The following is a 57,671-nucleotide window of genomic DNA, read 5'->3' as shown; positions in this document are numbered from 1 at the left end:
CGTTTCCTGCTCCAACGGCTACCTTACCCTTATAATGTTCTTTTATATATTCTATGGTAATTTTCTGCCATTCCGAAAATCCATCCGATGAATCGATACACAAAACATCAACACCAGCTTCAACCAAGGCAGGTACGCGCTCTTCAAAATCACGGGTATTAATACCTGCTCCTACAATTAGTCTTTTATGATCATCCAGCAATTCATTCGGATACTCTTTGTGATTATCGTAGTCTTTTCTAAAAACAAAGTATTTCAGGTTTTGTTTTTTATCGATAACAGGCAAAGTATTTAACTTGTGATCCCAGATAATATCATTTGCCTCAGTCAAGCTAATTCCATATTCACCTACAGCAAGATTCTCTATAGGAGTCATGAACTCTTTTACCTTTTTATCCAGACTATCCTTACTTAATCGATAATCGCGGCCAGTAACAATCCCCAAAAATTTTCCGTTTGCCGATCCATCACTGGTTACCCCAATTGTTGAAAATCCAGTTTCTTCTTTTAAAGCAATTACATCCTGTAAAGTTTGTTCAGGCATAATATTAGCACGACTCTCTACAAAACCTGCTTTGTGTTTTTTTACTTTCTTAACCATTTTGGCCTGCTCCTCGATTGACTGAGAACCGAAAATAAACGACACACCGCCCTCTTTAGCCAAGGCAATAGCCATTCCATCATCGGAAACAGATTGCATAATTGCAGATACAAAAGGTGTTTTCAGGTTGATTCTGGAAGATTCTCCTTTTTTAAATTTAACCAATGGAGTCATCAAGCTAACTTTGTCAGGTGTGCAATCGACCGCAGTTAGTCCTGGAATAATTAAATACTCACTAAAGGTTCTCGAAACGTCATTAATAATCGTAGCCATAGTTGTTCTATTCAATGGTTGTTCAAATAAAAAATTTTACGAAGGTATAAAAACATCCTGTCTCTATTAAATCAAACAGGCTTAAAAATTAAAACAATCTGATTCGCCACAGACAACAACCTCTCACCAATCAAACTAAAACACTACTACACAAAAACTTAACAAGACTCAAACCCATTCTTTAAATTACAAAATTGAAAATCAATAATATTCCCAAATACTTTTAAAAATACGTTCAATTCTTCTGTATTACCATTATTTAGTTGAAATACACCTAAAAATGCCAACCCACTTTCAACGACACTTCCCCTTGAAGCCTTTTGGTTTTATACTCGGTTGCACCAACCAATACTTTTTCATTATTTACAACATAGTGCACGGCTGCCCAGGGTTCAATGTAGAAATTTTTATGCAGCTTGATGATGTATCCGCTACCGGCCGTAATCACATAATTTGTAAAATCATAACTCCTGTTGTCAATTTTCGAGCTGATTGTGTTGTCCCACATTTCTGCCCCTGCTCCCAACCACCAACCTTCAAAATTGTTGTTTTTGAAACAATCAAAAATCAAAGCTCTGGCTGTTGTTTTCAAATCTTTAAAATCATTATTCCCCATCAATTTATCGGGCATCTGAAAACCTGCAATTACTCCGCGAACCCGATATTTTCTGTATCCATACCACAATTGAGCCGAATACCCCAGATTGCCGGTTGTGGCACTCATAATCGGAGGAAGCAGATCAATGGCAATGCCTACGGTTTGTTTGGTTGTTATACTATCGGTTTGGGAAGCAAAGTTTGATTTGCTGCAAGTTGATTCAACTGTTTTTGATTGTGCTGAAACTGTTGTGGATAAAGCTATTATTACCACAAAAAGAAAGAATTGCTTTTTCATCTTTTACATTTGTTTTCATTTGTAAGATGGAACTTACCATGCTTGGAATAATCATCCCGCTGTGTGTCAAAATCGCTTTGGCATGGACGTTTCATATCATAAAGTGTTACTGTTTACGATACAAATATCGGCATATAAGGAAGTGAGATCCCTCCGCAATTGTTACCAAATTGATTTACTGAAAAAACTCTTTGCGAATTCGGCTTAACGACTTTGGAGCAATACCTAAATAATTGGCAATATGGTATTGCTGCACCTTTTGAAAGATTTCAGGATGATTGCACAATAAGCTTTTGTATCGCTCCTTTGCCGAAAGCACTTGCAAATCGATACTCTGCTGAGCAATCTTCACAAATGATTGTTCCATTAAGATTCGGCCCAGGCGCTCCAATTTTGGAATCTTTGTATATAGCTTGGATAAATCCTGCTGTTTAATCACTAACAATTCAGAGTTTTCGATGGCCTTGATATTGATTAATGACGGCAAATTACTCAAACGGCTTTCGTTAATCGTTACCCAATCGCCTTCAAATGCAAAATCTGTTGTCAGTTCGTTGCCATTTTCCAAGGTTTTGAAATAAATCAACATTCCAAAATTGACAAACCCGATAAAATCACACACCTTCCCTTCCTGTAAAAAGAGTTCATTTTTATTAATGGCTTTCATTTCCAGACAAGAAGAGAATATCAATAATTCCTCATCTGTTAACGAAACAATTGAGTCAATTCTGTTTTTTATTCTACTTAGCTGATCCATAAACTACTTCTTAGGAATTTTTTCTCTTACTACCTCAATAATCATTCGGGCAACTTTCTCTGATCCATTATCCGTTATAATATCAAAATGATAATTTGCATCATGCATTATCTGTTGCTGTAAATTAAGCTCCCTGCGTTCCTCCTCCGGGAATGCATCCTCGTACAATTCCCAGGCCTGCAAAAAGTCTGCTGTAGTCGTTTTACCTAGTCTGGTTCGTTTCATGGTTGGTATTGAATTGATTCTTTTTAATCATAGCCATTCCGATACTAACCAAGAGTGGTACTGAAACAAAAAAGATCGAGCTTGGGGCTCGGTCTTATTCTTTCATTTTTTAGATAGAAATTGACTATTCGTTTAATTGAAAAAGCTGAATGTAATTGCCATTTGAATCGTCGAAGATGGCTTCGCAGCCATAATCTGTTTTTACCGGATCTTTTTTAAATCTTACGCCCTTCTTTTTTAGCTCTGCAGCAGTTTCGTATATGTCGGTTGCGCTAAAGGAGATTACAGGAATACCCATTTCGTACAATTTTTTCTTGTACTGTTTTGCTATCTCGATACCATCCGGCTCGGTTGGCTCCAGCAGCAAAGTGGTTCCGTTGCCTTCCATTGGCGATTTTACAATTGCCAAATAATTCTCCGGAGAATACATCACTTCTACAAAGCCTAACACCTCGGTATAATATTTAAATGCTTTAACCGGATCTTCTACAAATACACTAACCATTGCAATTTTCATTGGATACTTATTTTGTCCTACCATACTCGTTGATAATAAAAGGAAATTGAATAATATTAAAAATGTTTTCATACAATCTATTGGTTTCGGCGAGGCTTCTCCAAATTGTGTCGTTTTGTTGTTCGAAGCTCCTCCCGATGTTCGTATTGCTTTCCTGCTAAATATAGCATTTAAATTTTTGAATTGACCGGAGCAAAAATCTAATTTTGCCCCAGCACTTATATTTTCGTAAATTTAAGTAAGACGCTCGCATGCAAAGAATAAGATCTCTCATTCTTATTCTTTTAGCCCTCCCTCACCAGTGTAAATTGCGATTATCATTTTTCACCTCAAATAAAACCACACGCCATGAATTTTTTCTTAGTAAGCAGCATTGCCCTTATCTTTTTTCTGTTGGCCGGAATCCGTGTAATTTTCGAATACAAAAGAGCCTTAAAATTCCGCTTTGGGAAGTACATCAAAATATTGCAGCCCGGTTTCAGATGGATTATTCCCATTGTTGAAACCATTAGTATTGTCGACATTCGTGTGATCACCATCAATATCGACTCTCAGGAAGTGATGACCGAAGACAATGTACCATGCAGTATAGATGGTGTCGTGTTTTTTCAAATCAACGATCCCGAAAAGGCGGTTTTGGAAGTAGAGGAATACAGTTTTGCCATCACGCAGTTGGCTCAGGCGGCCTTGCGCGATGTGTGTGGTAAGGTGGAACTGGATACCATCTTGTCGAAACGCGAAGAGATGGGGAAAAATATCAAAAAGATTGTGGAGCAAGAAACTGCAGTTTGGGGAATTGTAATTATCGATGTGAAAATTAAAGACATTCAGCTGCCTGAGAACATGAGGCGCATGATGGCCAATCAGGCCGAAGCAGAACGCTCCAGAAGAGCACGGATTATTCTCGCATTGGCAGAAGAACAAGCCGCTGCAAATTTATTGGCCGCAGGTAAATTAATCGATCAATCGCCATCGGCTATTAAATTACGACTCTACCAAACCCTTGCCAATATTGCTTCGGAAAAGAATTCGACCATTCTGTTCCCATTTCCTGAAGAGGTGTTGCCACGGAAACCAAAAGAGGAGAATTAGAATATAAAATCCCCGGAAATACTGAATTGCACCCCAAAAGTTAAACACAACATTTGGGGTGCAGTTCAAAATTACCCGAGGCCATTAACTAATTCTAATTTACTCTTACTTTATCTCCAAAATAATTGCCGATCGGGCCGGAACTTCTATGCCCTCATTCATTTGAATTATTTTGCCTGAGATAATATCTTTTGCTGTTTCATTCCCTTTCAGCATTTCATGATATCGCTCTGTTTGCAAATGAACCGATTCAGTATTCTTATTCAAAATCACCATTACTTTTTCTTTGCCGGTATACCGGAAGTAGCTGTATATTCCATGTTCAGGTGTATAATGCATCAATTTTCCTTTATGAATAACGGAACTGGTCTTTCTCCAATTTAATAATTTCTTTAAATAATTTTGAGCTTCTTTTTCTTGTGTGCTCAGGCCCTTTCCCGTAAAAGCATTCACTTCATCGCCTTCCCAACCTCCGGGAAAATCCATGCGCAGCAATCCATGATCACCACCTGCATTGCTGTTTGCCAGGATCTCTGTTCCATAATATATTTGAGGGATTCCTCTCATTGTAAGAATGTAAGCCATAGCCATTCGATACAAATTGTAATCTTTATTCAACTGATTAAAAACTCGGGCCATATCATGGTTATCAGGAAAGATGACCAAATTATTTGGATTTGGATATTGCACATCATTTACCAATATCTCGTACAATTTGATGAATCCTGTCCCCCAGGTGTCTTCTTCTGTTAATCCTTCCACCAGTGCATTTTGCAAGGGGAAATCCATCAAACTTGGCAGGTTGGAAACATAACCATTCTTGTTTTCTTTCCCCTTTTGCCAATAGGATACAATGGCTGGATTGGTACTCCACTCCTCGCCAACAATATTTAGGTTTGGATATTCTTCCAAAATTCTACGGTTCCATTCAATCAAAAATTCAGAGTCTGAATATGGATAAGTATCTACACGGAGTCCATATAAGTCGGCATATTCTATCCACCAAATGGTATTTTGAATCAAGTATTTTGACATAAACTCGTTGCGCTGATTCAAATCGGGCATGCTTTCTACAAACCAACCATCCGAAAACTGTTTCAAATCCTCTTTCGATGCATATTGATCCTGAACTGTGGTTCGCTTGTGAGAACAACTTGTAAATTTCCCTTCGTTATTGATCCAATCCGTTGAGGGCAGATCCTTCATCCACCAGTGTTCAGAACCGCAATGGTTCAAAACAATATCCATGATGATTCCTATTCCTTTTTTCCTTGCCTCTTTCGAAAATTTACGGTAATCCTCATTTGTTCCAAAGCGTGGGTCAATTTGATAATAGTCGGTTATGGCATAACCATGATAAGAATAAGTAGTTTGATTATTTTCCAGCAATGGAGTCGACCAAATGGACGTAAATCCCATATCGGAAATGTAATCCAAATGATCAATAATTCCCTGAATATCTCCGCCGTGACGACCATCTTTTTGCTCACGATCCAGACCTTCAGGTAATCCTTCTACATTATCGTTCGCCATATTGCCATTGGCAAAACGATCCGGCGTAATCAGGTACATTACATCGGCAGGAGTGTAGCTTACACGCTCGGCAGAACCTGCTTTTCGTTCCAACAGCTGATACTCGTATTTTAGGATGGTTTTCGCTCCTTTTTTAAAAAGGATATCAAAACTTCCGGCTTTTGTGATTTCACTCAATTTTAAATCAACAAACAGATAGTTTTCATTCGCCACTCTACTTACCTTCATGATGCTGACACCGGCATAATTTACCTCAGGTTGTAAATCAGCAATATTCTCGCCATTAATCAACAGTTGCAGGCTGGTGTTCTTCATGCCTGTCCACCAAAACGAAGGCTCCAAATGATCAATTTTGTATTTTGCATATGCCGAACTGCTTCCTATCAGCAGTACGGTTAAAAAAATCATGAGTATTCTTTTCATCTGTTTATAATTTTAAGTTTTTTTTAGATGGCTCCGAAAGCTTTATATATGGACGTTTCATTTGATTTTAGTTCAAGTAACCAATCCTCTTAATGAGATGCAAATAAATACTGCAAACAGTATAACTACTCCTGCGGATTACTGTATAATGTTCTTGTTTGCAAACATCCCATAAAAATGGTTGTTGGCAATAGAAAGTAGGTTTTATATCCAATACACACTTAAATATCCAGCGAATATTTGTAAAATGCCGTACATATGTAGTTTCGGAATAGTTATCTTTACAAGAATGCAGATCATCACCCCCGAGAATAATTGGCTTTCCAAAGTCGTAAATAACAGACTTGTTCAGCACCTTACTTACTGGATCATATTTGTACTTTTCTTTGCTTATGCATGGGGCACATTCGATGCAAATTATATAAAAACAGTAAAGGTCGAACTAATCAATCTACCGGTAAAAATACTCTTGGTTTATGCTGTTATTTACTACTTGTATCCAAGGTTTTTATACAAAGGGGAAATTTGGCAGTTCCTTTTTTATTTCCTTATCCTAATCGGTTTTGCTGCCTTTATTCAACGCATAACCGATAACCTGATTATTGTTGATTTCTTTTTCCCTGAATGGCAAAAAGAATCAACTTTTTCTCTCACTCAAATAGTTCGGGGAGCCGTTAATTTAGGAGCTGTGCTCGCCTTACCCATGACAGTAAAACTGATGGAATATTTAGCAAAAGTTCAGCAGAACGAACAGATTCTGGCCAAAGAAAAGCTAGAGGCTGAATTAATCTTTTTAAAAAATCAGGTTCAACCTCATTTTCTTTTCAATACTCTAAACAGTTTGTATTCACTGATATTAAAAAAGTCTGATCAATCACTTGATGTGATTCTGAAACTATCGGATTTGCTGCGGTACATGCTTTACGAAACCAATTCTACTCAGGTTGATTTACACAAAGAAGTGGATAGCATCAAAAGTTATATGGAATTGGAAAAGATAAGATATGGAGACCGTATTGATGTAAGTTTGAATATTTGGGGTAATTTGGACAGCAATCACATTGCTCCAATGATCATCCTGCCATTTATTGAGAACAGCTTTAAACACAGTACCAAAGGATTGGATAAAAATGCATGGATCACCATCGAACTTGGAAGTAAGTCAAATAAACTGGTTCTGAAAATTGAAAACAGCATTCCGAAAGTAAGCTCCAATCAAGATTCTGTTGCAGGTGGCATTGGTTTGCAAAATGTAAAAAGGAGATTATCTTTAATCTATCCCGAAAAACATGAACTTAAAATAAGACATACTGAAGAATCTTATAGTGTTCTTTTAAATTTACAATTGTTATGAAACGTCCGTGCCAAAGCGATTTTGACACACAGGGAGATGATTATCCCAACTTGGTAATCCCGAAAGCTTTTGGAACCATATGGCAAAAACATAAAATAATAATCGTATGAAAGTAAAGTGTTTACTAGTTGATGATGAAGATCTTGCTCTTGATATAATGGAAGAATATATAAAGCGAATTGACTATTTGCAATTGGAAGGAAGATGCAAAAGTGCAGTTGAGGCTTTATCTGTTTTAAACAGTAAAAAAATTGATTTGCTTTTTCTGGACATTCAAATGCCGGGATTAACAGGAATTCAATTGCTGCGAAATATTTCCAATCCTCCAACAGTAATCTTCACTACTGCCTATTCAGAATATGCCTTGGAAAGTTATGATCTGGAAGCCTTGGATTATTTAATCAAACCTATTCCTTTCGAACGTTTTATTAAAGCTGTAAACAGATATTTCAAGCTCAAAAAACACGATTATCAGATTCCCGAAAAAAAGGAACAAAGCAACACCGATCAAGCATTTATATTCTTGAAATCCGAAAAGAAAATGGTGAAAGTTTTCTTACATGAAATACTTTACATTGAAAGCCTGCGAAACTATGTAAGTATTTATCAGGAAAACGGACAGGAAATTATTACTCTTAACACCATTAGTAACATTGAAGAAAAGCTACCCGAAACAAATTTCCTAAGAATACACAGATCATTTATTATTGCGATCGACAAAATTGAAAGTTTCACTTCAAGCCTTGTTCAAGTCGAACAAAAATACATCCCAATTGGCCGAAATTACAAAAGCATGGTTATGGATGTACTCAACCAAAACAGCATCAACTAACGAATTTGCTTTGGATTTTCACACGGCATTTCCTGAAAGATGTGGACACATTAAAATTAAATAAAAACAATTACACAAAAATTGAGACACTACCCCGCCAAACTTTTTTTTGATTGTCTGGCTCGTGCCAGATGATTGCCAAACTTTTTTTTGACTGCCTGGATCACGCCAAACAACTACCAAACTTTTTTTTAATTATCTAAATTGCGCCAGACGACCGCCAAACAATTTTTTGACTACCTGGCTCGTGCCAGATGATCGCCAAACTTTTTTTTGACTACCTGGCTCGTGCCAGATGACCACCAAACTTTTTTTTGATCGTCTAAATTGCGCCAGCCTAGCTCCAAATAATTTTTTGATTGACTGGCTTGCGCCAGATACCGACCAAACTTATTTTTGATTGCCTGGCTTGCGCCGGATACCCACCAAACTTATTTTTGAATTGCCTTAAAAATCACACTAAATAGGAAAAGCCGCTCACATGAACGGCTTTTCGCTGGGGTATCTGGTTTCCGAAATATTGCTGAATAAGCACACCTGCCAAATCGTTTATTGGAGATTAGGACCTAAAGAATTACCATTTTACAGGTACGGCAATCCTTTCTCCTAAACCACTCTTTGTGCTAGAGTCTAAAAAACGAATAGAAATACTGTCATTTTTTTGTTCAAATAATCCTATCCCATAATTTCTTCCTAGTGGAATATTATTATATATATACTCAATTCTCATAAAAGATTTCACTTTAAAAATTTAGGTAAGAACCTCCCAAACAACAACATAAGCAAAGTGTAAAACACAATAAAACCTGGCAATATGATCGTAAACAATCCATATACTCTTGATTCCGATTCCGACTCCCAAATGGATATATTTTCCCATCCGCATAAATGTAATATCGTTTTTGATATTTCTCTATCAAACATTAAATATCCATCAATCGATTCCATTCCAAAAAAGCTAATTCCAGCAAACAATAGGATTGCTAATATGCGGTAAAGAAATTTAGCTCCATATTTCTTTATTGAAAAAAATAAAACCACTACCAAAACGAAAAAAATCAAAAGGTGCGTAATATTCATATACTTCCATTGTCGAAAATAGAGATTAATATATGCAACAATACTTAAGCTAATTATTTCGCAAAAAAGAATAAGAGCTAGGTACTTGAGTATTTTTTTCATAAATAAATGTTTACCATTCTACAGGCACAGTAATTCTTCCGTTTAAATTATCTCCTGCTCTAGGATTCCTAAAGTCTATCCTAATAGAGTCACCACTAACTATTTGATCAAATATTTCTTTGTAATTGCATTTAAAATCATCTAAATTACCAACAAGTAATGTATCCTGTTTAAGTGCTATCATTTTTTTAATATCCTCTGAGAAATACTTTTGAAAAGTTTGAGAAGAATCCAATCTATGCCATGTTTTAAAAACAAATTCCTCTTCTTCATATGGATATATATGCTTAAACTTAGTATTTGATATTCTCTTTAACTTTTTCTCTTGCTCTCGGAACAAGGTTATCCCGAACCTCCGTCTGAAAGGTTCATATTCATAATCGATAGAAGTAAAAGATCTTCTCCTTAAAGAATTATTCTTGATTTTAAGTTTAAGAGGAAGGTTAATTCTAAAAATTTTCTTGTACTTAGAACTCATTCTTAAAACGACAGGATAATCTACCCTTTTCTGTTCTATCACAATAGCTTCCTTGGTATCTTTGCATGAATTTAAAAGAATCATTAAAATACTAACAACTATTATTATTTTAAATTTACTCATCTATAAATATGTTCAATTACACAACAATTCCTTTTCCTTACTTATTAGTCATTAAGACTTCAACTCCTTTTGTTTATGTCCTTGACGAATACTTCGTTTTATAAACAAAGTTACAATCCAAAAAAACAGATACACAGCCAAAGACCAATAAAAACACTCTCAGATTCTTAGTTATAAATTTATATTGTTTTTTATTTTAACGAATTCCTCTTTATGACTAGAATTTTCCAATATCGCTATTATCGCATCCTCTTTTCTTTTTCAGAAAGTTCACCAAACCATCTCTCATATCATAATTCAAAAAGCAATCCATTTATAGAACTGCTTTTAATCTTCATAAAGTAATTATTAACGATCTCTAAAATTAGTCCACTTTTGCACGCCATCTTTTAAATTGGCATCAATGGCAATTACCTGACCTGTAACATTCACTAGATACAATACTCCATCTCCTATTACTATATTTGATGTTACATGAGAATAAGTATCAAACTCCCACAACATTTTCCCGTTTTTAAGGTTTATGGCTCGTAATTTTCCTTGCTCTGTACTTATGTAAAGATTCTTTTCATCTGATCCAATAGGTTTGTTAATAGGCACATTAAGCGTCTCATTATTTGGGAATTCATACGTCCATTTTGGCTTGTCTAATTTCTTACCTGCAAGAGATATTCCTTTTTGTCCCATTCTTTTTTTCACATAACCTTTTTGTGTTAAAATTATATCAATCCAATTTCTATCATATTTCATAAATTCTTTAGATAGAATATTCCCATTTTCTATATTTAGTTTAAGAATACTATCATTACGATTTCTCACAACTATATTATCCCCACATGCAGTAACTGAATCGAAATATTCCTCTTTATACTTCCAGATAATTTTTTTAGAATTAATAGAAATGCATAATAAAGTATCTTTGCTTTTACCTATTAAAAAATCATTCTGAGTCATCAACAAATAAAACGGCATACTGCTTTTATATTCCCACTTTTTTTCTCCTGATGCAGCATCTAAGCCAACGGTAGTCGAATCTTTTGATAGAAAAAGAAAATCCTTCTGTTTATTATACTTACTCGTTCGAATGTTATACTCTTCAGTAGTCCAGACCAATTTCCCTGTTCTTTTACAAATACCTTTAAAAGCTCTATAGTCAGTAAGAATGATATTGGATTTTGTATTCAACATTTCTCCATTTGATCTATTTTTATACTTTTCAACCCAGTATTTCTCTCCCGTTTTTCCATTGAAACAAATAATTGTATCTCGTTTTGAAACAAACATAGTGTCGTTTGATAATACAAGGTTAGATGATTCTGTTCTTCCGCTCAAATTAAAATGTCCTACATACCTTTCATTATTTGAGAAAACCCAACGCGCTTCATTAACTTTTTCAACATGAAGAACTCTTGCTCTCAAATTGTAATGAGATTTAATTAACTTAAGCATAGTATTAGAATTCTCCTGACTTTTAGCCGGAAGTAACGATACACAAAATAGAATAGTCACTACTAAATAAAATCTTCTCGTTGTATTTGATAAAGTATTCATATTATAACTCCAACTTTTTATTTTACTCATGATAATAATAATTTAATTTTGGTATCGAGTACAACACACTTCCGATAATTCCCGATCTTCATATAAAAAGTAATTCACATATTTTGGTTCAAATCCAAAAACATCCCCTGCTACACTTGTATCAAGAATTCTAATACTCGTAGGAACAATCTTTTTATTTGAAAACAAAATATGTTCTTCTTTTTTATAATGAAGAAATAATCTACAAAATTGAGGCGTTTCAAACTTACCATCATCATCAACATCACATAAATCAGACCAAGAGATTCCACAAGAATTATAAATTACTTCAAACATATCTTCTTCAAATCGATCCCAATGATCATTACCAATAGCCAATAAAGCGCTAACCCCAAAACCGGCCGAAGCACTTATCAAAGTTCCAGCTGCCGTTAACATGTTATCCATCATCTTTTCTGGTTCATAAGCACTTTCCAATGAGATTAATGAGTCTACATATCCTAGAGTATTAACATTTTTAAATGCAAACTTCATGAATTTTTTTGCATAACCACTCTTTCTTACCAAATCTTTAACGGCTTTCGTATTTGTTCCTATAAATGATTTTAATTCCTTATTTGATTGATACATTCTCTTTAAAACAGCATCAGTCGTACCGTTCGTTACTCTTTTATTTACAAGGAATAATTCTATTCCTTTTGTATTCCCAGTAGTTCTATATTTCATCAGCTGTTGAAGCTCTTTATTGCTTGCACCCAATGAGTTTGCAATTGCTTTGAATTTTTTACCACTCAATTCTTTGCTTTTAAAGAAATCTTCGGCATGCTCTAAAGTAAAGGCACTAATATTTTGAGCTTTGGTTTGAAAGTAAGATTCTACATAATCTGAGGTCAATCCCAAAATTTCGGCACCATTACTTAGCTTCTTCATTTCCTTGGTCAGGATTTGTTCTGCAATAGCTGTTGGATTTGCTATTTCTTTTTCTGTCCAGCCTCCTTGTTCAAGAATGATTAATATTTCATCTTCATTTTTCAAAAACTCCAATTTCTGAAGATGTTTAAACACGGTAGCGACAATAAATCGGGCTTCGGCTTCAATCCCCACAATTACATCGCCCAATACATCTCTAAGCACTTTTGAACAATACTTTGTATCCGCAAATTCATTTAAAGAATCCTCAGGTTTATAATGAAATATTCCCAATGCCTGAATAAAATTATCTAATGGTGATCCTTTACCCAATCTTATCTGCTCACTTATTATATAATTTATAATCTCCAATAAGCCACCTCCTTGAACCTGTTCACTTTCGGTAATTTCTTTTTCCTCGATGCTTAATTTGTTCTCAGGAAAATCGTTTAGCCAAATAGTTGTAACTCCCTTCATAACCTATTTTTTTTTGTTTTTAACTTTGACTTTAATTTGATTTTCATTTCGTTGGAGTTTATTGCAATATTCTCCAATTTATTATTGACCAGTTCATTTCCCTGGTATTCAATTATTCTGTTTGGAAAATTTAAATTGGAAGAAAATGATTTCCCTACGGCATTTTGACTTTTAACACATAAAATAAATTCACCATGGTCAAGCCAATTGTTCCAAATTACACCATCTAAACTTTCATAATACATTTCTGTTATTACAGGTTGTGATTCTTCTTGCTCCTCTTCATCTTCAGTACTCACTGGCACGGCCGTAGGCTCCACATTCTGCCTGCTTAAATCAGTTACCTTCCAGTTTTTTTCAACCATAGTTTGGCCATCCTGAACAATGATGGCTGGTGAGAGTTTAAGGACGCTTACCATTGGATCCTTGCCTTCGCTGTGAAAGTAATCGTGATGTGCAATACAAAGGGTATCGTACAGCTCGATGGTTCGGCTTTTGGATGCAAGTGTAACCGGTGAGAACACCAATTTCACATACTTCATATCCAAATTGCTGGCTCCCCATGCATACAGGTGTGTGTTTTTGGGACTTTCTACCTCCACATTAAATAATCCGCCTAAGGGTGCGGTGGAGGCAGTACCATTGGTATTAATTTCTGGGTCAATTTACCTGCTTCAGTAAATGTTTCTGAGAACTCACTTCGTTTCGTGTTATATTATCTATTAAATCTTGATTAGCCCTCAACGAAAATGTCAGACGCTTAGACTGACCGTTAGTGTATTCCTTGTTTTATCTCTGCAACTGTATTAACCGATTTACTCCAAACCAATTCGTTTTTTAAAATCTTCTGTTAAGTGTGGTTTTAATTCTTCAATACTAAATTCTTCAAAACCTGGAGGAAAAAATCGTCTATAAACTCCACCTTGTCCATTGTAATGAAACTTTAATTCTTTTACTTTTGTTTTGGTAGAATCATAAACTATTTCAAAATTGTTTAAATCCTCTAACTGAAAAGGCGTTCTAGTTTCTAAATGAGACTTGTATCTATCATACTCACCAAGCTCTTCCTCGTCATCTTTATTTAATTCAGCCAGATAATCTTGAATTTCAGAAACATATTTATCATTATACATTTTCAAAATAGTTTCTGCATTATTAAACATTTGCTTATAGGTTATACGTTCTCCGTTTTCTAAATTAAAGACTGCGTATTTAAAGTAGTCATCAGGATTACTAAACATATTATACCCATATTCTACATTAAGAATACTATTTTTATTTGCTAATATTTTATACTCTTCTGGGGTATATTTTTCGAATGAAAGACTTCCTTCATGACATAAGTTAGATAGCTCTATTTTTTTTCTTAATCGCTCTTTAGGGTCTATTGAGTTTAAGATTTTGTTTTCAGAAAGATTTTGAATATTCTTTAAAAGAATATTATTTGTAGGAGTTATTACTAACTCACTGAAATATCCATACGGTTCTTGTATTGTATCTGTTAATAGTTCAACTTTAATAGAATTATCTGCTTTATTCTTTTTTTGTATAGAGCAAGAGAAAGAACTAATTAATGTAATACTAATAATTAAAAGAAAAATTAATTTGTGAATTTTAATCTGTTTTTGTTTCATCTTTTTTATCCGTTTTTGCTTAGTCTGCTTTATTAATTTCTTCTAATTTCTTTTTAGCTTCATCATCTTTATCTTTCCATTTTTCAAAATAAGCTTTTGATGTTTTCTTTTGCTCATCAGTTCCATTGTCATAAATATCAGTATGATGTCTAACAATATCGATAGCATCTTTTTTTCTAGCATTATTATAATAGCCTTCTCGTATTGCTAAATTCTCAGTATCAAATGCGTTTACAGCTTTAGAAACTAAATTAACATCATCATTTTCTGCATGTTCGACAGCATATTTATTGTCTTTTTGGCTTCCTTTATTCCAAAACCACAAAGCAGATTGCACAGCATACATCGGCTCAGACACCTTAACATAATTGCCTTTTTTTGCATCTTGAGGACTTCCTAAATCGTCGTTTTTTTCAAAATCAATTTTTCCAGATGTATCATCTGTAAAAGTGACTCCATTTCTATATTTAGTAAAGTTTTTATAATTATCAATTCCAGTAAGTTGTTTTAAACCTCTTCCTTTATATTTCCACCCATCTTTAGATAGTTCATCTCCATTACCAAGTCCTCTTCTATCTCCTTTATATGGTGCGTACATTCGAGATAAGAGCGGAATGCCAAAATGAGAATGGCTTTTTAAATATATTTTAAATTTGATTACTTCTGTTTCAGTACCATCCTCTTTTTTCTCTTTAACTTCTTTTAAAAGTTCTTCACCTTGTTGATAATTGGTGTAAAGTTTTTTATCTACTACTTTAACTTTATTGTCTAAAAGTAATTTTTTGATTTCATCATTTGTCTTTGTTAACACCTTATCTTTATCGTCTTTAATAGTAAATATTTCAGTTAAATACTCTTTAAGAGATTCACCCATAGTTTCATCAAATTCAATAGGAGTGTTACTAAAAACTCCTGGTAAACTAACAATTTTTCCAGTTGCTTTATTTTCTGATCTGTAATTCCATCTTTCGTATTCTTCAAGAGAATTAAATTTATCACTTTCATGAGTGATTTGTGCTAGAAAATGAGCTTTTTTTAAACATGTATCTAAGCCAAAATCTTTTCTATATTTATTAATAAATGGTAAAACTTTATTAATATTAGTAATTTGATTTGATCCTACAGTTCCTCCTATAGTCTTTTTTATTTGGTCTAATGTAATTTCATCATCACAATATTTACAAACATAGTCGTCCACAATTTCAACACTTACCGATTTTGTAGTACCATCATCAAATGATATTCTAAAAGTATTCTTTCCCATTTTTATCCCTGTTTAATAACTTCCAATTCGATCTTCTCTAAATCTTCACCAATAATGTATGTAAGTGTATCGTTAACTAAAATATTGTTATTGTATTTAAAATCATGTGTTTTATCATCTAAATTAATAGTCAACATATCACCAATTCTATTTTCAGTTTCAATTTGTAAAATTATTTTATCGCCAGTATTGTATTCTTCAAGTTCATTCCCTGAAATATCTGTAATAAAATAATTTACCAGCTTTGGCTCATTAGCAACAGGCACAGCCGTAGCCTCCACATTCTGCATGCTTAGATCTGTTACCTTCCAGTTTTTTTCGACCATAGTTTGGCCATCTTGAACGATGATGGCGGGTGAGAGTCGGAGTACGCTAACCATTGGATCTTTGCCTTCGCTGTGAAAATAGTCGTGGTGTGCAATGCAGAGGGTATCGTACAGCTCGATGGTTCGGCTTTTGGATGCAAGTGTAACCGGTGAGAACACCAATTTCACATACTTCATATCCAAATTACTGGCTCCCCAAGCATACAAATGTGTATTTTTAGGACTTTCTACCTCTATATTGAATAATCCACCTAAGGGTTGTGTGGAGGCGGTGCCATTGGTATTGATTTTTTGGTCGAAACCAAAATCTAATTGTCGGATGTTGTAAACCAGATCATCAACATACATTTTTGCTATAATACTCATTTATATTTCGCTTAATTGTAAAAGTATAATAACTTCTCCCGTAAAACCTGAGCTGGAGAAGCAAACTCTTTTGTTAATTATTAGTAAGAGGTAGTAAAGATAATAAAAATAAATTATGTGCATTTAACAGATGTGAATTATCGTTAATCACTTTCATCACAAAACAAAATACATCACCACAAACACATCATTACAAACAGCTTACTGCCTAATGGATATTAAAGGATTACAATTTTCTATACCGAATCGCTGCAACAAAGACTGATTTCACAACAAACATCCCGACAAATTAAGGACTGCAAAGCTATTGAATGAATGGTATAAAACACAAAAAGCCGTTCATAAGAACGGCTTTTCACTAGGATGTCTGGTTTCCGAAACATCGGAAATTGGTCTTGCTTATTTTAGGAACACTTTGTATTCCCAAGCTTTAAGAGACATTTTCTCTTTTGCTGAGAATTTCACCTCTTCCTTGCTAAAGTAGTCTTTGTAATCGCCTGCTAATACTTCTGACGCAAATGTAAATTCCTGAGCGTCGGCAGTCAGGTTCAATACCACCAGTACTTTATCGCCTTCAGCTTCGCGGGAAAATGCATAAACAGCTTCGTTCTTGTCGGAAGAAATACGAACAATCTCACCACCTTTCACTCCATTTTGAAGAGCTTTGTTTGTGCTTTTCAGGCTAAGTAATTGTGTATAGAATGGCAATAGGCTTTTGTTGCTCCAATTGATATCATCTTTTTCGAAAAATTTCAACCGCTTGTCCATTCCTGCTTCCTGTCCGCTGTAAATCAAGGGCATTCCAGGCATGGTGAAAGTCAATACTGCAAAAGTATTTCCTGCATCGCCCATTCTTTCTTTAACGGTACCGTTCCAAGAGTTTTCATCGTGGTTGGTGATAAAATTCATGATGTAAGAATCTGCCGGAAAAACAGTATCTATTTTGGTGAAATATGCTTCAATATCGTTGGCATTTTTCTCACCTTTGGCAATCTCATTCATCAAATGATGAAAATCCCATCCATAACACATATCAAATGCATTTTGAACCAATTCCGGTCCGCCATCTTCGGCCAACATGAATACAGGCTTAACTGCATCTAAATCTTTACGGGCTTTCTCCCAAAAATCAGTAGGAACCATTCCTGCTACATCGCAGCGGAATCCATCAACGTCAGCATTCTCAATCCAATATTTTAAGGATCCGATCATGTACTCACGCAGTTCATTGTTGTCGTAGTTCAAGTCTGCAGTATCCGACCAATCGGTTCCTTCGGGAATAACTATTTCTCCTGCTTCATTTTTTGTGTAAAAATCAGGATGCTCAGTCATTAGAATATTGTCCCAGCCAGTATGATTGGCAACCCAGTCTAAAATAACATGCATGCCCATTTCGTGAGCTTTGTTTACCATGTTTTTCAAATCATCCATAGTTCCAAACTCAGGATTAACTGCCCGGTAATCTGATACAGCGTAATAGCTGCCCATGCTTCCTTTACGATTTTTTTCGGAGATAGGAAAAACAGGCATCACCCAAAGAATATCCACACCCATTTCCTTTAAACGAGGCATGTGTTCAACAAAGGCATTGATCGTTCCCTCAGGCGTGTACTGACGAATGTTCACTTCGTAGATGTTCGCATTACGAGTCCATGCAAGGGGTTTTTCAACTTTTACTTCTTCAGCAACAGCTTTTTTAGCCGGCTTATTTTGGCAGGATGCCAACATTCCTGTTAGCAAAGCCAAACCCAGAACAATGTGATTAAATTTTTTCATTGCTATTTTGTTTAGATGATTAGTTTGTGTGATGTTTTAGTTTCAAATCTTTATAGCCTTACCCCTAAATCCCTTAAAGGGGACTTTACCCAATTTGTTACATTAACATTTTTTAAAAAGCCCTTTTAGGGGTTTGGGGCAATTGTATAAATAATTACAACAATTCCAATAATAGAATATCGTATTCGGTATCGATGCTTATTTTTCCGTTTTCCACTTTTGTTTTCTTACCGGAATAAGCATCACGCAATTTGGTTCCGTCCTCTAAATCTGCTATTGACAATTCTTTTTCTCCTATTGGCAAATCCAATCCTACAAAAACCTGATCCTGCAATTCAGCATTGTTATATGTTCTGCTGAACAGGTAAGGTGATTCTGAAATCATCTTATGAACTCCTGCACCTACTGCCGGATGATCTCTTCGGAATTTGCCAAGCTTTTGCCAGTGAGCCAATACGGCTTGTGCATGCTCATCGGTTTCAACTTCTTTCCAATTCATGAACGAACGTAAAGTTGCATCGCCAACAGTTCTTTCTATTATCAATGATCTGGCTGTTTCATCGCCATAATATACTTGCGAAGTTCCCGGGCACAGCAACAATTTATTTGCCGATTCAAAACTTTTTTCCCGTTTTTGATCAAAAGGTGATCCGTCATCATGAGATGTCAGGTAGTTTAAAACTCCGTAACCTTTTAAGTCGCCATTTAATATTTCAGAATATTTCGAAAACAATTCTTCGTAGCCCGATAATGCATTGTACTTGAATTCAAAATTGATTACATCGGTAAATCCATTGGCATAATAGTTCACCTGCTTATCGCCAAAATCGTAAATAAATTTGTTACTGATACCGTATCCATAAACTTCTGCAACAGAATAAAATTCGTTGTTGTCCATCACCTTTTCAGGATTGTTCTTCTTCCAAAGCTGAAATGCATACTCACATTCTTTGCGGAAATCGCCCCAAACGGTTTCATCAGTATGCTTCACAGTATCGGACCGGTAACCATCAATTCCAAACTGAATGATGTAATCGCACAACCATTTAATCATGTAGTATCTTGGGGTACGGGGATATCCCGTGCGGGCAAAGAATTCATCCAGTTCTTTCATTTCCTGCCCGTATCTGCCTTCATTTTTCCATTTCTCTGCCAAACTTGCAGGAACAGTCACTTCCTGTGTGCTTTCGGTTTTAATATCGGGCAGATTATTAGTTAACGTACACTCTGTGGTAGTTTCAAAGTTCTGATAAGTGCAGGTTGGTCCGGTTCTCACCCATTCTTTTTCCCAGGCTGGGTCAGTCGCTGTTGCCGGTCCGGTGTGATTAATTACTGCATCCATAACAATCCGAATTCCGTTGGCATGAGCGGTTTCCACCAGTTCAGACAAGTCTTCCATCGTTCCAAAGTTAGGATCCAAAGCAGTCCAGTCTTTGGCCCAATATCCGTGAAAACCATACGTATTGCCTGTTCCCTCATCCACCGATCCGTGAATTTGTTCGGTTACCGGAGTAAACCAAATGGCATTAATTCCCAGATCATTAAAATATCCTTCTTTTATTTTCTGTGTGATTCCCTTGATATCACCACCTTCAAAACCTCTCAGCTTTCCGGTAGACAATTCACGCTCAAAATTCACATCATTGTCTGTGGTTCCGTTGCAAAAACGATCTGTCAGCAAAAAGTACAAGTTAGCTCCCTCCCACACAAATGGCTTGTCGGCATCTGCAATTTGCTTTTCGGATGTTGAACAAGCCGACAGCAAAAAAAACAATACTACAAATAAGCTGTATCCTAATTTCTTCATTGTTTCAATAGTTTTAGACGCTGATTTTAAATGATTCATTATTATTTTCGCTGATTTCAATACAAATAGCAAGAAAACACATACTGATTGTTACCATTTTTCAGATCCGGATAATTATTTAAATTTTAATATCAATATTATTCTTTGTGTGCCTTTGTGATCTACTTGGTGCTCTTTGTGGTTCAATTTTATTCTTTGGTTAAAAAGCATCCTACTCTTAATTCTTCCTCACAAAACCTATAGTAATTTTATTGTTACTGATTGATTCCCTTCTGATACATTCCCTTTAAACCGTAGTGTTTTTGATTCTTTATCCCAGATAAAATCAATAGATTTTTTCCCTAAGGATATTTTTTTGGGTTTCTTATCTATATTGAGAATAACCCAATTGATATTCTTATTTAAAGACTTGTAATTGCTTCCGGTTTCAGTATTAAGAGCAATCTGCAATTTCGATTTGGAAGTCTTAGATGCAAAATTCAGTATTTCATACTCTCCCTTTTCATATGCATCAGGAGTTGTTCCATCATCGTTGTACAAATGTCCTTTACTTGCCACAACAGACTTATCGTGATAGTAATGCAATTCCATATTTTCAAGAGAATAGGTTTTGGAATTCAACATTCCTTTAATCATTGGAATGAAAGAACCGCCGCGCACAAATACGGGAATGTGATCTTCCTCTGTTGTTATGGTGCAGCTTTTTCCGCCTTCGTATTTCTTCCCGGATACAAAATCGAACCAAACAGAATTAGCAGGCATGTAAACATCTTTCTCTTTTAAGCCAGCATCGGTAATGGTCGATACCAAAAATGCATCTCCCCACATATAGGTATCCGAAACAGATAGTAATTCTTTGTTATTTTGTTCTTCGAAAAACAGTGGACGCATCAACGGCAAACCAGTCTGATTATTATCGAAGGCTAGTGTATAATTGTACGGCATCAACTGATATCTCAATTGAATTGATTTCTTTGCCAAGGCTTTGGTTTTTGCCTCACGAAATACTGGTTCGGAAGGAACTGCTTCCTGTGCATGGGGGCGGAATATGGGTTGAAAAACACCATACTGCAACCAGCGGGTATACAATTCATCATCCAAATTATCACCTGCAAACCCGCCCAAGTCGGAATGCATGTAAGCAATTCCCTGCAATCCCATTTGCAATGAGATTTCGGTTTGTGGCTTTAATCCATCCCACGAGCGACTCACATCACCTGTCCATGGCACCATTCCATATCGTTGCGAGCCAACAGCTCCTGCTCTCATCAAAATAAACGGGCGCTGATCGGGAAAATCTTCTTGATATTCATCGTGTATCAATTTTGCCCAGTAATGACCGTAAATATTGTGCACTTCATCGGCCGATCCGTTTGCATGCTGCAATGCTGAAGGATGCACTTCCGGCTCACCCAAATCGCCCCACCAACCAGCAATACCTTTATTCGCCAATCCTTTGTAAATCTTCCAAAACCAATCTATTGCTTTGGGTTTAAAAACATCCACCAATCCGGTGTTACCGAAATAAAAATCGTAGGTATAAGGATTTCCAATCGAATCGGTTCCCAAAACTTCTTCCTTCACAGCCTCGTCCCATCGTTTTGAAGTAGTCAGAATAAATGGTTCCGTAATCAGGATTGTTTTTACTCCTTTGTCTTCAAAATCAGCTATCATCTTTTCCGGTGTTGGAAACGAATCACGCTCAAAAGCTAAATTTCCCATCTCCCCTTTCATCTCTTTTCCAAACCAAAACAAATCCAGAATAATCGCATCCACAGGAATGGAGTCTTTCAAAAACTGATTGATTGTTGCTCTGCATTCCCTCTCGGAATGATATCCAAAACGGCTCGAAAAATTACCAAAACTCCAACGGGGAAGCATAGGTTGTCTGCCCGTTAAATTTGTAAATTCATAAGTGAAACCTTCCCATGTATCCGAAGCAATTACTTGATATACTTTTCTTCCGCTGATACTTTCGTATCGCAGGGTATTTGTTTTTTTACTATCTAAATCCAAATAACCAATGGGTGCGTTGTCGAAATTAACGGCATACATTTTCGAAGAAATCACCAAAGGCATGGTGTAATTCATCAATTCGGAATGAGTTCCGTATCCGTAATGAGCCCGATTGTATAATTGGAGTCGGTATCCGCGATGATTCATGCCCAAAACACGTGCACCGCCACCAAACAAAACTTCATCCTTATCAATTGTAAAATCAATATTTTCGGTGCTGTCTGTTTTTACGTATCCTTCTTTTTCGGAAAGCAACTGTCTGCCTTTGTAGCTGTAACTGATATCAAAAGGAGATTTTGAAATTGTTACATTCATTCCCTCAGACAGGAATTGCAATTCATTCCCCTTTTCGATCCAACTAACAGAAGTCTGTTCGGGCTGTAAAACAACAGCAGTCGATTCTCCTTTTCCCTTTTCCCCTTTCGGGATAAAGGCCGTTTCTACAATGTTTTGATTGTAAAACTGAATTTCATAACTGCCATCATTGGTAACAAGTTCCAACTGGTTGCCATTCACTTTATGCGATTGATAAACCCTCCGGCTGTTTTGTGCAATTGCCGAAAATGAAGCAAGTGCAACAATCAGAAATATCGAAAAACGCAAAATAATCTTATTAGTCATCTTCTGAGATTGAGAGTTTTGTGATCACCCGATCACACTTATTTTAATTCCAATATAATTGATGTGTTTGGAGCCAAGGAGATACTTCCTTTGGATAAATCGAATTCTTTTTCACTAATCACATCTTTTCCAGAAGTGAATGCACCCAAACTTTCTGCAAATCGCTTCAAATTCAATTCCTGTGCATTTTTGTTCCTATTGATCACGACCATTATTGTTTTTTCCGCATTGCTTCTGAAATAAACGTAAGTATCATTTTCGGGAACGTAATGCATCAGTTTTCCGGTGTGGATTACCGGATTTTGCTTTCTCCAATTCAATAGTTTTTTCAAGAAATTAAAAGCCTCATTTTCTTTTGCCGTTCTTCCTTCAGCTGTAAAAGCATTTTTTGCATCACCTTCCCATCCTCCGGGAAAATCAACGCGCATTTTTCCATCGCCATCGCTCTTTTTGCCTTCCAACAAAATCTCTGTACCCACGTAAATCTGAGGAATACCACGTGTTGTAAGCAGAAAAGTCATCAGGTTTTTGTATTTCTGTATGTCGCCTCCTAAAACCGACATAATATGGTCGGTGTCGTGATTCTCAGCAAAAATAAATAAGTTGTCTGTGTGTGGGTACAAATAATCAAAAGCAAGAGAATTGTACAGGCGAACCAAACCGGTATTCCATCCTTCGTTTTCATTAAAAGCCTTTGTCATGGCTTCGAACAAAGAAAAATCCATTACACATGGTAAATTAGAATTGTAGCCGTCATGATTTACTGCATCTTTTTGCCAGTAAGCAATCTCAGCAGGCGAGCTTAACCAAGTTTCTCCAACAATATTCAGGTTTGGATACTCTTTCATAATTGTACCAGAATAAACTGCCATGGCATCTTTATCGTTATACGGATAGGTATCTACTCTAATCCCGCCTAAATCGGCATATTCTATCCACCAAATGGTATTCTGAATAAAATAGTTAATCAGTAAATCATTTTTTTGATTTAAATCCGGCATAGACCTTGCAAACCAGCCATCAAAGTTCTTTTCGTAATCTACTTTCGAAACATACGGATCATTCGTAGTGCTCTTGCGGTGATTCGATTGGGTGTATTCAGGAAATACATGAACCCAATCGCCTGAAGGCAGATCATTCATCCACCAATGAGCCGAAGCACAATGGTTGGTCACCACATCCATAATAATTTTAATTCCCCGCTTTTTTGCTTCCGCTGATAATCGGGCATAATCCTCGTTACTTCCGTAACGGGCATCAATCTTGTAATAATCCGAAATGGCGTAATTATGGTAAGATGTTGTTGGTTCATTATCTTCCATTAAAGGGGTATTCCAGATTGCAGTAACTCCAAGTTCCTGCAAATAATCCAAATGGTCAATAATCCCCTGAATATCCCCGCCATGACGACCATCAGGATTTTCACGATCCAATTTATCTTTCATTCCTTCAACAGAATCGTTTTTTGGATCTCCATTCGCAAATCGATCCGGCATAATCAGATACACCACATCTGATGCATCGTAACCCTTTCGGCTTGCAGAATTTTCTTTTCGGGCTTTTAATTCATACGAGTAACTTGCTTTCTTTTTGCCTTTCTCCGAAAAAACAAGATCGAAGCTACCCGCTTTCGTTCCTTTTTTAATCAGCAGATTTACAAACAAATAATTGGGTTTATCTGTCTTTATCATCCTTTCAATTGTAACTCCCGGATAATTCATCGAAACATCATATTTCGAAATATTTTCACCATGAACCAAAAGTTGTAAATTTGGATTCTTCATATCCACCCACCAAAACATTGGCTCTACTCTTTCAATTTTCACTTTTTCGGCAAACGAGGAAAAACTAAAAAAGGAAACCATCAGTAAGGAAATCAAAAAAGTTCTCATTCTATTAAAATTAAGACTTGATAAAAAATCAGGATAAGAGGAATTCCCCTTATCCTGAACTGTTTTTGTACTGATTTTAAGCGTGCTCGATAACCAGGCAGCTGTTCTTTTCAATTAGGTATTCGTCATCAATCAGGAATAAGGAAATATCTTCACCCTCTTCATTGATTACACCAACTTCATCTGCAGAAACTCTTACATTTAAAAGATTTCCTCTGAATCGAACCTTAAATGAATATGATTTCCATTCTTTAGGAATCAACGGCTTAAATATCAATTGTCCGTTCGATACTCTCATTCCGCCAAAACCTTCAACAATCGACATCCACGTTCCTGCCATGCTTGTAATGTGCAGTCCTTCGTGTACTTCATGATTGTAATCATCAATATCCAAACGGGAAGTTCTTAAATACAGACTGTAAGCTCCTTCAATATCACCAATTTTAGATGCCAGAATGGAGTGAATACATGGAGAAAGAGATGATTCATGCAAAGTTCTAGGCTCGTAGAATTGATAATTCTTCTTGATAGTTTCCTCATCAAACTGATCTTCGAACAAATAAACACCCTGCAGTACATCAGCCTGTTTAATGAAACATGACCGCAAAATTCTATCCCAGGACCAATGCTGATTGATCGGACGTACTTTCGGATCTAAATTGGCAGCCAGAATTTGTTCTTTATCCAAATAACCGTCCTGCTGCAGGAATACTCCTGTTTCCTCATCAACCGGATAATACATGTTATCAATGATATCATTCCATTTTGCAGTTTCCTTTTCGAAATCGAATTTCAGGTTCTCCATAATCTCAGCAAAGCGACCCGAATTTGTCTCTTTAACATGAGCCATAGCTTCCTGAGTATATTTCATACACCAATTCGCGATGGTATTTGTATACCAGTTGTTGTTGATGTTATTTTCGTACTCATTAGGACCTGTAACGCCAAGCATTACATATTTCTTCTTAGCCTGAGAATAGTTAACCCGCTGACTCCAGAATCTTGAAATACCAATTAGTACATCCAAGCCAAATTCTGCTAAATAATCTTTATCATCTGTGTGACGGATGTAATTGTAAATAGCAAATGCAATGGCTCCGTTACGGTGAATTTCCTCGAAAGTAATCTCCCACTCATTGTGACACTCTTCCCCGTTCATTGTTACCATTGGATACAAGGCTGCTCCATTGGTAAAACCTAACTTTTCAGCATTTTCAATGGCCTTTTGCAATTGCTTGTGACGGTAAATCAACAGGTTACGGGTAACCTCAGGTTTTGATGTACTTAGGTAGAAAGGAACACAGTAAGCTTCTGTATCCCAATAAGTACTTCCTCCGTACTTTTCTCCTGTAAAACCTTTAGGTCCGATGTTCAATCGTTCATCTTCACCGGTATAAGTCTGATTTAATTGGAAGATGTTGAAACGTATGGCTTGCTGTGCTGCAACATCACCTTTAATGGTAATATCACTATTCGCCCATTTTCCTGCCCATGCAGCAACATGCTCTTCTAAAAGGGAATCATACCCTTTTCCATAAGCTTCTGCAACAACTTTTTGCGCATCAGTAAGAATTTCATCCTTACTGTGATTTAATGAACTTAAAACACCTGCATACTTATAAATGGTAAGTTCTTCTTCTTTTTTAACATCAAACTCAACCGTATTGGAAACGTATTTCTCCTCTTTGGTAATTGAAGCAGTCATTTCAAGTTTCTGTCCATCTTTGTATACGTCATATTTCATACCTATACAAACATGAAAATCCAACTTCTTGGTTTTAGCCGTTATTGAAGCTTCCCCCTTTATGGATTTACATGATAATACATCCCAAAATTTCTCATCGTAGTTCGAATCCTCATTAGCCACATCAGCATCAAGGTATGGATTGAAACTAATCTTTCCATCGAAATTTAAAGCCGTAACTGAATATCGGATTGCTCCAACTTCAGAGGTTACAATGCTTAAAAAACGTTTTGCATCTACCTTAATTTGGTTTCCGTTCGACATTTCGGCAACAAATGAACGAATCAAAACACCTTCCTGCATGTTTAATGTGCGAACAAATTCGCTCACTTTACATTTTGCAAGATCAAGCATTTCACCATTGACTTTCACATCAATTCCAATCCAGTTTGGCGCATTTAATACCTTTGCGAAATATTCCGGATAGCCGTTTTTCCACCAACCTACTCTGGTTTTATCAGGATAATAAACACCTGCGATATAAGTTCCTTGTAATGTTTTTCCTGAGTAATGTTCTTCAAACATGGCTCTTTGACCCATATTTCCATTACCAAGACTAAATATGCTTTCAGATGCGCGATGATTTTCAGGAGTAAATCCCTCCTCTATAATGCACCATTCATCGTGTTTTAAATATTCATTCATATTGATTTCCTTTTAAAAATAATCCTGCCTATGCCTTAAAAGTTCAATTGACTTATAGAAAACCCAACAAAACCGGGAACTACAAAATTTGCTTTTCCCAATACATCAGGAGAACCAATTCCAACACACTTCATTTTGCCGTTAATTGCAGCTTCAACGCCAGCTTCGGCATCCTCAAAAACCACGCATTCAGATGGTGCAACCTTTAAAAGCTCTGCTCCTTTTAGAAACACTTCAGGATCAGGCTTTGCATTGCTCACATGAGTTCCATCAACAACCACATCAAAATAACCGGTAAGCTCTAACTGATTCAAAATAATCATTGCATTTTTACTCGCAGATCCCAAAGCAATCTTCACCCCTTTGGATCTGAGTTCAGTCATAAATTCTTTCACTCCAGGAAGAATTTCATCAGGAGTCATTCGTAATATGTACTCCAAATAGTTTTTGTTTTTCTTATCGGCCAATTCAAGTTTAGTTTCCTGATCAAGCTCAACTCCACCAATCGAAAGAAGAATATCCAAAGAGGTCATTCGGCTTACTCCTTTCAATCTCTCGTTATCCTCCTCTGTAAAGTCAAAGCCTAACTCATTTGCTATACTTTTCCATGCGATGTAATGATACTTCGCCGTATCAACCACTACTCCATCTAAATCAAATATACATGCACTAATTGTTCCCATTTCAAACAAATATTATTAATTAACAGCTTTATTTTGCTTAACGAAAGTGACAGAAATTGCCCCTAACAACATTGATACTCCGGCGATCACCATAATATAAATTGCCTCACCGTTAAAAAAGTATCTTAAAATTTCACCGGCAATTATTCCACTAATAATCTGAGGTCCTGCAATTGTAAAATTGAAGATTCCCATATACACACCCATTTTATCAGCAGGTAAAGAGTCAGATAGAATAGAATACGGCATCGCAAGAATTGCAGCCCATGCTATTCCTACGCCCACCATTGGAATCATCCACAATGCAGCACTCGAAGGCACATCAACTTCAGTTAATAAAAGATTTAAATGAATTAAATCGCCTCCGCTAAACAGGTAGGTCGACAAAAAACCTAAACCTCCCAAGAGTAAGGCTAAAGAATAAACAGTTTTTCTGCCAAACCGATTCGCCAATCTGGACATTAAAATTGAAAATATTGCAGCAAACAAGCTATAGCCTGCAAACAAAATTCCAACCCAATCTCCTGCGTCCTGAAACGATTCCGATTTCACATCAGTAATTGGACATCCCCAGGAATGCTGTGCCAAAGCGTAGGTAGTATATACCCACATCAAATAAAGAGAAAACCACGAAAAAAACTGGACAACAGCTAATTGCATCATGGTTTTTGGAGTTTCTTTCAACAATTTAAAGAATCCAAGTAACGTACGTTTTTCCTTTTTCTCCTTTGAAACTACATCCAAACCTTTATAGGCTGCATATTCATGAGGTGGATATTCCTTTGTTCTGAAAACAGTCCAAAGTACTGATAACAGTAACATACCGCCACCAATATAAAAAGACCAGATAACCGACGAAGGAACTCCTCCATCAGGATCAACGTTACTAACTCCCATTACATTGGTTAAAACAAATGGCAAAATAGATCCCAAAACTGCTCCTGTATTAATCAGGAAACTTTGAATAGAATATCCTGCATTTCTTTGTTCTTCAGGAGTCATATCCGCAACAAGCGCTCTAAATGGCTGCATCGTAATATTAAACGACCCATCCATTAAAGCGAACATCACAGCACCAAATACAAGAGGCGGCATAATTTTAACTGCTATACCTGCATTAGGCATAAAAAACATTGCCAAAGCAGCAATTACAGCACCTCCCAAAATGTAAGGGCCTCTTCGACCAAAACGGTTCCATGTCCGATCACTCGCACCTCCAACAATTGGCTGAACAATTAATCCCATAACAGGTGCCGCCAACCAAAATAGAGATAAATGATGCAAATCTGCTCCTAAACTTGATAATACACGACTTACGTTTGCTCCTTGCAAGGCAAATCCCATCTGTATTCCTAAGAATCCGAAACTGACGTTCCAGATTTGCCAAAAACTTAATCGAGGCTGTTTTTTCATTTGTTAGTTAATTATGTCCTTCCTGTAAATGGGTTGACGTTTTTAATTACAATCATAAACTGTTCTTTAATTTGACCCATGAACATATGGATCAGATTCCTCAACAATGAGAAATTCAATAAACAATTCTTGTTTCAAATAAAATTTTGGAAAAAATAGATCCTGATACACATCACTTTAATTTGTGTTGCAAAGGACTAACTTAATTATCCAACACAATATAGTGTTAAACAAATAATAGATCTGTGTAATTTCCATCATTTTATCTGGAAACGAGATCATATTAATAAGGAAGTAAATATAAAATTAAGTCGGAAAAGAGGTTTCCCTCCACGGTCAAAAGTAGAGAAAAAAATACAATATGTCAAAACAACTTCAAGCTGAAAGTTTCAAACAGTCAATAAAAACAGGCTTAATAACCCATAACAAACGATTGCAACAAATTCAAAAATAAATCTGTTTTTTTTCAATTTAAGATGAATTTATAATCTTATTTCATCAAAATAAGCCTTTACAGCAGACAAAAAAAGCTGCTCAAGGCAACTTTTTTTAGACATCAGTATACAATATTATATATGTCTGGTTGATCCTCTTACAATCAAATTGGTTTTAACAACTTTTGTGACAGGCTCATAATCCATATCTCCTGCAAAAATTCTTTCCACAATCAGCTCTGCGGCTTTCAAACCAATTTCAAAACCATGCTGTTCAAGAGTGGTAAGTGAAGGATCAGTAATTCGCGAAACCACTCCATCAGTAAACCCAACTATCGAAATATCCTCAGGAACTTTTAATCCTAATTTTTTCACCATCAAAAGTGCTCCGGCTGCAGTTAATTCATTCACTGCAAATATCGCATCCGGTGGTTCAGGCAAAGCCAATAAATCAGGAGTTTTTAGAATTGCCTCATCAAAACTGTCACATTTAACTATTAAATTTTCATCGATTGGAATTTTGTGTTTTAACATTGCCTGGCGATACCCTTTCTGACGATTCTGAGCCAATAACATATGCTGGGGTGCCGATAAATGAGCAATTCTTCTGCACCCTATTTTAATTAGATGTTCTACTGCCGCAAAAGCACCTGCAAAATCATCTACAATTACATTATCTGATGACAAATCATTACAAACACGATCAAAAAATACGATTGGTATTCCATTATCCCTTAATTCCTGAAAATGACTGTGATCTTTTGTTTCTTTTGACATGGAAACCAAAACTCCATCGACACGACTTGAAAGTAAAGCCTGAACATTAGCCATTTCTCTCACATAAGATTCATTCGATTGAAATATCATCACATTGTATCCGGCTTTTGAGGCTATATCTTCAATTCCACTGATTACCGAAGAAAAAAAGTGATGGACAATTTCCGGAATAATCACCCCAATGATATTCGTTTTACTATTTCGCAAACTTAAAGCTACAGCATTGGGCTTGTAATGCCATTTCTTAGCAAGTTCATTAACGGCCTCCTTAGTTTTAAAACTAATATCAGGATGATCTTTAAGTGCTCTTGAAACTGTAGAGGCAGAAATTCCTAATTCTTTGGCTATATCTTTAATTGTTACTTGCCCGCTTCTCATATAAAATTTGTATATTAATTAGATATTAACACCCTAAGTAAAGACATGTAACAAGATGATTAGAAATGTGCTACACATTACAAATACACTTGAAACAAGCTTTGTAAATATAGGAAAAATTAAACAAACATATAGGTTTGATTGGAATTTGTTCGGATATTATCAACTTATATCAATATATGAATATCAAACGTTTGCGGTGACGTTTGCGATGATTTATTTACACTTAACTATCAATCATTTACCAAAAAAAAACATCAGCATTTATCTTTGATTACAGAATGAATTAAGGCTAACTTAACGTTAGGGTAATTTTAGAAAGCTAAAAAAGGAAGAACCCAAGTCGGAAACACGAGTTCATATTTTTATCTAAAACACCTTAACTAATTAACTAATTAACTAATTTATCTTAAATTTCTAATTTATGGAACTTAACATTAGTAGACTTAGAAAACTACTTCTTATGCTCGTTATGGTATTTTCATTTACCATGATTCATGCACAGGAAAAAGTAGTTACTGGTTTAGTTACCGATGCAAACGATGGCATGGGAATTCCTGGTGTTTCAGTAGTTGTAAAAGGCACAACTGTAGGAACAACTACCGACATTGACGGAAATTACACGCTTAGTGTAGACGACAACGCTACAATTATTTACTCTTTTGTAGGATATCGTTCTCAGGAGATTGTAGTTGGCTCACAATCTCAAATCAATGTAATTTTAAGTATTGAAACCGAGAACCTTTCCGAAATTGTTGTGATTGGTTATGGTACAGTTAAAAAAGAAGACAAAACAGGTTCTGTAACCAGTGTATCTTCAAAAGACTTTAATAAGGGTAATATTACCTCACCTCAAGATCTCTTAGTAGGTAAATCTGCCGGAGTTGTAATTACATCAGCAGGTGGTGCTCCTGGTAGCGGATCTACAATTCGTATTCGTGGTGGTTCTTCTTTTAATGCATCAAATGATCCATTAATTATTGTTGATGGAATGCCAATTGAAAGTGTTGGGAATAATGTAAGCGGTAGTTCAAATGCCCTATCATTTATCAACCCAAATGACATTGAAACATTTACGGTACTGAAAGATGCTTCTTCAACTGCGATCTACGGTTCCCGAGCTTCCAATGGTGTTATTATTATTACAACCAAAAAAGGAGTAAAAGGATCCCCTTTAAAAGTTAACTATACTGGAAGCATTTCTGTTGCCAGTGCTATTGACTATGTCGATGTATATTCTGGTGATCAGCTAAGAAAAATTGCCGTTGATCATCCTGTTTTATACGATCCTTTAAACTATAACAAGTTGGGAACTGAGAATACTGATTGGCAGAAAGAAATTTTCCGCACAGCAATTTCCCACGATCATAACTTGGCCTTTTCTGGATCAAAAAAAAATGTCCCATATCGAATTTCCTTAGGTTATACCGACCAAACTGGTATTCTTGAGAATACAGATATGCAAAGATACACCGGATCTTTAAATTTGAATCCAACATTTCTGAATGATGATTTAAAGGTTAACATGAATGCTAAATTCATGATGACCAACAATAACTTTGGAGATGACGGTGCAATTGGATCTGCAATATCAATGGATCCAACTCAACCAATTTATGACACCAATGCTCCCGAATTTGGTGGATATTATCAGTGGCAGAAATACGGAGCTGGCCTTGGAACACCTAATCCAGTAGAACAAGCGAAAGAGGTTAATAACAAATCGGATGTATATCGAGTTGTAGCTAACTTAAAATTAAATTACACGCTTCCATTTCTTCGTGATATGCAGGCTAATTTGAATGTCGCAACAGACTATACAGAAAGTGATGGTCAAAACAATCGTCCGATTACATCACCATCAACGATTGTATCCTCATGGGGTAAATTAAGCGATTACACTGCCAAGAATAAGAACAACCTTTTAGATTTCTATTTAAACTACAAAAAAGAGTTTAATGAAGATAACAAACTGGATTTAACAGGAGGATATTCATGGCAGCATTTTGAAAGAGAAAGTACTGACTATACCAGATCAATTGAAGATGCTGATCATCCATTGCAAGTCGATAAGAATACTGCTTCTGAAACAGAAAATTATCTAGTTTCTTTCTTTGGTCGTATGAATTATGCTTTAAAGAATAAATATCTACTTACAGGAACATTTAGATATGACGGTTCATCAAGATTTTCCGAAGACAATCGTTGGGGATTTTTTCCTTCGGCAGCATTTGCCTGGAAAATGCATGAAGAATCATTCTTGAAAGATGTAGATGCTGTATCTGACTTAAAAATTAGATTAGGCTGGGGTATCACTGGCCAGCAGGATATATCGGATAACGATTATCCTTATCAACCACAATACATAAGCTCTGAACAAGGTTACTATTACCCAATCAATGGGCAATTCACTTCAACGTTGAGACCAAACACTTACGATCCTGACATTAAATGGGAAGAAACAACCACTCAAAATATTGGTTTAGACTTTGGATTCTTAAACAATCGTATTAATGGTTCGGTTGATTACTATTTTAGAGAAACAAAAAATTTATTAAACAATGTAACCATTCCAAGTGGAAGTAATTTTTCCAACAGATTGTATACTAATGTTGGAAGTCTTGAAAACAAAGGTTTTGAGGTTTCATTAAACTTTGTTGCAATTTCCACTCCCGATATGTCATTAAATATTGGAATGAATTATACTCACAATGATAATAAATTGACTAAATTATTATTAACTGATGATCCTAATTACATTGGTGTTCCAGAAGGTTCAGGAATGACTGGTGTAACACAAATTACCCGAGTTGGCGAAGAAGCTCATTCTTTCTTTGTAAACAAGCAAATTTACGATTCTAACGGTAAACCTATAGAAGGTTTATACGAAGATATAGCTGGCAAAGGTGGAAAAATTAGTGGAGATAATGCGAACAAGTATATCTACCATAGTCCTACTCCTACAGATATCTTTGGTCTTTCTGCTCGTTTCAATTACAAGCAATTTGATATGTCAACATCTTTACGTGCAAACATAGGAAATTATGTTTTAAATCAAGTAGCAGCAGGAGCTTCATATGATCAAATTCAACAAATTGGTTACTGGAAAAACATGCCAACCAATTTAAGCAAAACAAACTTTGTAAAACGTCAATTTACTTCTGATTATTTCGTAGAAAACGCTTCCTTTCTAAAGATGGATAACATTAGTGCAGGATATACTTTTAACAAATTTGCAGGTAAAGACATTAATGCACGGGTAAGTTTTACCGTTCAGAATGTATTTACAATAACAAATTATTCAGGATTAGATCCAGAAGTTGGAGAAAAAGATGACAGATTTGGCGTTGACAACAACTTTTATCCTAGACCACGTACATTCACTTTGGGTGTAAATTTAACGTTCTAAAATACAACAACAGATGAAGAAAATATATATAATATTCAGTATCCTAATCACTGCAATGGTGTATACATCTTGTGTAGATGATTTGGACGTGAAGCCAACTGATCCCAATAAAATTTTAGCAGGAAATCTTGGCGACGATCCAGCCTATATGGAACAAACATTGGCTAAATTGTATGCCAGTTTTATTATCTCTGGTCAAAAAGATGACGATGCCGATATTACATCCAGTGATGATGGTTTCTTTATTACCATGAGAGCACTTTGGAATCTACAAACCATTACAACAGATGAAGGTATATGTGCTTGGGGTGATGTTGGTATTTCAGATTTAAATACTCAAAACTGGAGTGCACAAAATCCTTTCTTAACAGCGGTTTACCAACGTTTAAGTTTAAGTGTTACTTATGCTAACGACTTTTTAAATGTAACAGCTGGGAGTACAGAGCCAAACATCATTCAATATCGTGCGGAAGCAAGATACTTAAGGGCTTTTGCCTACTATTGGTTAATGGATCTTTTTGCAAACCCTCCTTTTACAACAGAAGAAGACGGAGTTGGTAAATATTTCCCAGAACAAATTCAACGTGCAGATTTATTTAAATTTATAGTAGATGAGTTGAAAGCAATTGAACCTGATTTAGGGGAGCCTGGATTTAACTATCCACAAGCTGATAAGGGAAGTTGTTGGATGTTATTGGCAAAAACATACTTAAATGCAGAGGTTTATACCGGAACAGCCCAGTGGGATGAATGTAAAACTTATTGTGATAAAGTTATTGCGAGTCCTGCATATAGTTTAGCTGCTAATTACAGACAAAACTTTAGTGCAGATAACGATCGTGGTCATGGTAACAATGAAATGATTTTTGCTTTCGCCGAAGATGGTATAAACACACAAGGAAATGGTGGAATTACTTTCATTATTCAATCTTCTAGTGATGGAACTTATATCGACGCAGCAACATTGCATGATCTTCCTGATAATCCAAACTGGAATGGTAACAGAGCGAGAAAAAACTTAATGAACATTTTGGTTGATACTTTGACTGTTTATGGTAATAATCCTGTTCCTGCTACAGATGCAACTTTTGCTCAGTGTCCTGATGGCAGAGTATTCTTGCATCAAAAACGATCAATAAATATCCCTACTCCTTCATCAAGCGGAGACTTTGGTATAGGTGTTTATAAGTTTACAGCGCGAAATTACGACGGTTCACGAGCTGAGAATTATAGCCCTACTTTTGCATCTACAGATTTTCCTGTATTTCGCTTAGCAGATGCCTATTTAATGAGAGCGGAAGCTTTATACAATACAAGTGGCGCTACTGCTGCTGTTGTAGCTGATATTAATATGATTCGCGAAAGAGCATATGGAGATGATAGTGGTAACATCTCAGTTAGTGATGTAGATGCTGATTTCATTTTAGATGAGAGAGCAAGAGAATTTTACTATGAAGGACAAAGACGTACTGATTTAGTTCGTTTTGGAAAATTCACTGGTGGAGATTATCTATGGCAGTGGAAAGGTGGAACATTTGACGGAACAAGCACAAGTAGTCATTTCGATATTTTCCCAATACCAGGTGATGAAATCTCTGCGAATCCTAACATTAAGCAAAATGATGGTTATTAATCATTTAAATCCAAAAAAAATGAAAAAATATTATATATTATTATTTGCATTAGTTGGGGTATTAGGCTTCTTCACGAGTTGTGATGAAGACGGTGAACAACTAAGATTGAGTGATAACGTTACTGTCCCTACTCTTACTTTACCAGATTTAACTTTAGTAAGAGCTAACGGAACAGACAACTTAATTTTTACCTGTACTCCGATAGATCCTGGATTTACTGCTTCGGTAACCTATTTTCTTGAGGCATGTCCAGAAGGAAATAACTTTCAAGATGTAACTGAATTATATAAGGGTAGCACATGCGATAATATTGAGTTAACTGTAAACCAACTAAATTCAATTTTACTGAATGGTTTTCCTGAAGATCAAACTTCATCAGTAGACTTTAGAGTTAAATGTGTTCTTGAAGCAGATGCTGGTCTTGGTGTTGATAATCTTATTTACTATTCAGAAACAGAAAATGGAGCTACAACCATATTTGGTTTACTTCGTTTAGATGTGCTTATTTCAGGATCTGAGACTCAAAAAATCAAATCTCCAGGTAGTGATGGTATTTATGAGGGTTTTGTAAAATTTGAAGCTGGAGATAACTTTACTTTACTTGATCCTGATAATAACATTACTTACGGAACTGGAACTAGTGGAATTGCAATAGATGGTACAGCAATAACTGTTGCTGATGCCGGTTGGTATGATATTACCGTTAATACCAATGACTTAACTTACACCATTGAAGCATATAATATTGGTCTTGTTGGTGATGCGACTCCAAACGGATGGAATACTCCAGATTCAAAAATGGATTATAACTCCGTAGATCGTATTTGGGAAATTACTGCCAATTTAACAAATGGTAATTTTAAATTTAGATTAAATGACGGTTGGGCATGGAATCTCGGTGGAAATGGAACTGCTGATGGAAGTGCTGATAATTACAATTCAGACAAAAAAACGGTTCCGTTAAGTCAGGGTGGAAAAAACATTCCAGTATCCAAAGGTGCAGGAAATTATACTATTAAACTTAACATTACAGAATCTGTAGCAACCGTTATAAAAAATTAATTCATGAATAAATCAAGGGGTGCCTTTAGATATCGCACCCCAAATGATTACTGTGTTTATTCAAAATTTAATAAATATTAGTACTAAATATTTAAGTATGAAAAATAATATATTTATCAAATTATTAGGCCTTGCATTCACCGCTTTACTTTTAGTATTTGTCGGTTGCAATAAGGATGACCTGGTTAAATTGGATACCGAAATGGCAACCTGGCAAAACGATGGAATAACATCTACTTCGGTAGAACTAAGTGGAATGATTGTTGCTGAAGGTGATGGAATTTCAGAATATGGTGTTGTATGGGCTACTACAGAAAATCCTACTACTGCAGACTCGAAAAAAGTAGCTGATAATGTAAAAAAAGCTGTTTATTGGGTAACTATTGACGGTTTGGAGCACTTAACAACATACCATTACAGAGCTTACGCAACTACTGAAAGTGGAAACACATTATATGGTAAAGATGATGTATTCACAACATTAGCTCATAAGCCAACAATTATTATCTCAAATGAGGCAACAGATATTACTGATACTACAGCTAATATTGCAGCGAATGTTCCTTATGATGGGAAAGCATTGGTTACAGCCAAAGGAATCTGTTGGAGTACCGAAGAAAATCCAACAGTAGAGAATACGTTTACTGAAGAAGGTGAGGGAATGGGTGAATTCACTAGTGCCTTAACAAACCTTAAAGCTAAAACAGTTTACTATGCCAGAGCTTATGCAACAAATTCAATTGCTACCGTTTATAGTGCTCAAATTACATTTACCACTCTTGTTGGAATTGCAACTGTTGAAACAGGAACTGCATCAGCTAAAGCTACAACAGCTCAGGTAGCAGGAAACGTTATTTACAATGGAGGCTTACCAATTTCTGAACGAGGAATTTGTTATGGAAAAACTGAAAACCCAACAATTGCTGATGGTAAAGTTACCAATACAGGAGACGAAGGAGAATTTACAGTTGATATTAGCGGATTAGAAACAAGTACTACCTATCATGCTAGAGCTTACGCAATAAATAGTGAAGGTGTCGCTTATGGCGCAGAAGTCTTATTTTCAACTTTCCCAACAACCATGTACATCAATGGAAGCTTTGTTCCTGGATGGGCTTGGACAGATGATGCTGTATTGGAAATGATTCCGGTTCATAGTAATTCTCATCTTTTCTGGAAAATTGCATGGTTTGATGCTGGTGCAGAATTAAAGTTTAATTCTGTTAGAGATTGGAATGGTACTGAATTCGGGAAAACCAGTGACACTTCAGATGCTAATGGAGTATGGAATAAAGGTGGAGATAACATCCCTGTTGAAGTTGCTGGCTATAAAATGGTTGTCGTAAACCTTTTAACTAATACGATTCAAATAACCGATCCTGTTATCTATGCTCAGGGTCCTGCTTTTGGAAATTGGAATGGTGGAGAATTCTTGTTCACTACTGATGATACTGATGCCAAAATTCTTGTTTCGCCAGCCGCTGTAGCTGATGATAATGCAAGAATGTATGTAACAGCTAGTACTTTGACTAACACTGATAACAATCCTGTTGATTGGTGGCAGGCAGAGTTTAGTGTGTTAGCAGGAAAAATTGAATACCGAGGAACAGGAAATGACTTGGCTGGTGCACCTATTACAACTGGTCAAAAAGTGAAATTAAATTTCAGTACTGAGTCTGGAACTTTTGAATAAGTGAAATAATTAAATTAAAAAGCCGCTCCCATGGGCGGCTTTTTTCAAATTGTTTTTATTTAAAAAATACTCTCTCGCAACATCTGTTTTCGACCAATTACAATTGCTTATTATTAACACATATTTGGCGTAAATTAAGAAAAACAGAATAATTAATGCATGCCACTTATTGACAAATAATTTGATCTAGAAACAACTAACTATGAAGAAACTATACACATATCTCCTTTCTTTTCTTCTGCTAATCCCTTCAATTGGTATTGGACAGATAATTATTTCAGATCCAACCTTTCCTACCGAAGATAAACCTGTAACAATAACCTTTGATGCCTCATTGGGTACCGCCGGATTAAAAGACTATACCGGAGATGTCTATGCCCACACCGGCGTTATTACTGACAAAAGCACTTCTACCAGTGATTGGAAATACGCTCCGACCTGGGGTGATAACAGCGAAAAATATAAACTAACATCACTTGGCAATAACAAGTGGCAATTAAGCATTACACCAAGCATTCGCGAATACTACGGCGTAACAAGCGGTGAAAAAATATTAAAAATGGCTTTCGTTTTTCGAAGTGCAGACAATTCGAAAGAAGGAAAAGGAGACGGAGGAACAGACATTTTTGTTGACATTAGCGAAGGTGGACTCAATGTTGAATTCGCAAAACCGGTTGACAATACCATTTTTGGAAAGAATGAATCCGTATTAATTACTGCAAATTCTGAAGCAAGTGATAATTTAGAGCTGTTAATCGATGGCGTAAGCATGACTTCCACCTCATCAACTCAATTAAATTATTCCTATACTCCAAATGCCGCAGGCAATCACCAATTAATTGCTGTTGCAACTGCAAGCGGTGAGGAAGCAAGAGATACCGTAAATATAGTTCTTCGGGAGGATACGCCCGCAGCAACAAAACCTGCCGGGATTAAAGATGGTATCAATTACATTGATGACAATACCGTTACTCTATCACTTTATGCTCCAAACAAAGAATATGTTTTTGTTATTGGTGATTTTAACGGTTGGAATTACGACAACAACTACCAAATGAATAAGGATGGAGACTATTTTTGGATTACTCTCGACAACCTTACGGCAGGAAAAGAATACATTTTCCAGTATGTTATCGACGGTGATATTAAAATTGCAGATCCATACGCTGATAAACTATTAGATCCGTGGAATGACCAATACATTTCAAGCACAACTTATCCAAATTTGATTCCCTACCCTGCTGATAAAACAAGTGAAATTGCAAGTGTATTCCAAACAGCACAAACCACTTATACATGGTCCGATGCACAATTTACTCCTCCCTCAAAAGAAGATTTAGTCGTTTACGAATTACATGTTCGTGACTTTACTTCAGCTGGTGATATTAAAACAGTTAAAGACACATTAGATTATTTGGAAAGACTTGGAGTTAATGCGATTGAGCTGATGCCATTTAACGAATTTGAAGGAAATGATTCCTGGGGATACAATCCTTCCTTTTATTTTGCTCCTGATAAAGCCTATGGCACAAAAAATGACTACAAAGCATTTATCGACGAATGTCACAGCAGAGGAATAGCCGTTTATATGGATATGGTTCTAAATCATACCTACGGACAATCCCCGTTTTTACGCATGTACTTCGATGGTTCAAAACCAACTGCAGATAATCCATGGTACAATGTTACAAGCAATTTTGAAAATCCGGATGCCCAATGGGGATACGATATCAATCACACAAGTACGGCAACACAAAAGTTAGTGGATCGGATTAATACCTATTGGATGAACGAATATCACATTGATGGATTTCGTTTCGATTTTACCAAAGGATTTTCAAACACACCACACAGCAATACAACTGATCCTTGGGGTGGACAGTACGACCCTCAGCGTATTGAAATACTAAAACGTATGTCTACTGCAATTTGGAACGTTAAATCGAACGCCGTAGTGATTTTCGAGCATTTATCAGATAATGATGAAGAAAAAGAATTGGCCGCGCATGGCATCATGCTTTGGGGAAATGCCAATCATGAATACAGCGAAGCTTCCATGGGATATTCTTCTGATTTCAGTTGGTATTCATGGAAAGAGAGACAATGGGTCGGCCCAAAATTGGTGAATTATATGGAAAGTCATGATGAAGAGCGCATGATGTATCGTAATCTTACCTATGGAGCTTCTTTAGGCAACTATAATGTAACAAACCTAAATACAGCCCTATCGAGAGTTGAAACTGCAGCTGCTTTTTTCTTTACTGTGCCAGGTCCAAAAATGGTATGGCAATTTGAAGAATTGGGTTACGATGTCTCGATTGATGAAAATGGTCGTGTTGGCAAAAAACCAATCCATTGGGAATATCAGGATGATCCGAACAGAAAAAGACTGTACGAAGTATTTTCGGCACTAATCAAGCTAAAAAAAGAAGAAGTTGCCTTCGAATCGGAAGATTTCACACTGAATACAAATAACGTTTTAAAACGTATTGAAATCAATCATTCTGATATGGATGTTAGAGTAATTGGAAATTTCGACCTTAAGCTAAGAAGTATTGATCCTAATTTCAGTAAAACCGGTACCTGGTATGATTATTTTACCGGGCAGGCAATTGCTGTTACTGATGTTAACGCATTTATAGATCTTAAAGCCGGAGAATATCATATTTACACAACAAAACAACTTTCCATTCCTGATGTAAAATCAGCACCTGTTGCTTCAAACATTACTGTAAGCGGAACTTTCAGAGAGGATGAAACCTTAACGGCAAGTTATACCTTTACGGATTTGAATAATGATCCGGAAGGAAGTTCAATTTACAAATGGTACAGAGCAGACGATGCGAATGGAACCAATGAAACTGTTATTAGCGGAGCCGATCAATTATCTTATACTCTTGTTAGAGCTGATCGCGGTAATTTTATCCGCTTTTCAGTAACTCCTGTTGCACAAGCAGGTGAATTATTGCAAGGTGATATTGTTTACAGTACATACAGCGAAGAAATAACCTACTCAACAGGCATTAATGATATTTTAAACAAAGAATTACGCCTGTACCCAAATCCGGTTCGTGATATTCTTCATCTCGAAAATCTAAAACAAGTAAATAAATTACAGCTTTTTGATTTATCAGGAAAAGCAATCATAGCTGTAACAATGCCAAATGAATCGGCAGATTTAAACATAAATCATCTAACAACAGGAACTTACATTTTAATATTTGAAATGGAAGACGGCTCAAAACTCAGCAAAAAAATAGTAAAGCAATAAACAGTGTTTTTTCAATAGGTTTTAGATCAGATAAAATCCCGTTTTTTGGAACACCAAAAGCGGGATTTTTGACTACTTAATTGTCAGCTCCAATCGATATTTTATTTCTGAACCAACGGGAATCATCAGTAATTGATAATCTCCTGGAATCAATGGATCATCGGGCATTGAAACTTTAAATACGAATGGGGAATCGCCGTAACTCCCAATTTGTTCTTTAACCAGTTGCTTCTCATTATCTAACAGTTGCAACTTCAGCGTCGTATTAAAAAATTGTCTCAAATGGAATTGGACGAATATATTTTCCGATTCAGAATAATAATATTCCTGATCGGCTCCCATAAACTCATCCCTATCCTGAATATTGTTCTCATTCAAATCAATAAATCCTGTAAACAGAAAAAATCCCTCCTGCCCTTTTTTGAATTCAGGTGCTAAATTATCCACATTCTCAGAGATTCCCATATTCATTTTTGGTACAGAAGAAACAGTATCTTCAGCTACAACCGGTTCGGGCTCTACAGTTTGTTCTGAATCAGCAATCTGCGTTGTATCTATTATCTGAATGGGAATTTGATATTGTTTCACCTTCTCTCCTGCAACCGAAGCAGTAATCAGATAATTTCCAACGGAAGCATCACTTAAAACCTTCAGAAAATCATTCCCATTATGCAGGGTATCCTCTTTCATAGTATAATGCTGCAAGCTATCCAATTTAGAAATATTCATGCTGAGCAACTGATGCTGAGCATCCCAAACCTGATAAACAACCCGATTGGTAGTTGAAGGAAGATTTAAACCCATTTCAAATTTTACATCGCCTAAAAAGTATTCTTTCTGATTTAATGCAAACACTTCAGAGCTATCCATTTTCATATCTCCATCCTCATCTATCCACATCCTAAAAATATGCAGGTTTTCAGGAAGTAGTTTTTTGCGAATTTGAGCAAAAGTGTTTCCATTTGGCTCTTTTAATGAAAAACGAATTTGGTAGGTTGTTCCGGTTTCCTCCGGATTAATGGTAAAAATATAATTCCCAACAGGCAGAAATGAATCGAAACCTGAATAAGTAAATAAAGGAGTTGAAGTATAATTCTTTTTAATTGTACGAATCAAATTACCACTGGTATCCCAAATTCTAAGTTTTAAATTTGAACCTTCGCTCAAATTTGGATCATATAAAGAGACACTAATGGCTTCACCTTTCGAAAATGAGTCTTTACCTAATCCGAAAAACTCATTACTTTCAACAAGCCCGTTCTCATTCAGATCAACCCATTTATTATATGCAAATAAACCAACTGGGATTGAATTTTTTTGAGATTCCTGTGTAATTCCCAATGAATCAATCAGAATCAACTCTTCATTTTTGTCAGGTGGTTGCTCCTGACTTTTAACAAGTAAAACACTAAAACAAATGAAGGCAAGCGACAACAAACACCTACCGATTGTGCGGATGTATTTATGCAATGTCATGGCTGTAAGTTTAAAGCTGAATAAAATGATACTCTATCAACTAGCGTACGATTTTAACAAAGCATTTGTTTATTATCAGGCTGATAGTTTGACGAATTGCCTGCTAAAATTGGTTAAAAATGCTTAACGGTAAATAACTAATGAAAGAAGCTAAGAATTTTGATGCTGTTATTGAATGGTTTTAGCTCATTTAACGGGGTGTGTAAAATAAAAAACAGATCCTTCTCCATATGTTGAATCAAACCAAATTTTACCTCCCAATAATTCAGTTAAACTCTTTGAAATAGATAATCCGATTCCAACTCCATTATATTCCCTCGAAAGCTTTTCATTAGCCTGTCTAAACAAACCAAAAATACTTTCCTGTACCTCCTCTGGAATTCCAATTCCTGTATCCTTCACAAAAAAATGAAGAACCCTTTCCGAATTCATATCTCCGTTTATAACGCCATATTCAATACTTCCTTTATCAGTAAACTTCAAAGCATTTTTTAATAAATTCAGAAATACCTGCTTAAAACGATGCGGGTCAGTATTTAAAATAAAATCTGAAAAATCAGGAGGAATGTTTACTATCAATTCGATATGTTCCTTTTCCAGCACATTCCTCTCATTATGAATTACAGCATCAATTTCATAAAACAAATTTAAGAGACTGCAATCTTCATGTTTAATTTTAACCGCACCGGATTGTATTAAACTAATATCAAACAGGTCTTCCACAATATTTAATAGAGTATAGCCACTTTGATTAATCATTTTGCAATATTCAACTGCTGTTTCAATACCTGCCTCATTATCCACCAATCCAGAAAACCCAATTACCGCATTTAAAGGAGTACGCAATTCATGCGACATAGTGGCTAAAAAAACCGACTTTAAACGATCCGATTCTGTTGCGTTATATAAAACTTTGTACAATTCCTGCTCGGTTCTTTTTTGCTCAATAGAGATACTAATCTGATGCGAAATCAACTCAAGCATCTTCTTATCTTCCTCAGTAACGGCATTCTCGTCTTCGTAACTTTGAATCACCAAAACACCAATCACCTTTTCTTTTCCCTTTAGAGGCATTCCAAGCCAAATCTTGGAAGGTTCACCCTTAAGTTCCACTTCTCCTTTTGCTTCCAACTCATCCAATTCCTCTGCTGTTGCCAAAAGTGCTGTTTCATGGTCAACAACCCAACCGGAAATAGTCTTGCCTTTAGGGAATTTTTCGAACGAATCATGTTCATCGTCATGAAAAGGCAGACTAAACATCTTGGTTTTATCATCATATAATGCAACAAAAAAATTTGTTGTATCAATTGTGGAAGACAATTCTTCCCTGATGAACTGAATAAATTCAAACAGTGTATTTTGCGAAAAAACAGCGTTCGAAATATTTAATATGATCTTTTGAATTTGTTCCTGTCTCTTCCTTTCAGTAATATCTTCTTTTACAGCTATAAAACTTATTATTTGCCCTCTTTCATCCTTTATGGGTGATATGGTTGCAAATTCCCAAAACAACTCGCCGTTTTTTTTCTTGTTCTGAAATTCACCTCTCCACACATTACCCGACTTAATGGTTTTCCACATTAACTCATATAAATCTCTATTGTTTTTTCCAGAGCTTAAAATGCTAGGATTCTTTCCTATCACCTCTTCCAAAGAATAACCTGTGAGATCATTAAATTTCGGGTTTACATACTCTATATCCCCTTCGTAATTTGTAATCACTACAGATACCGGACTTTGAATCACAGACTGCGATAATTTATGCAATTCTGTTTTGGCATTTTTATAATTAGTAACGTCACGAACGGAAAGCAAACATATGAGCTTGCCTTTAAAAGTAGAATTCTTAACTCGGACAACTACATCTATCTTAGAACCATCCTTTTTAATACCTATAGCTTGAATTCGATGACGAAAATTTCGAGATTCTTCGGTAAAAGAATTTATCCAGTATTTTTTCTCAATAAAATTATAAATAGAGAAACCTGATAATTCCAATTCCGAATACCCCGTCATTATTTCAGCTCGCAGATTAACTTCAACTATTTTATCATCATCAACAATAAAAACGGCTTCATTAGTGGCATCAGCTAAAATCTTATATTTATTTTCGCTTTCCTCCAGTTGTTTTATAATGCGATAACGATCAAGAACAATCGCAGTAAGGTCAGACAGTTCTGAAATTAATTCAAGATCTTTTGGATTTGGCGTATTTGAGTCACGATGATAAATGGCAAAAGTCCCCAGAATTTTACCCGAAGCATCTTTAATAGGTTCCAACCAACAAGACCCCAAATTTGCGTCTTTTGCAATACTTTTGAAATCATTCCAATAAGGATGAGCATTAATATCTTCTACAATACCTCTTTCGCCTGTATAAGCTGCTGTTCCACATGATCCCATCCCATTTCCAATAGGAAGACCATTTACTGCTTTATTATAAAAGTCCGGCAATTCGGGTGAGGCTCCCAATAACAAATGCTTTCCTTCCTCATCAACACGTAGAATTGAGCAAATTGAACCCTGAGAAATATCCTGAACCTGTTTTACAATTTCATTCAAAATTATTGCCTCGGGTTCTCCCTTATATAACAACTCCAATATGCTCGATCGTAGTGTGTTCTGCTCTTTCATTTCACTAAATTATCATTTTTTAGCAAGCACAAGCACTTCTCAAACAATTTATTTTAAAACAATAATTTTACTTACTGAAAAGACATAGAGGTAAATCTATTTTGAAATTTTGCACTAAGAATTCATCGATGAGTATTCCTAAATGCAATAGATACCTTAGTTCCTTCGCCATAAACAGACTCAAGACTAATTTTGCCATCATGTAAACGCACAATAGATCTTGCAATTGGCAAACCTATACCAGAACCATTCTCCTTTGTCAAGTCTTAAAAAGGTTGACTCAATTTAAAACAAACACATAAAATATTGAATTTCAACAACCTGAACCAAACACAAACAAAATATCAATACACTCTCCTTTTTGTGATTCACTTACGACTATTGTGGTCGTGGTAGCACGACCGTTGTAGTCGTGGTAGCACGACCATTGTAGTCGTGGTAGCACGACCATTGTAGTCGTGGTAGCACGACCATTGTAGTCGTGGTAGCACGACCGTTGCAGTCGTAGTAGCACGACCGTTGCAGTCGTGGCAGCACGACTGTTTCGGTCACAGCGAGAGAGTGTTTTTCAATTATACCAATTTAATTTCAAGACAGACTTTAATTAAAATGAATTAATTTTTAGCTGTATCAAGGCAAAAAAGTAAAGCATAGCCATGTTATGATGCATCTTTTTTAACGAAGATATAGTTGAAAAGAAACATTTTATAAGGCATGTTTTTATGTTAATACATCAACAGTACGATTTAACGGAAACTAAAAAAAGTACCACTCCGAAGAGCAGCACTTTTTAAGGTTGCGTATATAAAGAGAAAACTTTATCCTACTAATTTGCTTTTAGGTTTCATCCTGTTCAGCATTTCCTTGGTTTTAAGATCCAAACGAGACTCTTTTTCTTCCGGTTGAGTAATCTCACCAGCAGCCTCTTCTGAAGTTCCACCCAAGCTATATAATCCTCTCAAAAGCATTGCTTGCTTTTCTTCAGCAGGAATTGCCTTGTAAGCTGCTTTTTTCTCGTCTTCAATTCTTTGTTTTTCAGCCTCTTCAGCTTCTACTTTCGCGTAGTAAGCATCCGCTTTGCGATTCTTAAGGAAAGGACCTGCAACTGTTGGGAACAATTCCAACAACAACATTTCTTTCTCGTTCTCAGCAAGCTTAACGCCACCAAACTCTTCCAATATTGGATTCTCCGGTGATTTGTATTTGCTTACATCGAAAGCAGTCGCATCGCGCTGTCCGCAAATCTTCTGACGGTACTCCGGATCGATCTCAATTGGAGTTTCGCCATATTCACCCTTCACAAGGTTGAAGAATTGGTTGTTTACATTTGTATAAGGAGCTTTGCCGCTGTTCACATCCAACACATAATTTACTGCCTGAACACCAATGATTTGTGACGATGGAGTAACCAATGGAGGACAACCCGCAGCAACACGTACTTCCGGTACCTTCAATAGCACTGTTGGCAGCAAATCTTCCAAACCTAAACCTTTCAACTGAGCCAGCATATTGGTATACATACCACCTGGAATCTCAGCTGCTTTTACTTCTTCGTTTGGTGCAGGAAAGTTGAAGAATTTATCGATAGCGTTACATACGTCCAACAATTCTGCTTCTTTATCTGCTTTCGCTAATACAATCGCTTTATCGAACAATGCATCAATCTCTTTTGGAAGATAATCAGCTGTAATATCGAATTCCAACGGGAACATTTTGTATGAATCGAATTCTGCAATCCGACTGCGGATTCCCTTTAGTTCAGCATTTATTTTAACAACAGCATCTAAATTCACACCAGTGTCCAAACCTAACTTATCAGCAAAAATCTGAATGATTTCGAATGCCGGAGCAGCCGGTCCACCTGCAAAGTTCAGAATGTTTGTATCAACAATATCAACACCGTTAACAATTGCCATTAAAACAGCACCTAGTCCGTAACCTGGAGTACAGTGAGTATGGAAATCGATTGGCACATTCAATTCGCTTTTCATTCTTCTGATAATTTTCCCTGACAATGATGGTGGAATCAATCCAGCCATATCTTTCACAGTAATCATATCAGCACCCAAAGCCTGCATCTGTTTTGCCTTGTTCAGGAAGTAATCTACATCGAAAATCTTCTTAGGCAATCTCTTTCCGGACAACAATGCTTTCCATCTTTGTTTTCCTGTAAATTTAGGATCAACAGTATAGCAAACCGCACAGTCAGCAATACCGCCGGCTTCTTTCATGTATTTGATGGTGGTTTCCATGTTCTTCACATCATTCAGACAATCGAAGATACGCATGATACCCAAACCGGATTTCACTGCATTTCTGTTGAAACCTTCGATTACTGATTCAGGATATGGAGAATATCCGAACAAGTTTCTACCACGGGATAGTGCTGTAAGATAAGAAACATCACCAATCACTTCTTTGATTGACTCCAAACGGTGCCATGGATCCTCGTTCAGGTAACGCATTACCGAATCGGGAATTGCACCACCCCATACTTCCATTGCATAAAAGTTGGCATCCTTATACATCGGAAGCACTTTTTCAATTTCAGCCTGAGGTACACGTGTAGCAAACAATGACTGCTGACCATCACGAAGGGTAAGGTCACGAATCTTTAGTTTACCTGTACGTTTAACAGCAACTCTTTCTGCAGCAATTTTCTTGCGGTTAACTTCTCTTTGAGCTTCGAATTCTGCTTTACGCTTTCCTTCCAGATAACCTTTAGCTACCAACGGAAACAACTCAAGCAACATGAATTCTTTATTATCCTTCGCCAATTTCACGTTTCCGTACTGTGGCAATGTTGGATTTTCAGGAGACACATAAGCATCTACATCGTATTCTACTTTTTCAGCTTTCCCGGTAATCTTTTTACGGAATTCAGGAGCAATCTCAATTGGAGTTGTTCCATACTCTCCTTTTACCAAATTAAAGAACTGATTCGATACATTGGTATAGAACGGACGTCCTGAATTCTCATCGATTACACAGTTTACAGCCTGAACACCAACAATTTGAGAAGAAGGGGTTACCAGTGGCGGACAGCCAGCGTCCAAACGAACCACTGGTACCACTTCCAGCACTCTCTCTAACAGGGTTTCCAAACCTAAAGCTTTCAACTGGTTAAGCATGTTGGTATACATACCTCCAGGAATTTCCGCATCCTTAACCATTTGGTTCGGAGCCGGGAAATTAAAATATGCTTCAATTGCATGACATGCAACAAGCAGTTCCTCTTCCTGATCGGCGTTGGCATACTTAATCGCATCATCGAATAACTGATCGATGTTGGCAGGCAATTTATCTTTTGTAATATCAAATTCAATAGGGAACTGCTTGTAGCTGTCAACATCAGCTAAAGCATTCATACGAATCTCTTTCAGAATTTTGTTGATCTCAACAACGGTCTTGGCATCACCATCCAGTTCGATGCCTAATTTCTGACAGAAAATGTAGATCAATTCGTAAGCCGGCGCAGCAGATCCACCTGCAAAATTCATGATGTTGGTATCGATGATATCAACGCCATTGATAATTGCGGTAAGAGCAGAAGCCAAACCATATCCTGGTGTAGAATGTGAATGGAAATCTACAGGAATATTTAATTCTTCTTTAAAACGGCGGATGATTTGACCTGCATATGAAGGTGAAGCCAATCCAGCCATATCTTTTAATGAAATCATATCGGCACCTAAAGCCTCAAGCTTCTTAGCCATATCAACAAAGTAATCCAGATCAAAAATCTGATCAGGAAGGTTCTTTATTGTTAATCTTTCAAGATCTTCTTTTTTGGTAGGAAATTTAGAATCAACAGTAAAACATACTGCACAATCAGCAATACCACCAGCAGCTTTCACATACTTAATGGTTGACTTCATGTTTTCGATATCATTCAAGCAATCGAAAATACGCATGATTCCCAATCCAGACTTAACTGCCTGAGTATTGAAATCTTCGATTACTGATTCCGGGTAAGGACTATATCCAAAAAGGTTACGACCACGGGATAGAGCGGTAAGTTTGGAAACATCGCCTATCACTTCTTTAATCGACTCCAAACGATACCATGGATCTTCATTAAGGTATCGCATAACTGAATCAGGAACTGCACCACCCCAAACTTCCATTGCATAGAAATTGGCTTTTTTATACAAGTGTAATACCTTTTCAATTTCTGCCTGTGGCATTCTTGTAGCAAAAAGAGATTGCTGACCATCTCTTAATGTAAGATCTCTAACTAATAACTTCCTTTTTTTCATACCCTGACTTGTTAATTTTTTATCCCCAATTATTACTCGAGAGAGTTGCTTTAAATTGGAATCGAATCAATGCGATTTAATTCTGCATCAAAAATAAAAACAATTTTTCATTGGAGAAATTTTTCTGTATTATTCGCTGTATGTTGTACAATACACCGTTTAGTGGGTGTTTATACCCAAGAATATTAATGATTTTTTTCTTTAATAATAACATATAGAAACTGCAATCGATAACGAAAATTGCAATCTCCACATGACAAATCACAAAAAAAGTACTGAAATAGGCACTCGCAGAAATGCAGCTTGTAAAATGATACATACTTAACCGATAACAACTACTGTTAAGCATTTATTGAGCTTAAATACCCAGATCAATTTTTTCGATTTTACAAATCTGCTGTACAACATGCCTCATTCTGCAAAGTCAGTTCGATTTAATACTCTTTTCCAGGAAGATTTATAGAGCAGAGCATTTTCAATTTGAAATTCGGGAATTGGCTCGGCAAACGAATATTTCGTAAAAAGATGCTTACATTTACCGTGTTAAATTTTTAAGTAGTAAAACCGCACTTTCATCTGTAAGTGATTCTTATTCAACACAGATAAAGTGATAAAATATAATATTGTGAGTATAATTGGTCAGTTTGCATCGTTAAAAGTTGCTAAAATAGTCGATTTTGGAGTGTATTTACAGGGAGAAGATGAATCTTTAATTCTTTTGCCTACCCGATATGTGCCTCCTAAAACCCAATTGGATGATACTATTAAAGTATTTATCTATCGTGATTCGGAAAATCGAATTATTGCAACAACTCTTATTCCCTATGCTACAGTAGGTGAATTTGCTTATTTAAAGGTGAAAACGGTCAATAATTTAGGCGCATTTCTCGACTGGGGAATCGCTAAAGATTTGTTTGTTCCGTTTAGTGAGCAAAAAGACAACATGCAGGTTGGTTATTCTTACCTAATATTTGTTTATCTGGACAATGCATCCGGCCGGATTGTTGGAACAGCCAAAATCGAAAACGTACTTAGAGACGTAGAGACCTCCTATGCCGAAGGCGACGAAATAGAAATCCTGATCGGAAGAAGAAATGATTTAGGTTATCAGGTATTGATTAGCAACGACGCATTGGGAATGTTGTATCAGAATGAAATTTTTGAACCTGTTCGATGCGGAGATGTGCGCAAGGCATATATTAAGAAAATTCGTCCTGATGGAAAAATTGACGTTTGCCTTCAAAAACAAGGTTACGAAAACAAAATTCCTGATTCAGGAGAACAAATTCTATCTCAGCTAAAGAAAGAAGATGGTTTTCTTCCTTTAAACGACAAAAGTTCACCTGAAGATATTTATCACCTTCTAAATATGAGTAAAAAGAACTTCAAAAAGGCAGTCGGTCTGCTTTACAAACAAAAACTAATCACCATTGAAGATTCGGGCATATTTTTAGTGAAAGGCGCTAAATAGAAAAGAAGAACAAACAACACAACTGCTAAACAACACAACACGAACTTATGAAGAAACAACTTAGAATGAGCTTGTTCATTTTAATGGCGTCAATTTCATTTTCTGCCATTGCTCAGGACAAATCAGATTGGAAAAACGGTGTTCCGGAAGGATGCACCACCATAACGGTTGGCAGAATGGCTACTGCCGACGGCTCTGTTATTACATCTCACACCGATGACAGTCACCGTACAAGAGCATGGATGAATGTTGTTCCCGCTAAGAAGCACAACAAAGGAAATAAATTTGAGTTGTTTGAACGCTCAGCCTGCGATAGTTTGGCAATGCCAACTTATCAGCACAAAAAAATCGGAGAAATCGATCAGGTTGAAAAAACCTACCAATTCCTAAATACTGCCTACCCTTGCATTAACGAAAAGCAATTGGCCATTGGCGAATCTACTTTTGGCGGTCATGAAGAGTTGTTCTCTACAGAATGTTTGATCGATTGTCAGCGTTTGCAGCAATTAATGCTGGAAAGATGTTCTTCTGCCCGCGAAGCAATTAGTTTGGCTGATGATTTATTAAAAAAATACGGCTGGCGCGATTATGGCGAATGTCTTACCATTGCTGATAAAAAAGAGGTTTGGCATTTTGAGGTTGTTGGTCCGGGAAAAGGAAAAGTAGGAGCCGTTTGGGTTGCTCAACGAGTTCCGAACGATCACATTTCGGTAAATGCGAACGCCAGTACCATTAAAGAGATTGATTTAAAAAATCCGGATTATTTTATGGCATCGGCGAATATTTTTGATGTTGCCAAAGAAAACGGATGGTGGAAAGAAGGCGAAACATTCCGCTGGAATTACGCTTATGCACCGGAGAGTCGTTTGTCTCTGGCTTCACGAAGAAGAGAATGGCGGGTACTTTCAATGGCAGCTCCTTCCCTGAATTTGGATGCCAACGACAAAGATTTTCCTTTCTCGGTAAAACCGGATGAAAAAATAACAATGGATAAATTGGTAGAAATCTTTAAAGATTACTACGAAGGCACTCCATATAACTTTGTGAAAAATATCAAACAAGCAGATAAAGACGGCAATGAAGTGATATCTCCTTTTGCAAATCCTTTTATGCCTTACGATATGAATAAATTGTTTCGTGTGAATGGCGGATGGGATGAGCTGGGAGAAAGAACCATAGCCCGTTGGTATACCATGTATGCAACAATTATTCAATGTCGTGATTGGTTGCCCGATGAAGTTGGCGGCATTGTGTGGTTGGCGCAGGATAATGTGGCAAGCTCAATTTATATTCCGGTTTATTCAGGATCGACAGATTTAGCCGAAAGCTATAAAGTAAAAGCACGTACATTGGGATATACCCGCACTTCTGCATGGTGGGCTTTCAACCGACTGGGTACATTATCGGCTCAGCGATGGGGCGACATGCGTCACGATATTGACAAGGTGTTTGTTCCATTACAAAAAAGCTATTTTGAGGAGCAAACAAAAATTGACGAGCAATTCATGAGTTTGAGTAAGAAAAAAAGAGTGGAATTCCTTACCAACAGAACCATTCAACTTGGAAACGAAGTGGTTGAAAAAGCATGGGAAATTGGTGATGGAATCTGGACCAAATACGATGAAAAATTCTAATATCCCTAAATATTGAATGAGAAAGAGCAACTGGTTGGTTGCTCTTTTTTTTGCAGCCTAATGTACAAACTGAGTCAAGCTCATCATAAAATAAAAATGCATTACTATTTCTCATCTTGTTTCGGAACAAAAAAGGAGGTAAATTGATGACTCGTTAATGTAAATAATCATGCCATGCGAAAAATAATTACCATCTGTATCTTACTTATTTCAACTTCTTTTATGAGCTTTTCCCAAGAGAGTATTTACCAATTTACTGTTACTTCAATTGACGGTTCGGAGTTTAATTTTGCTGATTTAAAGGGCAAAAAAATCATGATTGTCAATACAGCATCTAAATGTGGATTTACTCCTCAATACGAATTATTAGAGGCATTGTACAAGGAATATCAGGATAAAGATTTTGTAATTGTAGGCTTTCCTGCGAATAACTTCCTTTGGCAGGAACCTGGAACTGATGAAGAAATAAAAGAATTTTGCACAAAGAATTACGGCGTCAGCTTTCCCATGATGTCAAAAATATCAGTAAAAGGAAGTGATATACATCCAATTTACAGCTGGCTGACACAAAAGTCGAAAAATGGAGTGATGGATTCGAAAGTAAAATGGAACTTCCAAAAATACCTGATTGATGAAAATGGGAAGCTTATTGATGTACTTTCCCCAAAAGAAAAACCAAATTGCGAAAAGGTAATTTCATGGTTAGAACAATAAATGAGTTTCAACAAAAAAAGAGACGCAATGGCGTCTCTTCAATATAATTGTATTGTTTGCTGTGCTGATCTAATTCTTACGTTCCAGTTCGTTTAAATTCTCCATTTTCTTTTTGCTCAGGAAGGAGTAAATATCACCCAAATGTTCCTTCACCTTCTTGTTGCCAAATTCGTATACCTTCTCGGCCAAACCATCCAGAAAATCACGGTCGTGAGAAACCAGAATAATGGTTCCGTCAAATTCTTTTAAGGCGGACTTCAAAATATCTTTGGTTTTCATATCCAAATGATTGGTTGGCTCATCAAGAATCAGCAAATTCACCGGCTCCAGCAACAATTTAATCATTGCCAACCGGGTTTTTTCTCCACCCGACAGAACTTTTACCTTTTTTGTTGAGTTGTCACCTCCAAACATGAAAGCACCTAATATATCTTTAATTTTTGTTCGGATATCTCCCTTGGCAATATCATCAATGGTTTGAAAAACCGTTAAATTTTCATCCATCAACGAAGCCTGATTCTGAGCAAAATAACCAATCATCGTATTGTGCCCAAGTGTTAAGTTACCGCCATGCTCAATTTCCTGCATAATGGCTTTTACCAAAGTCGATTTTCCTTCTCCGTTTTTACCTACAAAAGCCAGCTTCTCTCCTCTTTGTATTGTAAAATTCACACCTGAAAATACAGTATGATCACCGTAAGTTTTTTCAACATCTTCCATAATTACAGGATAATTTCCTGAACGCGGCGATGGCGGGAATTTTAAACGAAGTGCTGAATTATCTTCCTCATCAACCTCAACAATATCGAGTTTTTCGAGCATTTTCACCCGCGATTGAACCGCCAGTGTTTTGGAATACGTACCCTTAAACCTGTCAATAAAAGTCTGATTATCAGCAATCATTTTTTGCTGTTCCTCAAATGCTTTTTGCTGATGAACTCTTCGTTCCTTGCGAAGCTCTAAATATTGAGAGTAATTTACTTTGTAATCGTAAATTCTCCCCATTGTAATTTCAATAGTCCGTGTCGTGATTTTATCAACAAAAGCCCTGTCATGAGAAATAATAACAACGGCTTTTCCCGAATTAATCAGAAAATCCTCTAACCATTGTATCGATTCAATATCCAGGTGATTCGTCGGCTCATCCAAAAGAATCAAATCGGGATTTTGCAGAAGAATTTTCGCCAATTCGATTCTCATTCTCCAACCGCCGCTAAATTCGCTGGTTGGTCTTGTGAAATCTTCCCGTACAAACCCCAATCCAAACAGTGTTTTCTCAACTTCTGCATCGTAGTTTATTTCTTCTATCGAATAGTATATTTCACTTAAAGCAGAAACATCCTCAATCAATTTGTAATAGCTCTCCGATTCAAAATCTGTTCGCGTACCCAATTCCACATTCATTTCCTCAATCTGCTTCTCCATTTCGAAAATGGAAGCAAAAGCCTGAGCTGTTTCTTCGAATACCGTACGGGTATTATCTGTCATTAAATGCTGTGGCAAATAAGCAATCACCTTATCCTTAGGACTTGAAACTCTTCCACGGGAAGGACTTTCGGCTCCTGCAATTATTTTCAAAAGAGTAGATTTACCAGCCCCGTTTTTTCCCATTAAAGCAATTCTGTCCTTTTCATTAATCACAAAGGAAATGTCTTTAAATAAAGTGGTTCCTCCAAATTCTACCGCTAAAGCATCTACACTAATCATCTCTTTAATTTAAATGAGCCGCAAAGATAATCACTTTAAGGAAATCTGAAATAAATTCTGTGCGATTGACATTTAAAATTTAAATAAGAACCCGATTGGCACTAGTCGCTTCTCTCAGTTTCAATTCTCGTCAAGTTTATCTATTACCCATTTATTGGTCACACTTTTAGGTCTGATAATTGGCTGTCCCAATCCTAAGGCAAGGATATTCTGAGCACAAAAACCCATTACTCTCGAAACACCAAACAAAACGGTATAGAAATCGAACTGATTCAGCCCGTAATGATAAAGCAGCGAACCCGACATGGCATCAACATTTGGCCATGGGCTAGCCACTTTACCTCCTTTATAAGCTGATAAAATATCAGGAACCAGCTTGAATAGTTTTTTGGCAATTTTAAAACAATGATTACCGGCACAATTGTCATTCCCAAAATTCATAAAAGCTGTAAACCGAGGGTCGGTTACCCGAAGTACCGCGTGACCATAACCAGGAATCACATTGCCTGAATCCAAAGTATCTATAATATATTTCTTTAATTCTTTATCGTCCGGATCAGCTCCAAGTTGATCATGAATTTTTAGGATGAATCGTAAACACTCCTGATTTGCCAAGCCATGTAACGGACCTGCCAAACCGTTAAGTCCTGCTGAAACGGCATAATACAAATCCGAAAGAGCCGAATTAACCACTCTTGATGTAAATGCGCTCACATTCCCTCCTTCATGATCGCAATGCAAAACCAAATACAGGCGCATTAAATCCGCAAATCCCTCATCATCATTAACACCAAGCATGTGTGCCAAATTGCCCGACCAATTCAAATTTGAATCGTAAGGAATTAAATTCCCGTCTCCAAAGCGAATTCGATAAATACCTGCTGCAAGTTCTGGTAACTTTGCAAGTATATTCATCGCATCCTCCAGGGTGTATTTCCAATAATCTGCTTTTTGTAAGCCTTTCTGATACTCTTTTTTAAATACAGACTCATTTTCCATCGACAAAATACCCAGACTCAACATGGTCATCGGATGCGTGTCTTTTGGAAGACTGCGCAACACATCCCATGTGTATTGCGGTACCTTGGCACGTTTATTTAAATCATTCTGAAAATCGGCAAGCGATTCCTTATCCGGAAATTTTCCTGTACTCAAAAGGAAAAATATTTCCTCAGGTAATTTATCCGAAAACTCATTTGTTGTATACTTTCCGATATAAAGGCCCGAATAAGGATCAACATAAGAGGTGTTGCAAGCCAATGCAACCAATCCACGCATTCCACCATATATTTGTCCGACAGTAACTTCCGAAACTACTGAATTACGGCCTCGGGCAAAAATATTATCAATTTCCAACTGCAATTCAATAATGTGATTTTGAATTCCTTCCCGTAGATTATCCATATCAATTTTATTATTCCGTTTCAACACAAATCTAAAAAAGAGTGCAGGCAATACACTTAACAGAGGCAAGAGGACTTTATATAAGTTACAAAAAAATGGCTGATTAGGAAACTTAACATATAGACTATTAGTAGTTTATTGAAAATTAACCACCTCCGAAGTCATCTTTTCAGATGACTTTTATTAAAATCGAGTAGGTAGAGGGATTACTCCCTCGCCCTCTCACACCACCGTACGTACTCTCGTATACGGCGATTTCAAATTAATTTTGTAACAGTACATATTTATTCGACATATTAAACAAACCTAAATCC

Annotated in this window: 39 protein-coding genes (1 of these 39 running past the window's edge); 11 read left to right on the top strand and 28 right to left on the bottom strand. The window is 36.4% G+C overall.

Features of this window, described 5'->3' with window-relative positions; translation table 11 throughout:
- The 5 genes from BZG01_RS15305 to BZG01_RS15285 form a co-directional block, all read right to left on the bottom strand.
- Positions 1–874: the 5' portion of an IMP dehydrogenase gene (locus BZG01_RS15305; RefSeq protein ID WP_101310713.1), read on the bottom strand. The gene continues 623 nt to the left of window position 1, outside the view; the window shows 874 of its 1,497 coding nt (coding positions 1–874); the start codon lies at positions 872–874; its stop codon lies off the left edge, out of view.
- Between the two features lie 274 nt (positions 875–1,148).
- On the bottom strand, positions 1,149–1,769 hold the full coding sequence (locus BZG01_RS15300) for a hypothetical protein (RefSeq protein WP_101310712.1): 621 nt from the start codon (positions 1,767–1,769) through the stop codon (positions 1,149–1,151).
- 175 nt (positions 1,770–1,944) lie between these two features.
- A complete protein-coding gene (locus tag BZG01_RS15295; RefSeq protein WP_101310711.1) occupies positions 1,945–2,526 on the bottom strand; it encodes a Crp/Fnr family transcriptional regulator in 582 nt (193 codons plus the stop codon).
- Positions 2,527–2,529: 3 nt separating this feature from the next.
- Complete coding sequence (locus BZG01_RS15290) at positions 2,530–2,751, bottom strand: hypothetical protein (RefSeq protein WP_101310710.1); 222 nt, start codon at positions 2,749–2,751, stop codon at positions 2,530–2,532.
- A gap of 124 nt (positions 2,752–2,875) precedes the next feature.
- Positions 2,876–3,340, bottom strand: coding sequence for a VOC family protein (locus tag BZG01_RS15285; RefSeq protein WP_218973133.1), 465 nt, complete (start codon positions 3,338–3,340; stop codon positions 2,876–2,878).
- Positions 3,341–3,616: 276 nt separating this feature from the next.
- Here BZG01_RS15285 and BZG01_RS15280 point away from each other — a divergent pair, with 276 nt between their 5' ends.
- Positions 3,617–4,360: a slipin family protein gene (locus BZG01_RS15280; RefSeq protein ID WP_101310709.1), complete on the top strand. Its 744-nt coding sequence runs from the start codon at positions 3,617–3,619 to the stop codon at positions 4,358–4,360.
- 105 nt (positions 4,361–4,465) lie between these two features.
- On the opposite strand, the gene BZG01_RS15275 is transcribed toward BZG01_RS15280, so the two are convergent.
- Positions 4,466–6,316 (bottom strand): glycoside hydrolase family 13 protein, encoded by a 1,851-nt coding sequence (locus BZG01_RS15275; protein ID WP_101310708.1) that lies wholly within the window; start codon positions 6,314–6,316, stop codon positions 4,466–4,468.
- Between the two features lie 247 nt (positions 6,317–6,563).
- Here BZG01_RS15275 and BZG01_RS15270 point away from each other — a divergent pair, with 247 nt between their 5' ends.
- The gene (locus BZG01_RS15270; protein WP_101310707.1) at positions 6,564–7,670 is read left to right on the top strand and encodes a sensor histidine kinase; all 1,107 of its coding nucleotides are present in this window, start codon (positions 6,564–6,566) and stop codon (positions 7,668–7,670) included.
- Between the two features lie 106 nt (positions 7,671–7,776).
- Positions 7,777–8,502 carry a LytR/AlgR family response regulator transcription factor gene (locus BZG01_RS15265; protein ID WP_101310706.1) on the top strand — a complete coding sequence of 242 codons (726 nt, stop codon included), beginning with the start codon at positions 7,777–7,779 and terminating at the stop codon, positions 8,500–8,502.
- 574 nt (positions 8,503–9,076) lie between these two features.
- Here the strand turns inward: BZG01_RS15265 and BZG01_RS21595 are convergent.
- From BZG01_RS21595 to BZG01_RS15185, 16 genes are all read right to left on the bottom strand, one after another.
- A complete protein-coding gene (locus tag BZG01_RS21595) occupies positions 9,077–9,232 on the bottom strand; it encodes a hypothetical protein (protein WP_180327341.1) in 156 nt (51 codons plus the stop codon).
- Positions 9,233–9,694: 462 nt separating this feature from the next.
- Positions 9,695–10,285 (bottom strand): hypothetical protein, encoded by a 591-nt coding sequence (locus tag BZG01_RS15255; protein ID WP_101310704.1) that lies wholly within the window; start codon positions 10,283–10,285, stop codon positions 9,695–9,697.
- Positions 10,286–10,633: 348 nt separating this feature from the next.
- The gene (locus BZG01_RS15250) at positions 10,634–11,866 is read right to left on the bottom strand and encodes an outer membrane protein assembly factor BamB family protein (protein WP_101310703.1); all 1,233 of its coding nucleotides are present in this window, start codon (positions 11,864–11,866) and stop codon (positions 10,634–10,636) included.
- 12 nt (positions 11,867–11,878) lie between these two features.
- Entirely contained in the window at positions 11,879–13,213 is a 1,335-nt protein-coding gene (locus tag BZG01_RS15245; protein ID WP_101310702.1) for a hypothetical protein, read from the bottom strand.
- On the bottom strand, positions 13,210–13,866 hold the full coding sequence (gene tssD / locus BZG01_RS15240) for a type VI secretion system tube protein TssD (protein ID WP_281256438.1): 657 nt from the start codon (positions 13,864–13,866) through the stop codon (positions 13,210–13,212). Before tssD (BZG01_RS15240) ends, BZG01_RS15245 begins: the two co-directional genes overlap by 4 nt.
- A 162-nt stretch (positions 13,867–14,028) precedes the next feature.
- Positions 14,029–14,847: a hypothetical protein gene (locus tag BZG01_RS15235; RefSeq protein ID WP_101310700.1), complete on the bottom strand. Its 819-nt coding sequence runs from the start codon at positions 14,845–14,847 to the stop codon at positions 14,029–14,031.
- 19 nt (positions 14,848–14,866) lie between these two features.
- A complete protein-coding gene (locus BZG01_RS21590; protein WP_101310699.1) occupies positions 14,867–16,111 on the bottom strand; it encodes a hypothetical protein in 1,245 nt (414 codons plus the stop codon).
- Between the two features lie 2 nt (positions 16,112–16,113).
- On the bottom strand, positions 16,114–16,803 hold the full coding sequence (gene tssD, locus BZG01_RS15225) for a type VI secretion system tube protein TssD (RefSeq protein WP_101310698.1): 690 nt from the start codon (positions 16,801–16,803) through the stop codon (positions 16,114–16,116).
- 399 nt (positions 16,804–17,202) lie between these two features.
- Entirely contained in the window at positions 17,203–18,579 is a 1,377-nt protein-coding gene (locus BZG01_RS15220) for an alpha-amylase family glycosyl hydrolase (RefSeq protein WP_101310697.1), read from the bottom strand.
- A 154-nt stretch (positions 18,580–18,733) separates the two neighbouring features.
- Positions 18,734–20,386, bottom strand: a complete 1,653-nt coding sequence (locus BZG01_RS15215) for an alpha-amylase family glycosyl hydrolase (protein ID WP_101310722.1) — start codon at positions 20,384–20,386, stop codon at positions 18,734–18,736.
- A gap of 237 nt (positions 20,387–20,623) precedes the next feature.
- Entirely contained in the window at positions 20,624–23,023 is a 2,400-nt protein-coding gene (locus BZG01_RS15210) for a glycoside hydrolase family 31 protein (protein WP_101310696.1), read from the bottom strand.
- 38 nt (positions 23,024–23,061) lie between these two features.
- A complete protein-coding gene (locus BZG01_RS15205; RefSeq protein ID WP_101310695.1) occupies positions 23,062–24,915 on the bottom strand; it encodes a glycoside hydrolase family 13 protein in 1,854 nt (617 codons plus the stop codon).
- A 76-nt stretch (positions 24,916–24,991) separates the two neighbouring features.
- Positions 24,992–27,304, bottom strand: coding sequence for a glycoside hydrolase family 65 protein (locus tag BZG01_RS15200; protein WP_101310694.1), 2,313 nt, complete (start codon positions 27,302–27,304; stop codon positions 24,992–24,994).
- 35 nt (positions 27,305–27,339) lie between these two features.
- Complete coding sequence (pgmB, locus tag BZG01_RS15195) at positions 27,340–27,987, bottom strand: beta-phosphoglucomutase (RefSeq protein ID WP_101310693.1); 648 nt, start codon at positions 27,985–27,987, stop codon at positions 27,340–27,342.
- A gap of 15 nt (positions 27,988–28,002) precedes the next feature.
- A complete protein-coding gene (locus BZG01_RS15190; protein ID WP_101310692.1) occupies positions 28,003–29,400 on the bottom strand; it encodes an MFS transporter in 1,398 nt (465 codons plus the stop codon).
- A gap of 569 nt (positions 29,401–29,969) precedes the next feature.
- Positions 29,970–30,989 (bottom strand): LacI family DNA-binding transcriptional regulator, encoded by a 1,020-nt coding sequence (locus BZG01_RS15185; protein WP_101310691.1) that lies wholly within the window; start codon positions 30,987–30,989, stop codon positions 29,970–29,972.
- A gap of 424 nt (positions 30,990–31,413) precedes the next feature.
- Here BZG01_RS15185 and BZG01_RS15180 point away from each other — a divergent pair, with 424 nt between their 5' ends.
- The 5 genes from BZG01_RS15180 (at position 31,414) to BZG01_RS15160 (ending at position 42,058) form a co-directional block, all read left to right on the top strand.
- Positions 31,414–34,398, top strand: a complete 2,985-nt coding sequence (locus BZG01_RS15180; protein WP_101310690.1) for a SusC/RagA family TonB-linked outer membrane protein — start codon at positions 31,414–31,416, stop codon at positions 34,396–34,398.
- A gap of 13 nt (positions 34,399–34,411) precedes the next feature.
- Positions 34,412–36,031 carry a RagB/SusD family nutrient uptake outer membrane protein gene (locus tag BZG01_RS15175; RefSeq protein WP_101310689.1) on the top strand — a complete coding sequence of 540 codons (1,620 nt, stop codon included), beginning with the start codon at positions 34,412–34,414 and terminating at the stop codon, positions 36,029–36,031.
- A gap of 19 nt (positions 36,032–36,050) precedes the next feature.
- Entirely contained in the window at positions 36,051–37,094 is a 1,044-nt protein-coding gene (locus tag BZG01_RS15170) for a SusE domain-containing protein (RefSeq protein ID WP_180327340.1), read from the top strand.
- 97 nt (positions 37,095–37,191) lie between these two features.
- Positions 37,192–38,787, top strand: a complete 1,596-nt coding sequence (locus tag BZG01_RS15165; RefSeq protein ID WP_101310687.1) for a SusF/SusE family carbohydrate-binding protein — start codon at positions 37,192–37,194, stop codon at positions 38,785–38,787.
- A 202-nt stretch (positions 38,788–38,989) separates the two neighbouring features.
- Positions 38,990–42,058 carry an alpha-amylase family glycosyl hydrolase gene (locus tag BZG01_RS15160; protein ID WP_101310686.1) on the top strand — a complete coding sequence of 1,023 codons (3,069 nt, stop codon included), beginning with the start codon at positions 38,990–38,992 and terminating at the stop codon, positions 42,056–42,058.
- Positions 42,059–42,130: 72 nt separating this feature from the next.
- Here the strand turns inward: BZG01_RS15160 and BZG01_RS15155 are convergent, their stop codons facing one another.
- The 4 genes from BZG01_RS15155 to BZG01_RS21795 form a co-directional block, all read right to left on the bottom strand.
- Positions 42,131–43,534, bottom strand: coding sequence for a hypothetical protein (locus BZG01_RS15155; protein ID WP_101310685.1), 1,404 nt, complete (start codon positions 43,532–43,534; stop codon positions 42,131–42,133).
- A 186-nt stretch (positions 43,535–43,720) separates the two neighbouring features.
- On the bottom strand, positions 43,721–46,168 hold the full coding sequence (locus tag BZG01_RS15150) for a PAS domain S-box protein (RefSeq protein WP_101310684.1): 2,448 nt from the start codon (positions 46,166–46,168) through the stop codon (positions 43,721–43,723).
- A 122-nt stretch (positions 46,169–46,290) separates the two neighbouring features.
- Positions 46,291–46,431 (bottom strand): ATP-binding protein, encoded by a 141-nt coding sequence (locus tag BZG01_RS22125; RefSeq protein ID WP_101310683.1) that lies wholly within the window; start codon positions 46,429–46,431, stop codon positions 46,291–46,293.
- 555 nt (positions 46,432–46,986) lie between these two features.
- A complete protein-coding gene (locus BZG01_RS21795) occupies positions 46,987–50,427 on the bottom strand; it encodes a hypothetical protein (RefSeq protein ID WP_218973132.1) in 3,441 nt (1,146 codons plus the stop codon).
- A gap of 607 nt (positions 50,428–51,034) precedes the next feature.
- Between BZG01_RS21795 and BZG01_RS15135 the strand changes: the two genes are divergently transcribed.
- The 3 genes from BZG01_RS15135 (at position 51,035) to BZG01_RS15125 (ending at position 54,246) form a co-directional block, all read left to right on the top strand.
- Positions 51,035–51,898, top strand: coding sequence for a CvfB family protein (locus BZG01_RS15135; RefSeq protein WP_218973131.1), 864 nt, complete (start codon positions 51,035–51,037; stop codon positions 51,896–51,898).
- Positions 51,899–51,945: 47 nt separating this feature from the next.
- Positions 51,946–53,532 (top strand): dipeptidase, encoded by a 1,587-nt coding sequence (locus BZG01_RS15130; protein ID WP_101310682.1) that lies wholly within the window; start codon positions 51,946–51,948, stop codon positions 53,530–53,532.
- Positions 53,533–53,706: 174 nt separating this feature from the next.
- Positions 53,707–54,246, top strand: a complete 540-nt coding sequence (locus tag BZG01_RS15125; RefSeq protein WP_101310681.1) for a glutathione peroxidase — start codon at positions 53,707–53,709, stop codon at positions 54,244–54,246.
- A gap of 69 nt (positions 54,247–54,315) precedes the next feature.
- Here the strand turns inward: BZG01_RS15125 and BZG01_RS15120 are convergent, their stop codons facing one another.
- Positions 54,316–55,953, bottom strand: coding sequence for an ABC-F family ATP-binding cassette domain-containing protein (locus BZG01_RS15120; protein WP_101310680.1), 1,638 nt, complete (start codon positions 55,951–55,953; stop codon positions 54,316–54,318).
- Positions 55,954–56,073: 120 nt separating this feature from the next.
- The gene (locus BZG01_RS15115; protein ID WP_101310679.1) at positions 56,074–57,357 is read right to left on the bottom strand and encodes a citrate (Si)-synthase; all 1,284 of its coding nucleotides are present in this window, start codon (positions 57,355–57,357) and stop codon (positions 56,074–56,076) included.
- Positions 57,358–57,671 lie beyond the last annotated feature (314 nt).

Origin of the sequence: Labilibaculum manganireducens, assembly GCF_002843385.1 — a bacterium.
In the GTDB taxonomy this organism is placed as follows: Bacteria; Bacteroidota; Bacteroidia; order Bacteroidales; family Marinifilaceae; genus Labilibaculum; species Labilibaculum manganireducens.
This window is presented reverse-complemented; position numbering and strand designations above follow the sequence as displayed.

Bases quoted from the DNA above. Each gene is read 5' to 3' on its own strand.
- BZG01_RS15300 (WP_101310712.1), bottom strand. From the start codon at position 1,769: ATGAAAAAGCAATTCTTTCTTTTTGTGGTAATAATAGCTTTATCCACA.
- BZG01_RS15295 (WP_101310711.1), bottom strand. From the start codon at position 2,526: ATGGATCAGCTAAGTAGAATAAAAAACAGAATTGACTCAATTGTTTCG.
- BZG01_RS15290 (WP_101310710.1), bottom strand. From the start codon at position 2,751: ATGAAACGAACCAGACTAGGTAAAACGACTACAGCAGACTTTTTGCAG.
- BZG01_RS15285 (WP_218973133.1), bottom strand. From the start codon at position 3,340: ATGAAAACATTTTTAATATTATTCAATTTCCTTTTATTATCAACGAGT.
- BZG01_RS15280 (WP_101310709.1), top strand. From the start codon at position 3,617: ATGAATTTTTTCTTAGTAAGCAGCATTGCCCTTATCTTTTTTCTGTTG.
- BZG01_RS15275 (WP_101310708.1), bottom strand. From the start codon at position 6,316: ATGAAAAGAATACTCATGATTTTTTTAACCGTACTGCTGATAGGAAGC.
- BZG01_RS15270 (WP_101310707.1), top strand. From the start codon at position 6,564: ATGCCGTACATATGTAGTTTCGGAATAGTTATCTTTACAAGAATGCAG.
- BZG01_RS15265 (WP_101310706.1), top strand. From the start codon at position 7,777: ATGAAAGTAAAGTGTTTACTAGTTGATGATGAAGATCTTGCTCTTGAT.
- BZG01_RS21595 (WP_180327341.1), bottom strand. From the start codon at position 9,232: ATGAGAATTGAGTATATATATAATAATATTCCACTAGGAAGAAATTAT.
- BZG01_RS15255 (WP_101310704.1), bottom strand. From the start codon at position 10,285: ATGAGTAAATTTAAAATAATAATAGTTGTTAGTATTTTAATGATTCTT.
- BZG01_RS15250 (WP_101310703.1), bottom strand. From the start codon at position 11,866: ATGAGTAAAATAAAAAGTTGGAGTTATAATATGAATACTTTATCAAAT.
- BZG01_RS15245 (WP_101310702.1), bottom strand. From the start codon at position 13,213: ATGAAGGGAGTTACAACTATTTGGCTAAACGATTTTCCTGAGAACAAA.
- BZG01_RS15235 (WP_101310700.1), bottom strand. From the start codon at position 14,847: ATGAAACAAAAACAGATTAAAATTCACAAATTAATTTTTCTTTTAATT.
- BZG01_RS21590 (WP_101310699.1), bottom strand. From the start codon at position 16,111: ATGGGAAAGAATACTTTTAGAATATCATTTGATGATGGTACTACAAAA.
- tssD (WP_101310698.1), bottom strand. From the start codon at position 16,803: ATGAGTATTATAGCAAAAATGTATGTTGATGATCTGGTTTACAACATC.
- BZG01_RS15220 (WP_101310697.1), bottom strand. From the start codon at position 18,579: ATGAAAAAATTTAATCACATTGTTCTGGGTTTGGCTTTGCTAACAGGA.
- BZG01_RS15215 (WP_101310722.1), bottom strand. From the start codon at position 20,386: ATGAAGAAATTAGGATACAGCTTATTTGTAGTATTGTTTTTTTTGCTG.
- BZG01_RS15210 (WP_101310696.1), bottom strand. From the start codon at position 23,023: ATGACTAATAAGATTATTTTGCGTTTTTCGATATTTCTGATTGTTGCA.
- BZG01_RS15205 (WP_101310695.1), bottom strand. From the start codon at position 24,915: ATGAGAACTTTTTTGATTTCCTTACTGATGGTTTCCTTTTTTAGTTTT.
- BZG01_RS15200 (WP_101310694.1), bottom strand. From the start codon at position 27,304: ATGAATGAATATTTAAAACACGATGAATGGTGCATTATAGAGGAGGGA.
- pgmB (WP_101310693.1), bottom strand. From the start codon at position 27,987: ATGGGAACAATTAGTGCATGTATATTTGATTTAGATGGAGTAGTGGTT.
- BZG01_RS15190 (WP_101310692.1), bottom strand. From the start codon at position 29,400: ATGAAAAAACAGCCTCGATTAAGTTTTTGGCAAATCTGGAACGTCAGT.
- BZG01_RS15185 (WP_101310691.1), bottom strand. From the start codon at position 30,989: ATGAGAAGCGGGCAAGTAACAATTAAAGATATAGCCAAAGAATTAGGA.
- BZG01_RS15180 (WP_101310690.1), top strand. From the start codon at position 31,414: ATGGAACTTAACATTAGTAGACTTAGAAAACTACTTCTTATGCTCGTT.
- BZG01_RS15175 (WP_101310689.1), top strand. From the start codon at position 34,412: ATGAAGAAAATATATATAATATTCAGTATCCTAATCACTGCAATGGTG.
- BZG01_RS15170 (WP_180327340.1), top strand. From the start codon at position 36,051: ATGAAAAAATATTATATATTATTATTTGCATTAGTTGGGGTATTAGGC.
- BZG01_RS15165 (WP_101310687.1), top strand. From the start codon at position 37,192: ATGAAAAATAATATATTTATCAAATTATTAGGCCTTGCATTCACCGCT.
- BZG01_RS15160 (WP_101310686.1), top strand. From the start codon at position 38,990: ATGAAGAAACTATACACATATCTCCTTTCTTTTCTTCTGCTAATCCCT.
- BZG01_RS15155 (WP_101310685.1), bottom strand. From the start codon at position 43,534: ATGACATTGCATAAATACATCCGCACAATCGGTAGGTGTTTGTTGTCG.
- BZG01_RS15150 (WP_101310684.1), bottom strand. From the start codon at position 46,168: ATGAAAGAGCAGAACACACTACGATCGAGCATATTGGAGTTGTTATAT.
- BZG01_RS21795 (WP_218973132.1), bottom strand. From the start codon at position 50,427: ATGAAAAAAAGGAAGTTATTAGTTAGAGATCTTACATTAAGAGATGGT.
- BZG01_RS15130 (WP_101310682.1), top strand. From the start codon at position 51,946: ATGAAGAAACAACTTAGAATGAGCTTGTTCATTTTAATGGCGTCAATT.
- BZG01_RS15125 (WP_101310681.1), top strand. From the start codon at position 53,707: ATGCGAAAAATAATTACCATCTGTATCTTACTTATTTCAACTTCTTTT.
- BZG01_RS15120 (WP_101310680.1), bottom strand. From the start codon at position 55,953: ATGATTAGTGTAGATGCTTTAGCGGTAGAATTTGGAGGAACCACTTTA.
- BZG01_RS15115 (WP_101310679.1), bottom strand. From the start codon at position 57,357: ATGGATAATCTACGGGAAGGAATTCAAAATCACATTATTGAATTGCAG.